General features: G+C 52.4%; 47 protein-coding genes and 2 pseudogenes (2 of these 49 cut by a window edge). 18 read left to right on the top strand and 31 right to left on the bottom strand.

Annotated elements, in window-relative coordinates; translation table 11 throughout:
* The 15 genes and pseudogenes from AB4H76_RS02365 to hofM form a co-directional block, all read right to left on the bottom strand.
* Positions 1-1,050: the 5' portion of a YhfX family PLP-dependent enzyme gene (locus tag AB4H76_RS02365; RefSeq protein ID WP_000497334.1), read on the bottom strand. 114 nt of this gene lie to the left of the window's left edge; the window shows 1,050 of its 1,164 coding nt (coding positions 1-1,050); its start codon is at positions 1,048-1,050; the stop codon falls past the left edge of the window.
* Between the two features lie 83 nt (positions 1,051-1,133).
* Complete coding sequence (locus AB4H76_RS02360) at positions 1,134-1,496, bottom strand: PRD domain protein (protein ID WP_001295165.1); 363 nt, start codon at positions 1,494-1,496, stop codon at positions 1,134-1,136.
* A 16-nt stretch (positions 1,497-1,512) separates the two neighbouring features.
* Positions 1,513-2,418, bottom strand: coding sequence for a GntR family transcriptional regulator YhfZ (gene yhfZ, locus AB4H76_RS02355; protein ID WP_001254790.1), 906 nt, complete (start codon positions 2,416-2,418; stop codon positions 1,513-1,515).
* Positions 2,419-2,707: 289 nt separating this feature from the next.
* Positions 2,708-3,712 carry a tryptophan--tRNA ligase gene (trpS, locus tag AB4H76_RS02350; protein ID WP_000165552.1) on the bottom strand — a complete coding sequence of 335 codons (1,005 nt, stop codon included), beginning with the start codon at positions 3,710-3,712 and terminating at the stop codon, positions 2,708-2,710.
* Positions 3,705-4,463 (bottom strand): phosphoglycolate phosphatase, encoded by a 759-nt coding sequence (gene gph, locus AB4H76_RS02345; protein WP_000032691.1) that lies wholly within the window; start codon positions 4,461-4,463, stop codon positions 3,705-3,707. The genes trpS and gph overlap by 8 nt, the downstream gene beginning before the upstream one ends.
* On the bottom strand, positions 4,456-5,133 hold the full coding sequence (gene rpe, locus AB4H76_RS02340; protein WP_000816280.1) for a ribulose-phosphate 3-epimerase: 678 nt from the start codon (positions 5,131-5,133) through the stop codon (positions 4,456-4,458). The genes gph and rpe overlap by 8 nt, the downstream gene beginning before the upstream one ends.
* Before the next feature lie 17 nt (positions 5,134-5,150).
* A complete protein-coding gene (dam, locus tag AB4H76_RS02335; protein WP_000742141.1) occupies positions 5,151-5,987 on the bottom strand; it encodes an adenine-specific DNA-methyltransferase in 837 nt (278 codons plus the stop codon).
* A gap of 106 nt (positions 5,988-6,093) precedes the next feature.
* The gene (gene damX, locus AB4H76_RS02330) at positions 6,094-7,380 is read right to left on the bottom strand and encodes a cell division protein DamX (protein ID WP_000343205.1); all 1,287 of its coding nucleotides are present in this window, start codon (positions 7,378-7,380) and stop codon (positions 6,094-6,096) included.
* A 91-nt stretch (positions 7,381-7,471) separates the two neighbouring features.
* The gene (gene aroB, locus AB4H76_RS02325; RefSeq protein WP_000439850.1) at positions 7,472-8,560 is read right to left on the bottom strand and encodes a 3-dehydroquinate synthase; all 1,089 of its coding nucleotides are present in this window, start codon (positions 8,558-8,560) and stop codon (positions 7,472-7,474) included.
* Positions 8,561-8,616: 56 nt separating this feature from the next.
* A complete protein-coding gene (aroK, locus tag AB4H76_RS02320; protein WP_000818618.1) occupies positions 8,617-9,138 on the bottom strand; it encodes a shikimate kinase AroK in 522 nt (173 codons plus the stop codon).
* A gap of 400 nt (positions 9,139-9,538) precedes the next feature.
* Positions 9,539-10,777: a DNA uptake porin HofQ gene (gene hofQ, locus AB4H76_RS02315; protein ID WP_000815986.1), complete on the bottom strand. Its 1,239-nt coding sequence runs from the start codon at positions 10,775-10,777 to the stop codon at positions 9,539-9,541.
* On the bottom strand, positions 10,689-11,093 hold the full coding sequence (gene hofP / locus AB4H76_RS02310) for a DNA utilization protein HofP (protein ID WP_420062573.1): 405 nt from the start codon (positions 11,091-11,093) through the stop codon (positions 10,689-10,691). Before hofP ends, hofQ begins: the two co-directional genes overlap by 89 nt.
* Positions 11,083-11,523, bottom strand: a complete 441-nt coding sequence (gene hofO, locus AB4H76_RS02305; RefSeq protein ID WP_001055760.1) for a DNA utilization protein HofO — start codon at positions 11,521-11,523, stop codon at positions 11,083-11,085. Before hofO ends, hofP begins: the two co-directional genes overlap by 11 nt.
* Complete coding sequence (gene hofN, locus AB4H76_RS02300; RefSeq protein WP_001069315.1) at positions 11,507-12,046, bottom strand: DNA utilization protein HofN; 540 nt, start codon at positions 12,044-12,046, stop codon at positions 11,507-11,509. The genes hofO and hofN overlap by 17 nt, the downstream gene beginning before the upstream one ends.
* Positions 12,046-12,824, bottom strand: a pseudogene (hofM, locus tag AB4H76_RS02295) (DNA utilization protein HofM). Before hofM ends, hofN begins: the two are co-directional and overlap by 1 nt.
* A gap of 119 nt (positions 12,825-12,943) precedes the next feature.
* Here hofM and mrcA point away from each other — a divergent pair.
* A complete protein-coding gene (gene mrcA / locus AB4H76_RS02290) occupies positions 12,944-15,496 on the top strand; it encodes a peptidoglycan glycosyltransferase/peptidoglycan DD-transpeptidase MrcA (RefSeq protein ID WP_001300707.1) in 2,553 nt (850 codons plus the stop codon).
* A 165-nt stretch (positions 15,497-15,661) separates the two neighbouring features.
* On the opposite strand, the gene nudE is transcribed toward mrcA, so the two are convergent.
* Entirely contained in the window at positions 15,662-16,222 is a 561-nt protein-coding gene (gene nudE / locus AB4H76_RS02285; protein WP_000045744.1) for an ADP compounds hydrolase NudE, read from the bottom strand.
* Positions 16,223-16,541: 319 nt separating this feature from the next.
* Here nudE and igaA point away from each other — a divergent pair, with 319 nt between their 5' ends.
* The 4 genes from igaA (at position 16,542) to hslO (ending at position 20,725) form a co-directional block, all read left to right on the top strand.
* Positions 16,542-18,677, top strand: coding sequence for an intracellular growth attenuator protein IgaA (gene igaA / locus AB4H76_RS02280; RefSeq protein ID WP_000104533.1), 2,136 nt, complete (start codon positions 16,542-16,544; stop codon positions 18,675-18,677).
* A 64-nt stretch (positions 18,678-18,741) separates the two neighbouring features.
* Entirely contained in the window at positions 18,742-19,410 is a 669-nt protein-coding gene (yrfG, locus tag AB4H76_RS02275) for a GMP/IMP nucleotidase (RefSeq protein WP_001295168.1), read from the top strand.
* A 10-nt stretch (positions 19,411-19,420) separates the two neighbouring features.
* Complete coding sequence (gene hslR, locus AB4H76_RS02270) at positions 19,421-19,822, top strand: ribosome-associated heat shock protein Hsp15 (RefSeq protein WP_000660483.1); 402 nt, start codon at positions 19,421-19,423, stop codon at positions 19,820-19,822.
* A 24-nt stretch (positions 19,823-19,846) separates the two neighbouring features.
* Positions 19,847-20,725 (top strand): Hsp33 family molecular chaperone HslO, encoded by an 879-nt coding sequence (gene hslO, locus AB4H76_RS02265; protein ID WP_001135574.1) that lies wholly within the window; start codon positions 19,847-19,849, stop codon positions 20,723-20,725.
* A 62-nt stretch (positions 20,726-20,787) separates the two neighbouring features.
* Here the strand turns inward: hslO and AB4H76_RS02260 are convergent, their stop codons facing one another.
* Positions 20,788-22,512: a DUF4153 domain-containing protein gene (locus tag AB4H76_RS02260; protein WP_000370879.1), complete on the bottom strand. Its 1,725-nt coding sequence runs from the start codon at positions 22,510-22,512 to the stop codon at positions 20,788-20,790.
* 378 nt (positions 22,513-22,890) lie between these two features.
* On the opposite strand from AB4H76_RS02260, the gene pckA reads away from it, so the two are divergent.
* Complete coding sequence (pckA, locus tag AB4H76_RS02255) at positions 22,891-24,513, top strand: phosphoenolpyruvate carboxykinase (ATP) (protein ID WP_001265681.1); 1,623 nt, start codon at positions 22,891-22,893, stop codon at positions 24,511-24,513.
* Positions 24,514-24,588: 75 nt separating this feature from the next.
* Here pckA and envZ read toward each other — a convergent pair whose 3' ends face one another.
* Entirely contained in the window at positions 24,589-25,941 is a 1,353-nt protein-coding gene (envZ, locus tag AB4H76_RS02250) for a two-component system sensor histidine kinase EnvZ (protein ID WP_001253696.1), read from the bottom strand.
* Entirely contained in the window at positions 25,938-26,657 is a 720-nt protein-coding gene (gene ompR / locus AB4H76_RS02245) for a two-component system response regulator OmpR (RefSeq protein WP_001157751.1), read from the bottom strand. Before ompR ends, envZ begins: the two co-directional genes overlap by 4 nt.
* 227 nt (positions 26,658-26,884) lie before the next feature.
* On the opposite strand from ompR, the gene greB reads away from it, so the two are divergent.
* The 6 genes from greB to rpnA all read left to right on the top strand — a co-directional run bounded on the left by greB (position 26,885) and on the right by rpnA (position 34,099).
* The gene (gene greB / locus AB4H76_RS02240; protein WP_000856737.1) at positions 26,885-27,361 is read left to right on the top strand and encodes a transcription elongation factor GreB; all 477 of its coding nucleotides are present in this window, start codon (positions 26,885-26,887) and stop codon (positions 27,359-27,361) included.
* 96 nt (positions 27,362-27,457) lie between these two features.
* Entirely contained in the window at positions 27,458-29,779 is a 2,322-nt protein-coding gene (locus tag AB4H76_RS02235; RefSeq protein WP_077492864.1) for a Tex family protein, read from the top strand.
* 437 nt (positions 29,780-30,216) lie between these two features.
* Positions 30,217-30,444, top strand: a complete 228-nt coding sequence (feoA, locus tag AB4H76_RS02230) for a ferrous iron transporter A (protein ID WP_001200455.1) — start codon at positions 30,217-30,219, stop codon at positions 30,442-30,444.
* Between the two features lie 16 nt (positions 30,445-30,460).
* Positions 30,461-32,782, top strand: coding sequence for a Fe(2+) transporter permease subunit FeoB (gene feoB, locus AB4H76_RS02225; RefSeq protein WP_000737014.1), 2,322 nt, complete (start codon positions 30,461-30,463; stop codon positions 32,780-32,782).
* Complete coding sequence (gene feoC, locus AB4H76_RS02220) at positions 32,782-33,018, top strand: [Fe-S]-dependent transcriptional repressor FeoC (protein WP_000157586.1); 237 nt, start codon at positions 32,782-32,784, stop codon at positions 33,016-33,018. The genes feoB and feoC overlap by 1 nt, the downstream gene beginning before the upstream one ends.
* A gap of 202 nt (positions 33,019-33,220) precedes the next feature.
* Entirely contained in the window at positions 33,221-34,099 is an 879-nt protein-coding gene (gene rpnA / locus AB4H76_RS02215; RefSeq protein WP_033814113.1) for a recombination-promoting nuclease RpnA, read from the top strand.
* A gap of 28 nt (positions 34,100-34,127) precedes the next feature.
* Here rpnA and bioH read toward each other — a convergent pair whose 3' ends face one another.
* The gene (gene bioH, locus AB4H76_RS02210; RefSeq protein WP_001060076.1) at positions 34,128-34,898 is read right to left on the bottom strand and encodes a pimeloyl-ACP methyl ester esterase BioH; all 771 of its coding nucleotides are present in this window, start codon (positions 34,896-34,898) and stop codon (positions 34,128-34,130) included.
* A 37-nt stretch (positions 34,899-34,935) separates the two neighbouring features.
* Between bioH and gntX the strand changes: the two genes are divergently transcribed.
* The 3 genes from gntX (at position 34,936) to gntT (ending at position 37,930) form a co-directional block, all read left to right on the top strand.
* On the top strand, positions 34,936-35,619 hold the full coding sequence (gntX, locus tag AB4H76_RS02205; RefSeq protein WP_000958727.1) for a DNA utilization protein GntX: 684 nt from the start codon (positions 34,936-34,938) through the stop codon (positions 35,617-35,619).
* A 58-nt stretch (positions 35,620-35,677) separates the two neighbouring features.
* Positions 35,678-36,253: a Fe-S biogenesis protein NfuA gene (gene nfuA, locus AB4H76_RS02200; protein WP_000619389.1), complete on the top strand. Its 576-nt coding sequence runs from the start codon at positions 35,678-35,680 to the stop codon at positions 36,251-36,253.
* A gap of 360 nt (positions 36,254-36,613) precedes the next feature.
* Positions 36,614-37,930 carry a gluconate transporter gene (gntT, locus tag AB4H76_RS02195; protein ID WP_001131758.1) on the top strand — a complete coding sequence of 439 codons (1,317 nt, stop codon included), beginning with the start codon at positions 36,614-36,616 and terminating at the stop codon, positions 37,928-37,930.
* Between the two features lie 44 nt (positions 37,931-37,974).
* Here the strand turns inward: gntT and malQ are convergent, their stop codons facing one another.
* Both malQ and malP read right to left on the bottom strand, forming a co-directional pair.
* Positions 37,975-40,059, bottom strand: coding sequence for a 4-alpha-glucanotransferase (gene malQ, locus AB4H76_RS02190; RefSeq protein ID WP_000444340.1), 2,085 nt, complete (start codon positions 40,057-40,059; stop codon positions 37,975-37,977).
* A 9-nt stretch (positions 40,060-40,068) separates the two neighbouring features.
* Entirely contained in the window at positions 40,069-42,462 is a 2,394-nt protein-coding gene (malP, locus tag AB4H76_RS02185) for a maltodextrin phosphorylase (RefSeq protein WP_000081903.1), read from the bottom strand.
* A gap of 611 nt (positions 42,463-43,073) precedes the next feature.
* Between malP and malT the strand changes: the two genes are divergently transcribed.
* Positions 43,074-45,779 carry an HTH-type transcriptional regulator MalT gene (gene malT / locus AB4H76_RS02180; protein WP_121689808.1) on the top strand — a complete coding sequence of 902 codons (2,706 nt, stop codon included), beginning with the start codon at positions 43,074-43,076 and terminating at the stop codon, positions 45,777-45,779.
* Positions 45,780-45,821: 42 nt separating this feature from the next.
* On the opposite strand, the pseudogene rtcA reads toward malT, so the two are convergent.
* Both rtcA and rtcB read right to left on the bottom strand, forming a co-directional pair.
* Positions 45,822-46,837: pseudogene (rtcA, locus tag AB4H76_RS02175) on the bottom strand (RNA 3'-terminal phosphate cyclase).
* A 3-nt stretch (positions 46,838-46,840) separates the two neighbouring features.
* Positions 46,841-48,067 carry an RNA-splicing ligase RtcB gene (gene rtcB / locus AB4H76_RS02170; protein WP_001105503.1) on the bottom strand — a complete coding sequence of 409 codons (1,227 nt, stop codon included), beginning with the start codon at positions 48,065-48,067 and terminating at the stop codon, positions 46,841-46,843.
* Positions 48,068-48,255: 188 nt separating this feature from the next.
* Between rtcB and rtcR the strand changes: the two genes are divergently transcribed.
* Positions 48,256-49,854: a DNA-binding transcriptional regulator RtcR gene (gene rtcR, locus AB4H76_RS02165; RefSeq protein WP_085452731.1), complete on the top strand. Its 1,599-nt coding sequence runs from the start codon at positions 48,256-48,258 to the stop codon at positions 49,852-49,854.
* Here rtcR and AB4H76_RS02160 read toward each other — a convergent pair.
* The 3 genes from AB4H76_RS02160 to glpE are packed head-to-tail and all read right to left on the bottom strand — an operon-like array spanning position 49,836 to position 51,812.
* A complete protein-coding gene (locus tag AB4H76_RS02160; protein WP_000815100.1) occupies positions 49,836-50,594 on the bottom strand; it encodes a DeoR/GlpR family transcriptional regulator in 759 nt (252 codons plus the stop codon). The two genes, rtcR and AB4H76_RS02160, sit on opposite strands and share 19 nt — an antisense overlap.
* A gap of 16 nt (positions 50,595-50,610) precedes the next feature.
* Positions 50,611-51,441 carry a rhomboid family intramembrane serine protease GlpG gene (glpG, locus tag AB4H76_RS02155; protein ID WP_000928723.1) on the bottom strand — a complete coding sequence of 277 codons (831 nt, stop codon included), beginning with the start codon at positions 51,439-51,441 and terminating at the stop codon, positions 50,611-50,613.
* 44 nt (positions 51,442-51,485) lie between these two features.
* The gene (gene glpE / locus AB4H76_RS02150; RefSeq protein ID WP_000371928.1) at positions 51,486-51,812 is read right to left on the bottom strand and encodes a thiosulfate sulfurtransferase GlpE; all 327 of its coding nucleotides are present in this window, start codon (positions 51,810-51,812) and stop codon (positions 51,486-51,488) included.
* 189 nt (positions 51,813-52,001) lie between these two features.
* Between glpE and glpD the strand changes: the two genes are divergently transcribed.
* On the top strand, positions 52,002-53,507 hold the full coding sequence (glpD, locus tag AB4H76_RS02145; RefSeq protein ID WP_000448135.1) for a glycerol-3-phosphate dehydrogenase: 1,506 nt from the start codon (positions 52,002-52,004) through the stop codon (positions 53,505-53,507).
* A gap of 215 nt (positions 53,508-53,722) precedes the next feature.
* Here the strand turns inward: glpD and AB4H76_RS02140 are convergent, their stop codons facing one another.
* The 4 genes from AB4H76_RS02140 to glgP all read right to left on the bottom strand — a co-directional run.
* Positions 53,723-54,325, bottom strand: a complete 603-nt coding sequence (locus tag AB4H76_RS02140) for a hypothetical protein (protein WP_000981057.1) — start codon at positions 54,323-54,325, stop codon at positions 53,723-53,725.
* A complete protein-coding gene (locus tag AB4H76_RS02135; RefSeq protein ID WP_001032214.1) occupies positions 54,325-55,317 on the bottom strand; it encodes a PstS family phosphate ABC transporter substrate-binding protein in 993 nt (330 codons plus the stop codon). Before AB4H76_RS02135 ends, AB4H76_RS02140 begins: the two co-directional genes overlap by 1 nt.
* 25 nt (positions 55,318-55,342) lie before the next feature.
* The gene (locus AB4H76_RS02130) at positions 55,343-56,851 is read right to left on the bottom strand and encodes a PstS family phosphate ABC transporter substrate-binding protein (protein ID WP_124061967.1); all 1,509 of its coding nucleotides are present in this window, start codon (positions 56,849-56,851) and stop codon (positions 55,343-55,345) included.
* A gap of 124 nt (positions 56,852-56,975) precedes the next feature.
* Positions 56,976-57,671: the 3' end of a glycogen phosphorylase gene (glgP, locus tag AB4H76_RS02125; protein ID WP_000993449.1), read on the bottom strand. Its footprint extends 1,752 nt past the window's final position; only the last 696 of its 2,448 coding nucleotides appear in the window; its start codon lies beyond the right edge, outside the window — the gene reads right to left on this strand; it ends in the stop codon at positions 56,976-56,978.

The following is a 57,671-nucleotide window of genomic DNA, read 5'->3' as shown; positions in this document are numbered from 1 at the left end:
AAAACAGAGCACCACTGCACTGCTTACCGGAAACTCGCCTGCCAGCGGCAGGGTGTAGTCGATACTGCTGTCATCCACAGTTTTGAGATTGGTTTCAGTAATCTTTTGATTTTCTGGCGTAAACACCAACGCATGTTGCGCATGACCACGACGATAGTAACCGCCGCCGTAGCAGTAGCTGTCGCCACGGAAATGATGGGAGATTTCACTTAACCAGAGCATCGCGATACGTTCAGGCTGATCGCCCTGCTGGTTTGCCGGAATAGTGCCCGTCAGCGCATGACCGGGTTCGGCATGAGTCACACCGTATTGCGCCAGTAATGGCAGCGAAGTGCAGCTGGTCGCTGAAGGCGCGTTCAGTTGCTCAAGTGCAATACCAGATTTCGCCAGTTGATCCCGTGCCTGTATCAGCGTGTGAAGATTCGGTGTCGGCAAAACTTTTCCGACAGCCTCATCCCAAAGCAGGCAAGGGAAATGGGTAAGTCCGGCTAAATGCAGCCCTGGCAGATTCTGGATTTCGGCGACAATCTCCGGCAACACCTTGAGGGCAAAACCGCTCTCCTGGCCCGGATAAAGAAAATCATCGTCGCTATAAACTTTAAGCAGCACAGACTGGATTCGCCCGGCCTTCACCGCCGCCGCAGAAACTTCCCGCGCTTTGTCGAGAGTAAACACGGTGATGACGTCGGTGCCCTGTTCAACGGCGTCAGCAACCTGATGACAAGGGATTTGTACCAGATGCCCCTGATGCGCCACAGGCAAACCAGCGCGGCGCATGACTCGCGCCTCTTTGTAATCCACCGCCACAATGCCGCTGTAGCCTAATGCCAGCAATTTTTCCGCCAGCCACGGATTACGACCAAACTGCTTGGTCATCAGATACAGTTCAATGCCGTAAAGCCGCGCCGTCTCAATCAGCCGCTTACCGTTTTCCAGTATCTGATCCACGTCGATCACCCAGCTGTCCGGGGCGATCTTGCCCTGCTGCCACAGGCTTAGTGCGGCGGAAATCAGCGCCGGGTTCTGGCGTTTCAATGCTTCTACAAACATCTTGTTGCCTCGTTTCTGTTCCTTGAATTAAATATTCATTTTTTTGAATATTTAGGTTGTGCGACGTGGATTTGTCGGGAGCTTCAAACCTCTTCGTTAGCAGCCATCCATAATCCATAAAGGTTGGCCAGCAAATAGCCTTCTTCACACGGGTTAACTTCCAGTGCGAATTCCTTCAACAACACCTGATGCAATTGCACAACGGCTTGCCAGTGGCTGGATTGCGCCAGTTCTGCCAGCAACTCGTTATCCAGCGGCTCTATTTCTTCACCACGGCGACTGCGCATCAGTGCACTCGCCATATGTGTCATCGCCATCGTTCCTTGCTCACTGCGCACCGGCAGATGGCACTCTGTTTCCAGTACGTTGACGACCTGCATCATGCCTTTGCAGATGTCCTTATCAATAACGCCTGCCTCGCAAAGCAGGTTGAGTCTGGTTTCCATATCAGATGCCTTTCGTTTAATAACTCGGTTCCTGTTCCCCACTCACTACCCGTTGTTGATGGGCGAGCAGGGCGTGTTTATCTACAACGGCACGCAGCAGTTGTTGCATTGGGTAATCATCGACTCGCGTCAGGACCACGGCTTCGGTGGCCTGTAAAAATCGCGGATCGTCTGTGAGCGGCGTCGCCTCTAATCCCAGCATGGTCAGTTCGTTTTCCGCCACCACGTTCCAGATCACCGCATCGACATCGCCTTTAACAATGCGTTGTAAACTCTCGTGATAAGAGAGATCGACTCGTTCCACATCACTACCGCCAAAAAAAACATCGGTCATGATTTTCTGATCCGCCGAACGGTTATCCAGCCCCACGCGCTTCACGTTTGCGGACTCGCCTTTACGGCAAATCAACTGGTGCTCGCCAACGTAGGTGTGCGGCCCCAACTCCAGCGCGAGGCATAAGCCTTTTTGCGTGAGATAACTTTCCGCCGCTAGTCGCGAAACCACCGCCATGTCATACACGCCATTAAGCAGACACTCCACGCGAATATCCGCGCCACGCATGTGCGCATAGTAAAAAGGAATGCCATCAAACTGGGCTTTCAATCCGCTCGCCAGGCCTTCGTACAAACGGGTATAGGGCAAGGGCATTGCACATACCACGTTGTTGATATCCACATGAGTCAGCAATGCTTTGTTATCCATCTCGACCAGATAACTGCCATTGCGCCCACGGCGTTCAATCCGTATCGCTCCGCTTGATTCCAGCGTTTTCAACGCGGCCTGCGTCAGGCCAACGGATGAACGGCATTCATTTGCCAGCTCATCTATGGTTTTCAATCGATTACCGCACTTTTCACCCAACAAATAACGGGCCAGCGTCGTGATGACGACGCCTTCTTTTTTGATAAACGTTCGACGCATAATAAATTTTCAGTAAATTGAATATTTATATCTTCAGGAATTTGAAGATAAGGCGCAACAGCGAGATGTGGAAACGGCGAGGCACTTCACATTTTTTCGGATTATTGCAAATGAGGATAAAAAAACCGGGTTTCCCCGGTTTCAGAGTGATGATAAAAGCAAAATTGCCTGATGCGCTACGCTTATCAGGCCTACATTTCCTTGCAATATGTGCATTACTTTGTAGGCCGGATAAGGCGTTCACGCCGCATCCGGCATGAACAAAGCGCAATTTGCCAGCAATAGTGAATTACGGCTTCGCCACAAAACCAATCGCTTCGTACACCGCTTTTAGCGTACGGGAAGCGTGCGCGCTGGCTTTTTCCGCGCCATCTTTCATCACCTGTTGCAGGAAGGCTTCATCGTTGCGGAAACGGTGATAGCGTTCCTGCAATTCAGTCAGCATACCGGAAACGGCATCAGCCACTTCACCTTTCAGATGACCATACATCTTGCCTTCGAACTGTTTTTCCAGTTCTGGGATGCTCTGGCCCGTTACCGCTGAAAGGATATCCAACAGGTTGGAAACGCCCGCTTTGTTCTGCACATCGTAGCGAACTACCGGCGGCTCGTCGGAGTCAGTGACCGCACGTTTGATTTTCTTCACTACCGATTTCGGATCTTCCAGCAGGCCGATAACGTTATTGCGATTATCGTCAGACTTGGACATCTTCTTGGTCGGCTCCAGCAGCGACATTACGCGCGCGCCAGATTTCGGAATAAACGGCTCCGGCACCTTAAAGATCTCGCCATACAGCGCGTTGAAACGCTGGGCAATATCGCGGCTCAGTTCGAGGTGCTGTTTCTGGTCTTCACCCACCGGTACCAGATTAGTTTGATACAGCAGGATGTCCGCTGCCATCAGCACCGGATAGTCAAACAGACCAGCGTTGATGTTCTCGGCATAACGCGCAGATTTATCTTTAAACTGCGTCATGCGACTCAGTTCGCCGAAGTAGGTATAGCAGTTCAGTGCCCAGCCTAACTGTGCATGTTCCGGCACGTGGGACTGAACAAAAATGGTGCTTTTCTCAGGATCGATACCACAAGCCAGATACAAGGCCAGCGTATCCAGCGTCGCTTTACGCAGCTTCTGTGCATCCTGGCGCACGGTGATCGCGTGTTGGTCAACGATACAGTAAATGCAATGGTAGTCATCCTGCATGTTTACCCACTGACGCAGCGCACCCATGTAGTTACCAATGGTCAATTCACCTGAGGGCTGTGCGCCACTAAAAACGATGGGCTTAGTCATTTTTCGATTCCTGATTTTCGCTATGCGGAAGCCCTAATGCGGGCAGAAGGTCATTTATAGACTGATAAATTACATCAGGCTGGCTGAGATCGATAGCCTCGCCGTAGTTATATCCGTAGGTTAAGCCAACTGATGGGCAACCTGCCGCTTTTGCTGCCTGAATATCATTGCGTGAGTCGCCAACAAACAGCATCTGTTGTGGAGCAATTCCCATCCGCTCAGCCACCAGTAACAGCGGGTCCGGATGCGGTTTTTTGTTTTGCACATCATCACCACCAATCACCACGCTGAAGTATTTGGCGATATCTAAGGCTTCGAGCAGCGGCGCGACGAACGGCGTCGGTTTGTTGGTGACCAGGCCTAGCGGCAGGCCTTTAGCCTGCAACGCGCCCAACGTATCGGCAACGTGCGGGAACAAAAACGTCCCCTCTTCGGCAACCTCGCCATAGTAGCGATCGAACAGTTTACGCAGAATACGTACCTGTTCTTCTGCCGGAATGTCGTCATCAACGGGCGGTTTACCCATTGTTTTACGCAGAGTCGCACGTTCCTGACGCGCCCAGGTCAATGCGCGCTCCATCAGAACATCTGCGCCGTTACCAATCCAGGTAATAACGCGTTCTTCACCTGCGACGGGCAACTCCAGCGCATACAGCGCCATATCTACCGCAGCAGCAAGACCGGGAGCACTGTCCACCAGCGTACCGTCGAGATCAAAAGCGACGCCGCGAATATCTTCAAACTTACTCATGACTTACCTTTGCCAGTTCACTGCGCATTTCATCAATGACTTTTTTGTAGTCTGGCTGGTCGAAGATTGCCGAACCGGCGACGAACATATCCGCGCCCGCCGCAGCGATTTCGCCAATGTTGTTCACCTTCACGCCACCGTCCACTTCCAGTCGAATGTCGAAGCCAGACTCGTCGATACGACGACGTACTTCGCGCAGTTTATCCAGTGTTTGAGGAATGAAAGACTGACCGCCGAAACCAGGGTTGACGGACATCAGCAGGATCACATCCAGCTTATCCATCACGTAATCCAGATAGCTCAGAGGTGTCGCCGGGTTAAATACCAGACCCGCTTTACAGCCATTTTCTTTAATCAGTTGCAGCGTGCGGTCAACATGCTCGGAGGCTTCTGGATGAAAGGTAATGATGCTGGCACCAGCGGCAGCGAAATCAGGCACAATGCGATCGACAGGTTTCACCATCAGGTGTACGTCGATAGGGGCGGTAATGCCATAGTTACGCAAGGATTTCAGCACCATTGGCCCAATCGTCAGATTGGGAACATAGTGGTTATCCATGACGTCAAAATGCACGACATCAGCGCCAGCTGCCAGGGCTTTTGCGGTATCTTCACCCAGGCGGGCAAAATCAGCCGACAGAATTGAGGGGGCAATCAAATACTGTTTCATCCGCTTCTCCTTGAGAATTATTTTTTCGCGGGTGAAACGACTCCTGGTTTGTACAAAGCCAGCAGTTCGTCCACCTTTTTACGTGTGCCGCCGTTGCTGCTTATACTGCGTCGAACTTTGACGACATGCAATTTTGCGCGCTGATACCACTCACGCGTTAACATCGTATCGTGATTGGAGATCAGCACTGGAATATGGCGATCAACCAGACCTTCGGCGATCTCCGCCAGATGCGCTTGTTGTTCAAGCGTAAAACTGTTTGTGTGATACGCCGTAAAGTTGGCGGTCGCAGACAGCGGTGCATAAGGCGGATCGCAATAGACGACAGATGCATCATCTGCGCGCGCCATGCTATCAGCGTAAGACTCACAATAGAAAAAGGCATTCTGCGCTTTTTCAGCGAAGTGATACAACTCTGCTTCCGGGAAATAGGGTTTTTTGTAGCGGCCAAACGGCACATTAAACTCACCGCGCAGATTGTAACGACACAGGCCGTTGTAACCGTAGCGGTTCAAATATAAAAACAGTACCGCCCGACGGAACGGATCCTGGCTTTTGTTGAACTCTTCGCGGAACTGATAGTAAACCTCGGCGCAATTTGTTTCGGGAACAAACAGCTCGCGTGCGGCCTGTACGTACTCATCAGTACGCATCTTCACAATGTTATAGAGACTGATCAGGTCGCTATTGATATCGGCAAGGATATAACGAGAAAAGTCGGTGTTGAGAAACACCGACCCGGCACCTACAAAAGGCTCAACCAGACATTCGCCCTTGGGCAAATGCCGTTTAATATCATCAAGCAGGGGATACTTGCCCCCTGCCCACTTCAAAAAAGCGCGATTTTTCTTCATGCTGACTAACTAATTACACCTTCTCCGGCTGTGGAGAAAGCTCCGACAGCATCCAGCGCTTCAGGCAGCTCCCGCAACGATAAACCATTGCGGGAGATAACCTTGATTACTTCAGATCGGCCTGTACCTGACGCAGCGGTTTCGCCCACGGGTTTTTGGCCTGAACATCTGCTGGCAATGTAGATACCGCTTTTTTCGCCTCTTCTTTCGAAGCGTACACGCCAGAAACCAGGACATACCACGGCTGACCATTACGCGTCGTTTCATAGACAACGTAGTTTTTCAGATTCTCTTTCTTCGCCCAACCGTTCAGGTTGTCGTAGTTAGAGGAACTGCTCAGCTGCAGAGTGTAATGGCTGGACGGTGCCGATTTCAACGAACCAACATTACCTGCGGTCTTCCCTCCAGCGGCTGGTGTTGCCGTGGTTTGCGCCGGGGATGCCGTCTGTACTGGAGCCGTAGTCGCCGTCTCTTTTGGTGCTGGCGTAGAAGTCGCAGCCGGTGCCTTCGTGCTCGCCACAGGGGCAGCTGGTTCAGTACGCTTCGGCGTCTGTGCTACCGGCTTCGGCTCCGTTTTCACGGTTGCTTGCGATTTTTTCGGTTCAATCACTGCCTGCTGGCGAGCTGGACGCGTAGTGGCCGGACGTTCAGCGGTTTGCGTTTTCGCCGTTTCACGCGATGCATTGCCATTGCGAACAGGCGCGACAGTCGCGGGTTCGGTCGGCAATGTGGAATTGACCGCCACATTGTTCAACTGTTGCTGATTTTGTGGCTGGGTCAGCGCATTGTTCAGGTCACCCTGCACTTCAACACGTTGTTGACCATCCGTTGCCGCCGGGGTTTGCCCTTGAGTCGGCGTAGAAGAGATCGGTGGCAGAGAAACATCCTGCTGAGTATTTTCCGCAGACGTGGTTCCCGGCGCTGGCTGCACCCCATTCGCCTGATCGGTCGCATTGCCTGCAAGATCAATACTCTTCTCACCAGACGCGGTTTGATCGCTGGAAGAGGTCGAGGGGGCTTTTAGCGCAGAACCGATACCGATGATCAACAGCAGTAGAACCAGAATGCCGACGCCCATCATCATATACTGACGAGAAGCGGGTTTACTGGCTGCTTTTTTGCGCTTACGCGGACGACGCTCTACGCGCTCTTCATCCACGGTTTCATCTTCGGATTCGTCAATTTCTTCTTCGATTTCCGGTTCCTCATTGCGCTCTTTTTGCGCACGAGTCGGACGGCGATCGTCAGTGTCATCAAGTTCAATATCATCAAAATTGATCTGCGGTTCGCCACGTTCAGTACGCTCAGAACGTTCAGAAGATTGACGAGAACGACCAGTACGACGATCGCTGGGATCGGGTTTCAGCTCGTCTTCTGGTTTGAATTCATCCATTTAACACCCCACTAAAAGGTTAATGCTTACCACGTTGCAATTAACCTGAAGCTAATAGACCGCTTGATAAGCGGCCTGACCTTTCTTGTTGTTACGCTGATTGACAATCGGCAATGGCGTTAAGAACAAGCTCGTGCGAAACGCCGCTGCGAACTTCACTCTTACCAATTGCCAACGGAAGAATTAAGCGCATCTCTCCCGCAAGGACTTTCTTGTCACGCAGCATATGCGGTAAATACGCCTGCGCGGACATTTCGCGCGGCCCATTGACCGGTAACCCAGCCCGCGTGAGCAGGGTTATAATACGCTGCGTTTCGGCAGAACTAAACTGCCCGAGACGTTCCGACGTCCGCGCCGCCATCACCATACCCGCAGCGACCGCTTCACCATGTAACCAATTGCCATACCCCATTTCAGCTTCAATGGCATGACCAAAGGTGTGTCCCAGATTCAGTAAAGCACGTAACCCGGTTTCGCGCTCGTCGGCGGCGACAACTTCTGCCTTCAGTTCACAACAACGGCGAATACAGTACGCCATTGCCGGACCGTCCAGACGCAACAACGCATCCAGATTCTCTTCCAGCCAGTTAAAAAACGCACCGTCAAGAATAATGCCGTATTTGATGACTTCTGCCAGCCCCGACGCTAACTCACGCGGGGGAAGCGTTTTCAGACAGTCGAGATCCACCACCACTGAAGCAGGCTGGTAGAACGCGCCAATCATGTTTTTACCGAGGGGATGGTTGACCGCAGTTTTGCCGCCAACGGAGGAATCGACCTGCGACAGTAACGTCGTCGGGACTTGAATGAAACGAACACCGCGCTGATAACTCGCCGCCGCGAAGCCGGTCAGATCGCCCACTACGCCGCCGCCAAGCGCCACCAGCGTAGTATCGCGACCATGCGGCTTTTGTAACAACGCCGTAAAGACGGTATCGAGTACAGCCAGGCTTTTATACTGCTCGCCGTCAGGGAGGATAACGCTATCGACGTTAACACCCGCCTGTTCAAGTACGCCGCGGACCTTATCGAGATACAGAGGAGCCAGGGTTTCGTTGGTGACCAACATGACCTGCTCGCCCGATTTCAGCGGTAAGAATGAAGCTGGTTCATTAAACAAACCAGATGCGATGGTAATTGGGTAACTACGTTCCCCGAGAGTAACGACAATCCTCTCCATAACGCGACATCCACCTTAATTACTGTACCCGCAGACGAGTGTATATAAAGCCAGAATTAGTTGCTTTCCAGCATGTGAATAATCTGGTTTGCAACCACTTTAGCGCTTTGATCATCAGTACGAATGGTCACGTCGGCAATCTCTTCATACAGCGGATTGCGTTCATTGGCCAACGCTTCCAGAACTTCACGCGGCGGTGTTTCAACGTGCAGCAACGGGCGTTTTTTATCACGCTGCGTGCGTGCAAGTTGCTTTTCGATGGTCGTTTCAAGATAAACGACAACGCCACGAGCGGAAAGACGGTTACGCGTTTCACGGGATTTCACAGAGCCGCCGCCAGTAGCCAGCACAATACCCTGTTTCTCGGTCAACTCATTGATGACCTTTTCTTCGCGATCGCGGAAGCCTTCTTCGCCTTCTAAATCGAAAACCCAGCCCACATCAGCTCCGGTTCGTTTCTCAATCTCTTGATCGGAATCGTAAAATTCCATATTGAGTTGTTGAGCTAACTGGCGCCCAATAGTGCTTTTTCCGGCACCCATAGGCCCAACCAGAAAGATATTGCGTTTCTCTGCCATTTTTTCGGTACTACTAAGACTATTCGTTAATGATAAACCCGCTTCGCTCAGAGAGCGCCGCAGGACATGAACTGAAACCTCATAAGATATTGCGAGAGTCAGACTGAAAATTATCTCAATACTCCAGCGGGTTTGGCAACTGAATAAATCACCCATCCCTCTGCATATCTGGTCGCTGCAAGCGCGCTGCCTTGCTACCACCGCTCTGGCGATAAATCACCGGGTAAGATTAGCGTAAAAAAGACAGCAAAATGCCGCCTGAATGATAAATCATCATCATGGAACGCAGGCAGCGAAGAGCACCAACTCTCAAATCGGTACTCCTTGTATGCTAAATACCTGCGCGCGTCAAATAGATGAAACACGTTCAGCATAAAAACATTACCGCTTTTACGGCTGTTTACTCATTGGAAACCAGTCGTGGCGTGATAAACACCACTAACTCGCGTCGTTCATCTTCTTTTCCGTCATGACGAAATAATTGCCCGAACCAGGGAATGTCGCCAAGCAACGGTACGCTATCCTGACCCGATTTATTTTTACGGGTAAAAATGCCGCCCAGCGCCAACGTTTCTCCGCTTTTGACCTCGACCTGCGTTTCGATCTCCTGCTTATCAATCGCCAGCACTTCGCCATCGGCCTGCTGTAGCACCTGCCCCGGAACGTTCTGGCTGATGTGTAATTTCAGCCGGATGCGGCCTTTTTGTAACACCGTGGGCGTGACCTCCATCCCCAGGACGGCCTCTTTAAATTCCACCGACGTCGCGCCACTTTCCCCGCTGGAAACCTGATATGGAATTTCGCTCCCCTGTTTAATGCTGGCAGGCTGAAGATGTGAGGCCAGCAGACGCGGACTGGCGATAATATCCAGCTGCTGTTTTTGTTCGAGCGCGGAAAGCTCAAGATCCAGCAAGCGTCCGTTGATGCGCCCAATGTTAAAACCGACATGCGTTGTCGCCGTCGCTACGGAGAGGTCGCTACCAAGCGTGGTGACTTGCCCAACGCCACCAGCGTGTTGCGCATCGGCCAGCGTCCATTTCACGCCTAACTCACGCAAACTTTTTTCATTAATGGTGACAATATGCGCCGACAGCTCAACCTGCCCGACCGGCAGATCCATTTGCGCTACCCACTGTTCAAGCGCGCTTAACGCCGTTTTGTTATCTCGTAGCAAAAGGCGATTGGTGCGTTTATCGACGGTCATACTCCCTTTGGCACTCAGTAGCTTCTCCCCCGCTTTCGCCAGTTCTCCCGCGTCGGCGTATTGCAGGGTTATACTGCGATTTTCCAGCGGCAGATTTGCCTGCGCCCGCGCCTGCTCCGCCTCCTGGCGGGCGATATTGTTATTCTGCCAGGCAATGGAATGCACTGAGAGAATGTTGCCTTCCTGCCGCGTTATCAGTCCGGCGCTTTTCACTACAGTTTGTAGTGCCTGCTTCCAGGGAACATCTGTTAGATGTAACGACACCGTACCGCTGACGTCTGGCGACACGACCAGGTTCAACTTCTCCTGTTCAGCCAGCGCCTGCAACACCTGAGCTACCGGAACGTCATCCACCATCAGCGTCACTTTTTGCGGCTTTGCCGCCTGTACGCCGGGTATTAGCATCAACAGTAGTGCGGCTATCCATTGCTTCATTTGTATCTCCTTGCCGTTGCCACAACCATTGTGGCGGTTCGCAGTTTGTCCCGGTACCCAGCGTTAGTACGTCTGGCGTCAGCTGTAAAATTGTCCAGCCGTTTTCCAGCACATCGTTTTGCTGCACCCGTCGCCATTTCTTTTGCCCGTCTTTTATTACACCGATGATGCGCTCGCCTCGCCCTACCATCCCCTGATAGCGCCACTGGCTAAGTTCGCTAATCCGGCATAGATCTTCCGGCGGTTTAAAAGGGTCACGCATACCGGTTAAAAGGCACAATGCAATACCTGCCAACAACCAGCGTTTAACCCTCATGCGGCGTCTCCAGTTGTAGCGTGAACAAAAGATCATCACCTTCCACGCTTAACGAAAAACGGCTCACGCTGACGTTGCGCTCTGCCAGCCGTGTAAATGCCGACGGCACTGCTTCCCACAGCGTTTTCAACGCCAACTCGCCTCCCTGCGCGGATGGATGCCAGGAAACCAGTTGCGCGCCGGATAACTGAAAATCCAGTGGCGAAAAGGGCAGCGTTTTTTCCTCGCTGAAGGGAGTGGTGTCTACCAGGCGATACAGTGCGGCCCACTGCTGGTGATGACTTGCCCGTAGTCGAATTAATGCGTCGCGCTCTTCATGGTGTGTCGATGACAGAAAAATGAGCGTAACTAACATCAGCAACCAGAATGCCCAGCAAAGCTGGCGGAGGCGGGGTGATGTGGCGAACCACCAGTCAAAGAACATGTTCATCGCTAACCTTCCTTGTTAACTGATACTCAAATTGCCAGCGTCCCTGCGCATCCTGCTGCGTGGCTCCCCGCTGATTGAGATGAAAAGATGCATCCTGGCGGAGTGACGTTTCTAGTGCGTTTAACGCGGTAATGCTTGTTGTCAGCCCCTTGATCTCCAGCGTTCCCTGCTGCCAGCTTATCGTTGTCAGCCAGGCGTGCTCGGGTAAAAGCGCCGCCAGTGCTTCCAGCGCAGATTGCCAGTCGCGGGTAAATTGTCGCTGGCGCTGCCGTTGCGAACGCTGTTCGCGTAACTGCTGTTGCTCCAGCAAACGTGGCTTCGTTATCTGTAAGCTGCGGGCGAGTTGTTGTTCCGCCTGAAGCAAAACGGCGTCTATGCGCGCTTCGGCGCTGCCTGTCAGACGCAGTATTAGCGTTATCCCGACGGCCAGCAGCAGAGGCGCAACGAACATCAGCAACCAGAAACGCAGAAAAGCGGTCCGGCGTTGCTGTCGCCAGGGCAAAAAATTAATTGGCGGGTTCATCAGTACGCCTTCCCAAGCGCCAGCCCCAGCGCGATGGCAAAGTCTCCACCTGGCGGCGGTAGCGGCGGCTGACGAACAGAAACGGCCTCCCAGGGATCAAATCCGCCTTCGCCACATATCGCGACGCTTTCGGGATCAACGATAACGCTGCCGCCAGCTCCTTCGCGCTAGTCATCCCCACCGCCAGTTTGCGCCCCCAGCTATAGCGCGTCGCCCACAGCCACTGTTCGTTATCACGCCAGGCCAGACATTGCTGATGAGAAGGTAAAAAAGGCAGGAATCGCTGTAATGCACTGGCATCCGGGGTGATCGCGCTCACATGAACACGCAACCTTTCTGCCAGAGTAAGCAGCGTTGCCAGCTCTTTGCTTTGCGCGGCAGTCACGTTATAGGCGGGACTGAGTGAGTCTTCGCTGTAATCGAAGCGCAGGGAGTCCGGATCCATATCCAGCTCGCGGGCCATCGTCCCTGACAGCCAGGCCGTTTGCTCCCGCTCACCAAGGGACATCGACGGGCGCGGAAATGACCGCTGTAATGTGCGACTGGCGGGAAACGCCAACATAATGTGATGACGCTGCGGCAGTTCGCGACTCCACGGTAACAACGTTTTAGCCAGCTGCTGCGCATCAACAATCCGCCCATCTTTGATAATGTCGTTCTCCAGCGGCAACCGCCACCAGCGTTGCAAAAAGCATTCTTTTGCGCCCCGCACGATCGCAACCGCTACCGCTTCTTGCTGTTGTAAATGCAAACCAATTTGCCAGATCTTAAATGCCATTGTGATGATCTCCTTATCACCCGTCACTCTGACGGGTATATCAATGCGTCTGGCTTGCCTTTATACTACCGCGCGTTTGTTTATAAACTGCCCAAATGAAACTAAATGGGAAATTTCCAGTGAAGTTCGTAAAGTATTTTTTGATCCTTGCAGTCTGTTGCATTCTGCTGGGAGCAGGCTCGATTTATGGCCTATACCGCTACATCGAGCCACAACTGCCGGATGTGGCGACATTAAAAGATGTTCGCCTGCAAATTCCGATGCAGATTTACAGCGCCGATGGCGAGCTGATTGCTCAATACGGTGAGAAACGTCGTATTCCGGTTACGTTGGATCAAATCCCACCGGAGATGGTGAAAGCCTTTATCGCGACAGAAGACAGCCGCTTCTACGAGCATCACGGCGTTGACCCGGTGGGGATCTTCCGTGCAGCAAGCGTGGCGCTGTTCTCCGGTCACGCGTCACAAGGGGCAAGTACCATTACCCAGCAGCTGGCGAGAAACTTCTTCCTCAGTCCAGAACGCACGCTGATGCGTAAGATTAAGGAAGTCTTCCTCGCGATTCGCATTGAACAGCTGCTGACGAAAGACGAGATCCTCGAGCTTTATCTGAACAAAATTTACCTTGGTTACCGCGCCTATGGTGTCGGTGCTGCGGCACAAGTCTATTTCGGAAAAACGGTCGACCAACTGACGCTGAACGAAATGGCGGTGATAGCCGGGCTGCCGAAAGCGCCTTCCACCTTCAACCCGCTCTACTCGATGGATCGTGCCGTCGCGCGGCGTAACGTCGTGCTGTCGCGGATGCTGGATGAAGGGTATATCACCCAACAACAGTTCGATCAGACACGCACTGAGGCGATTAACGCTAACTATCACGCGCCGGAGATTGCTTTCTCTGCGCCGTACCTGAGCGAAATGGTGCGCCAGGAGATGTATAACCGTTATGGCGAAAGTGCCTATGAAGACGGTTATCGCATTTACACCACCATCACCCGCAAAGTGCAGCAGGCCGCGCAGCAGGCGGTACGTAATAACGTGCTGGACTACGACATGCGCCACGGCTATCGCGGCCCGGCAAATGTGCTGTGGAAAGTGGGCGAGTCGGCGTGGGATAACAACAAGATTACCGATACGCTGAAGGCGCTGCCGACCTATGGTCCGCTGCTGCCTGCCGCAGTCACCAGCGCCAATCCTCAGGAAGCGACGGCAATGCTGGCGGACGGGTCGACTGTCGCATTGAGTATGGACGGCGTTCGCTGGGCGCGTCCTTATCGTTCGGATACTCAGCAGGGACCGACGCCGCGTAAAGTGACCGATGTTCTGCAAACGGGACAGCAAATCTGGGTTCGTCAGGTCGGCGATGCATGGTGGCTGGCACAAGTGCCGGAAGTGAACTCGGCGCTGGTGTCGATCAATCCGCAAAATGGTGCCGTTATGGCGCTGGTCGGTGGCTTTGATTTCAATCAGAGCAAGTTTAACCGCGCCACCCAGGCACTGCGTCAGGTGGGTTCCAACATCAAACCGTTCCTCTACACCGCGGCGATGGATAAAGGTCTGACGCTGGCAAGTATGTTGAACGATGTGCCAATTTCCCGCTGGGATGCAGGTGCCGGTTCTGACTGGCAGCCGAAGAACTCGCCGCCACAATATGCCGGTCCAATTCGCTTACGTCAGGGGCTGGGTCAGTCGAAAAACGTGGTGATGGTACGCGCAATGCGGGCGATGGGCGTCGACTACGCTGCAGAATATCTGCAACGCTTCGGCTTCCCGGCACAAAACATTGTCCACACCGAATCGCTGGCGCTGGGTTCAGCGTCCTTCACCCCAATGCAGGTGGCGCGCGGCTACGCGGTCATGGCGAACGGCGGCTTCCTGGTGGACCCGTGGTTTATTAGCAAAATTGAAAACGATCAGGGCGGCGTGATTTTCGAAGCGAAACCGAAAGTAGCCTGCCCGGAATGCGATATTCCGGTGATTTACGGTGATACGCAGAAATCGAACGTGCTGGAAAATAACGATGTTGAAGATGTCGCTATCTCCCGCGAGCAGCAGAATGTTTCTGTACCAATGCCGCAGCTGGAGCAGGCAAATCAGGCGTTAGTGGCGAAGACTGGCGCGCAGGAGTACGCACCGCACGTCATCAACACTCCGCTGGCATTCCTGATTAAGAGTGCTTTGAACACCAATATCTTTGGTGAGCCAGGCTGGCAGGGTACTGGCTGGCGTGCAGGTCGTGATTTGCAGCGTCGCGATATCGGCGGGAAAACCGGGACCACTAACAGTTCGAAAGATGCGTGGTTCTCGGGTTACGGTCCGGGCGTTGTGACCTCGGTCTGGATTGGCTTTGATGATCACCGTCGTAATCTCGGTCATACAACGGCTTCCGGAGCGATTAAAGATCAGATCTCAGGTTACGAAGGCGGTGCCAAGAGTGCCCAGCCTGCATGGGACGCTTATATGAAAGCCGTTCTTGAAGGTGTGCCGGAGCAGCCGCTGACGCCGCCACCGGGTATTGTGACGGTGAATATCGATCGCAGCACCGGGCAGTTAGCTAATGGTGGCAACAGCCGCGAAGAGTATTTCATCGAAGGTACGCAGCCGACACAACAGGCAGTGCACGAGGTGGGAACGACCATTATCGATAATGGCGAGGCACAGGAATTGTTCTGATTAAAAAGGCGCTTCGGCGCCTTTTCAGTTTGCTGACAAAGTGCACTTGTTTATGCCGGATACGGCGTGAACGCGTTATCCGGCTAACAAAATCGTGAAAACTCAATAAATTGCAGAAACCCCATAAGCCTGATAAACATTGTGCATCAGGCAAACTTCACGCATTTACACTCGCCCCTGCCCTTTCAACCATTCGCGCACGAGGAACAGCGCACTGACATTGCGCGCTTCATTGAAGTCAGGGTCTTCCAGCAAATCCATCATATGCGCCAGCGGCCAGCGCACCTGTGGTAGCGGCTCTGGCTCATCGCCTTCCAGTGATTCCGGGTAGAGATCTTGCGCTACCACGATATTCATTTTGCTGGAAAAGTAAGACGGTGCCATGCTGAGCTTCTTCAAAAAAGTCAGATCGTTCGCTCCAAATCCAACCTCTTCTTTTAGCTCGCGGTTAGCGGCTTCGTAGACGCTTTCACCCGGATCAATTAATCCTTTCGAAAAACCTAATTCGTAGGATTCAGTTCCCACTGCGTATTCGCGGATCAGGATCAGGTGATCGTCCACAATCGGCACAATCATCACTGCTTCCCGGTTGGTTGGACGCATTCGTTCATAAACACGCCGCACGCCATTGCTGAACTCCAGATCCACGCTCTCGACGGTAAACAGTCGGGAACGGGCTACAGTTTCAACATTCAGAATGGTGGGTTTTTGTAATGATTTGCTCATCGTGGGATCTATGCTGTGAAATCAGCGGTTATTGTGCGATATCGGACACGCTTTCGGCAATGTGAATTGCATGTTATTTACATTTATGTAACTTAATAAATAATCGTCCTCAAATCAAATTAAAAGTCAATAGGTTGAAATAACTCCAGGAATTTGCTGATATTCCGCCTTCAGAGGGTTTGCTATGATCAGCGGTTACTGTGATGTGCTTAATGATGCTCAAGTTAAACTCCACGCTTGCCGATAGCCAACCGCAGAATCATGTATTGTGTCCGGTGCGACTGACCACGCCTGACAGACTAAGTAAGATGGGGAAAGCATGAGCACCATTGTGATTTTTTTAGCTGCTTTGCTGGCCTGCTCACTACTTGCGGGATGGCTGATAAAAGTGCGATCCAGACGGCGTCAGCTGCCCTGGACCAACGCCTTCGCGGATGCGCAAACGCGTAAACTCACACCTGAAGAACGTAGCGCCGTTGAAAATTATCTTGAGAGCCTGACGCAGGTATTACAGGTGCCTGGCCCAACGGGAGCCAGCGCGGCACCGATCTCTCTGGCGCTGAATGCCGAAAGCAACAACGTCATGATGCTGACACACGCTATCACGCGTTACGGCATCTCTACCGACGATCCGAATAAATGGCGTTACTACCTCGATTCGGTAGAAGTCCACCTGCCCCCTTTCTGGGAACAGTACATCAACGATGAGAATACCGTTGAACTGATTCATACCGATTCGCTGCCGCTGGTTATTTCACTCAACGGTCATACGCTGCAGGAGTACATGCAGGAAACTCGCAGCTATGCCTTGCAACCTGTTCCGTCAACGCAGGCGTCGATTCGCGGGGAAGAGAGTGAGCAAATCGAGCTACTCAATATTCGCAAAGAAACGCATGAAGAATATGCGCTGAGTCGTCCGCGCGGGCTGCGTGAAGCGTTGCTGATCGTCGCCTCCTTCCTGATGTTCTTTTTCTGCCTGATTACCCCGGATGTATTTGTTCCGTGGCTGGCAGGCGGCGCGTTACTGCTGCTGGGCGCAGGTCTGTGGGGGCTATTCGCGCCCCCGGCAAAATCCTCCCTGCGGGAAATTCATTGTCTGCGCGGTACACCCCGTCGTTGGGGATTGTTTGGCGAAAACGATCAGGAACAGATCAACAATATTTCACTCGGTATTATCGACCTGGTCTATCCCGCACACTGGCAGCCATACATTGCTCAGGATCTCGGTCAACAAACCGATATCGATATCTATCTCGACCGCCATGTAGTGCGTCAGGGACGATATCTTTCGCTGCATGATGAAGTAAAAAACTTTCCGTTACAGCACTGGCTGCGCAGTACGATTATCGCTGCGGGCTCGCTGCTGGTGCTGTTTATGCTGTTATTCTGGATCCCGCTGGATATGCCGCTGAAATTCACTCTCTCATGGATGAAAGGCGCGCAGACCATTGAAGCCACCAGCGTAAAACAACTGGCTGACGCTGGCGTGCGGGTAGGCGATACATTGCGTATTAGCGGTACGGGAATGTGTAATATTCGAACTTCCGGAACCTGGAGCGCGAAAACCAATTCACCTTTTTTACCGTTTGACTGCTCGCAGATCATCTGGAACGACGCCCGCTCATTGCCATTACCAGAATCTGAACTGGTCAACAAAGCGACGGCATTGACTGAAGCAGTTAATCGCCAGCTGCACCCTAAACCGGAAGATGAATCTCGCGTCAGTGCCTCATTACGTTCAGCAATTCAAAAATCCGGCATGGTATTGCTTGATGATTTTGGCGACATTGTACTGAAGACAGCGGATTTATGTTCTGCCAAAGATGACTGTGTGCGACTGAAAAATGCGCTGGTCAATCTCGGCAACAGTAAAGACTGGGACGCGCTGGTAAAACGCGCCAACGCCGGGAAGCTCGATGGCGTGAATGTGTTATTACGCCCGGTGAGTGCGGAATCGCTGGATAACCTGGTGGCAACCTCCACCGCGCCGTTTATCACGCATGAAACGGCGCGAGCGGCACAATCACTAAACAGTCCGGCCCCCGGCGGATTCCTGATTGTCAGCGACGAAGGCAGCGATTTTGTTGATCAGCCCTGGCCTTCGGCATCACTTTACGACTACCCGCCGCAAGAACAGTGGAACGCTTTCCAGAAACTGGCACAAATGCTGATGCATACGCCGTTTAACGCCGAGGGTATCGTCACAAAAATCTTCACTGACGCCAATGGTACGCAGCATATTGGCCTTCATCCGATCCCGGATCGTTCCGGCCTGTGGCGCTATCTCAGCACCACATTGCTGCTACTGACGATGCTGGGTAGCGCCATTTACAATGGCGTACAGGCCTGGCGTCGTTACCAGCGTCATCGCACTCGCATGATGGAGATTCAGGCCTATTATGAAAGCTGCCTGAACCCGCAACTGATCACCCCTTCAGAAAGCCTTATCGAATAACACGTTTGCGCGGCAGGTTATGCTACCCTGTCGCGCAAATTGCTTCACTCTGGAGATTTCCCTCATGCATATCAACATTGCCTGGCAGGACGTAGATACCGTTCTGCTGGATATGGACGGCACGTTGCTCGACCTCGCCTTCGATAACTATTTCTGGCAAAAGCTGGTGCCTGAAACATGGGGCGCGAAAAACGGGGTTACGCCACAGGAAGCGATGGAATATATGCGCCAGCAATATCACGACGTACAGCATACGCTAAACTGGTACTGTCTTGATTACTGGAGTGAGCAACTGGGTCTGGATATCTGTGCGATGACCACCGAGATGGGACCGCGTGCCGTACTGCGTGAAGATACCATTCCGTTTCTTGAGGCACTGAAAGCCAGCGGTAAGCAGCGAATTTTGCTCACCAATGCGCATCCGCACAACCTGGCGGTAAAACTTGAGCATACCGGTCTGGACGCACACCTTGATTTATTACTTTCCACCCACACATTTGGTTATCCGAAAGAGGATCAGCGGTTATGGCATGCGGTGGCCGAAGCTACGGGTCTGAAAGCTGAAAGAACGCTGTTTATTGATGACAGCGAAGCGATTCTCGATGCTGCCGCGCAATTTGGTATTCGTTACTGCCTCGGCGTGACTAATCCTGATTCCGGGATTGCCGAGAAACAGTATCAACGCCATCCGTCACTGAATGACTACCGCCGCCTGATCCCCTCGCTAATGTGAAGGAGACGCCATGAAAGAGAAACCTGCTGTTGAGGTTCGACTGGATAAATGGCTATGGGCTGCCCGTTTTTATAAAACCCGCGCGCTGGCCCGTGAAATGATTGAAGGCGGTAAGGTGCATTACAACGGGCAGCGCAGCAAGCCGAGCAAAATCGTCGAGCTGAATGCCACGCTCACTCTGCGCCAGGGAAATGACGAACGCACGGTGATTGTAAAGGCGATTACTGAACAGCGTCGCCCCGCCAGCGAGGCAGCCTTGCTGTATGAAGAGACTGCGGAAAGTGTAGAGAAACGCGAAAAAATGGCGCTGGCACGTAAACTTAATGCCTTAACCATGCCGCACCCGGACCGACGCCCGGACAAAAAAGAGCGCCGCGACCTGTTACGATTTAAACACGGCGACAGTGAATAACTGTCACCTGCAAGAGAGATGATTATGCCGCAACATGACCAATTACATCGCTATCTGTTTGAAAACTTTGCCGTGCGCGGCGAACTGGTAACCGTTTCGGAAACCCTGCAACAGATCCTTGAGAACCACGATTATCCGCAGCCCGTTAAAAACGTGCTGGCAGAACTGCTGGTTGCGACCAGCCTGTTAACCGCTACGCTGAAGTTTGATGGTGATATCACCGTACAGCTGCAGGGCGACGGTCCGATGAATCTGGCGGTTATTAACGGTAACAATAACCAGCAGATGCGCGGTGTGGCGCGCGTGCAGGGCGAAATTCCAGAAAATGCCGACCTGAAAACGCTGGTCGGCAATGGTTACGTGGTGATCACCATTACCCCGAGCGAAGGCGAACGCTATCAGGGCGTAGTTGGTCTGGAAGGTGATACCCTGGCGGCCTGCCTGGAAGATTACTTTATGCGTTCTGAACAGCTGCCGACGCGCCTGTTTATTCGCACCGGCGACGTAGACGGCAAACCGGCTGCAGGCGGTATGTTGTTGCAGGTAATGCCTGCGCAAAATGCCCAGCAGGACGACTTTGACCACCTGGCGACGCTAACCGAAACCATCAAAACCGAAGAACTGCTGACCTTACCGGCAAACGAAGTGTTGTGGCGTTTGTATCACGAAGAAGAGGTGACGGTTTACGATCCGCAGGATGTGGAGTTCAAATGCACCTGCTCGCGTGAACGTTGCGCCGATGCGCTGAAAACGCTGCCTGATGAAGAAGTTGATAGCATCCTGGCGGAAGATGGCGAAATTGACATGCATTGTGATTACTGCGGTAACCACTATCTGTTCAATGCGATGGATATTGCTGAAATCCGCAACAACGCGTCTCCGGCAGATCCGCAAGTTCATTAATGAGTATGTCCGGCAGAGAGGGCTCTGCCGGATTTTACGACTAATACACCTGATGCGCTTTGTCACTCATTCAGATTCACATTCAGCCTTTCACCATCCACTACAAGATCGCGCCACGCTTTAGGCTTCGTCCCCAGTTTTCCATCCTTCGCAGCTGTGAGTAATTTTTCTTTCGTTATTTCGTTCGGAAGTAAACTCATATCAAGCGCGTCCCATTCTTTTCTGTCTGAGTCAAAGCCATAGACAATGACTCTGTCATCATTAAAAGCAAACAGGATCCGCTCCGCCTGACCATCACTATTCAGATCTTGCTCGACCAGGACGCAGGCGTCTTTTTCAATACAGGTCATCACGTTATAGCGATCCTGGATTAAGGCCGACCAGAATGTCGCATCAGGTTTAACAGAACCAGGGGCAATTAACACATTATCGGCTAATACTTTTTCCGATACCTGTTGCTGAAGATGTTGCTCTCCATCTAACGCCATCAGCAGATCCCGCGCGCGTTTCGGGTCTTTCATAAACCCGGCATCGCTTTTCAGCGACTCAAGCGCAGCACGTCCATAGCGACCGCTCTGCTCGAGCATGTAGATAGTTACCTGGTCTGACGTGTTTTTGCCGCTCTGATAACGCGCCATATGGCTGTTCACGCTAATGCGCATACTGTCCAGCACCGGCGAATTAAGAAGCACCAGTATCACCAACACCAATAACGAAACCGCAAGGTTCACTTTGCCCTGAAGAACAACGGGATTTTGCCCTTTACGCCAGACGATGCTGACAAAATACCCCAGCGACCACACCAGTAACACCAGCACCGCCAGCACGCCCTGCAAGCGGTCGACAGTCCAGCCGTACTGAGCGACCCGCAGCCATAACGCCCAGGCGGCGACGAACACATACAGCGGAGCAACCAGCAAAGCGGTTTTAATCAGGCAACGCAACGGCCCTGTCCAGGGAAGTGACGCTTTTTGCGGATCGCGGACAATAGCCATTAAGATCAATTGCAAAAAGGCCAGCGTCAACAGCAACCCGGCGGCGGAGATGTGGCGAGAAATCGCGCTCAGGCCCGTAAACGGCAGGGTGATGATAAACATCAGGGTTAGCAATGATACTAACGGCAGCAACCCCGTGGCGATTAACGTGAACAACTTTTGAATAGAGTCGATTAAACGTGACTGTGTTCGCGCGAGGATCACCGCCAGCGCGGTAACCAGACCTAACGTGAGATAAATAAACCAGTCGGTTGCAAAAAAGAGCGTATTGAAAAACGTGATGCCAACAAGTTTAAACAACTCACTCCACAGTAAAAGCACCAGCCACGTCAAGCCATTGGCGAGAAAAATCACCAGTAATATAAGTACGTTATGCCATACTGACTGGTAAAAATAGCGATAGCGGCTACTGTCATTGCGGATGCGAAGGCTTTGTTGTATCCACGGTAGCAACAACATTGCCATCAACAGCAGATAGCAACCAAAATCCCAAAGCGCCTTTTCAGCTCTCCAGGGGTTCATGCCATCAGTTTGCCACTTCAGCCAGCCGCTCATCCCCAGCGTGGCAATAAACACTAGCGCCAGCCATCCCCAAAGGCGCTTCTGTTTAAAAGAGATCACGGAGAAGAGTAAAACGGATGAAAACGCGACGGTCGCAGGCACGCCATAAACAATCCAACTGTGATTTTTTCCGGAAAGCCAGGCGATCAGCAGGTAGCAAACCAGACCCTGAAGTAATCCGGTAGCAATCATCCCCCAGCGTGTTGCGGGTGAAAGTTCAACGTTATCCATGTTGGTTATCCAGAATCAAAAGGTGGGTTAATTATCGCATCCGGGCAGTAGTATTTTGCTTTTTTCAGAAAATAATCAAAAAAAGTTAGCGTGGTGAATCGATACTTTACCGGTTGAATTTGCATCAATTTCATTCAGGAATGCGATTCCACTCACAATATTCCCGCCATATAAACCAAGATTTAACCTTTTGAGAACATTTTCCACACCTAAAATGCTATTTCTGCGATAATAGCAACCGTTTCGTGACAGGAATCACGGAGTTTTTTGTCAAATATGAATTTCTCCAGATACGTAAATCTATGAGCCTTGTCGCGGTTAACACCCCCAAAAAGACTTTACTATTCAGGCAATACATATTGGCTAAGGAGCAGTGAAATGCGCGTTAACAATGGTTTGACCCCGCAAGAACTCGAGGCTTATGGTATCAGTGACGTACATGATATCGTTTACAACCCAAGCTACGACCTGCTGTATCAGGAAGAGCTCGATCCGAGCCTGACAGGTTATGAGCGCGGGGTGTTAACTAATCTGGGTGCCGTTGCCGTCGATACCGGGATCTTCACCGGTCGTTCACCAAAAGATAAGTATATCGTCCGTGACGATACCACTCGCGATACTTTCTGGTGGGCAGACAAAGGCAAAGGTAAGAACGACAACAAACCTCTCTCTCCGGAAACCTGGCAGCATCTGAAAGGCCTGGTGACCAGGCAGCTTTCCGGCAAACGTCTGTTCGTTGTCGACGCTTTCTGTGGTGCGAACCCGGATACTCGTCTTTCCGTCCGTTTCATCACCGAAGTGGCCTGGCAGGCGCATTTTGTCAAAAACATGTTTATTCGCCCGAGCGATGAAGAACTGGCAGGTTTCAAACCAGACTTTATCGTTATGAACGGCGCGAAGTGCACTAACCCGCAGTGGAAAGAACAGGGTCTCAACTCCGAAAACTTCGTGGCGTTTAACCTGACCGAGCGCATGCAGCTGATTGGCGGCACCTGGTACGGCGGCGAAATGAAGAAAGGGATGTTCTCGATGATGAACTACCTGCTGCCGCTGAAAGGTATCGCTTCTATGCACTGCTCCGCCAACGTTGGTGAGAAAGGCGATGTTGCGGTGTTCTTCGGCCTTTCCGGCACCGGTAAAACCACCCTTTCCACCGACCCGAAACGTCGCCTGATTGGCGATGACGAACACGGCTGGGACGATGACGGCGTGTTTAACTTCGAAGGCGGCTGCTACGCAAAAACTATCAAGCTGTCGAAAGAAGCGGAACCTGAAATCTACAACGCTATCCGTCGTGATGCGTTGCTGGAAAACGTCACCGTGCGTGAAGATGGCACTATCGACTTTGATGATGGTTCAAAAACCGAGAACACCCGCGTTTCTTATCCGATCTATCACATCGATAACATTGTTAAGCCGGTTTCCAAAGCGGGCCACGCGACTAAGGTTATCTTCCTGACTGCTGATGCTTTCGGCGTGTTGCCGCCGGTTTCTCGCCTGACTGCCGATCAAACCCAGTATCACTTCCTCTCTGGCTTCACCGCCAAACTGGCCGGTACTGAGCGTGGCATCACCGAACCGACGCCAACCTTCTCCGCTTGCTTCGGCGCGGCATTCCTGTCGCTGCACCCGACTCAGTACGCAGAAGTGCTGGTGAAACGTATGCAGGCGGCGGGCGCGCAGGCTTATCTGGTTAACACTGGCTGGAACGGCACTGGCAAACGTATCTCGATTAAAGATACCCGCGCCATTATCGACGCCATCCTCAACGGTTCGCTGGATAATGCAGAAACCTTCACTCTGCCGATGTTTAACCTGGCGATCCCAACCGAACTGCCGGGCGTAGACACGAAGATTCTCGATCCGCGTAACACCTACGCTTCTCCGGAACAGTGGCAGGAAAAAGCCGAAACCCTGGCGAAACTGTTTATCGACAACTTCGATAAATACACCGACACCCCTGCGGGTGCCGCGCTGGTAGCGGCTGGTCCGAAACTGTAATGATTTGAAGCTGGAGAATATCTATCCAGTATCTTATAGAAAGCAAAACGGGAGGCACCTTCGCCTCCCGTTTATTTACCCTTCTTTTGTCGTGCCCTGCGCCCGCGTTACCGGCACTGGCAGCCAGGCGCGAATGGAAAGCCCGCCCCGCTCGCTGGTGCCAAGCTCCAGCATCCCGTTATGGTTATCCACGATACGCTGCACAATTGCCAGCCCTAATCCCGTGCCGCTAATGGTGCGCGCACTGTCGCCGCGGACAAACGGCTGGAACAGGTGCTTACGTTGTTCCGGCGCAATTCCCGGACCGTCATCTTCCACCTGGAACCAGGCGCGATTCGGCTCCGTTCCGCTGCTGACTTTGATCCAGCCATTGCCATAACGGGCGGCGTTGACCACCATATTCGCCACCGCGCGTTTGATCGACAGCGGGTGCATTTTCACTTCAATGCTGCCGGGGTAAAGCGCGGTTTCAATTTCCCGCTCATAGCCACTTTCGGCAGCAATCACCTCACCGAGTACTGCATTAAGATCCGCCATTTCCATCGGCATCTCCTGCCCGGTGCGCAGGTAGTCGATAAACTGCTCAATGATGGCGTTGCACTCTTCGATATCTTTATTGATCGATTCTGCCAGATAGCCATCCTGCTCGCTCATCATCTCAGTCGCCAGGCGAATACGCGTCAGCGGCGTGCGCAAGTCGTGACTTACCCCCGCCATCAGCAGCGTGCGGTCATCCGCCAGTTGCTTAACACCAGCCGCCATATGGTTAAAGGCACGGGTAACGGAACGCACCTCGGACGCGCCATACTCACGCAGCGGCGGCGGAATAATCCCTTTACCAACCTGCAAGGCTGCGTGTTCGAGATCGACCAACGGTCGGTTCTGGATACGAATAAACAGCCACGCCCCGCCTATCGCCAATAGCATAATCGCCAGCGTATAGCGGAACAGCGGAGAGAAATCGCCCTGATGAATTTCGGTCAGCGGCACGCGTACCCAGATATTGGGCGACAGCCAGGTTTTCAGCCAGACGACAGGCGAACTTTTGTTGACCTCAACGCGCACTTCCGTCGGGCCGCCCAGTTGCTGCGCCATCTGATGGCTTAAGAATTCATAGTGTTGCGCCCAACGCAGACCTGCCTCTTCGGCAGCCTCGTTGGAGTAGAGAGAGATCCCCAGCTCACGGTAGATCTCCCGACGGAAAGCGGGAGGCACAACCAACTGCGTGCCGTCCTCCAGTTGCAGTTTGTCGGTCATCAACATACGCACTTCGTACGCGAGGACTTTATTAAACTGCTGGAGGCTCGGCAAAATCGCGAAGTTCAGCACCACCAGATAAGTCGTCACCAGGCTGGCGAACAGCAAGGTGACGATGAGCAATAACGTACGGGCAAATGAACTTCGTGGCGAGAAGCGCAATCGCCTCATGCTTTAGAGCCGTCCGGTACAAAGACGTAGCCCAGACCCCAGACGGTCTGAATGTAACGCGGATGCGCTGGATCTTCTTCCACCATGCGGCGCAGACGCGAAATCTGCACGTCGATGGAGCGTTCCATTGCGGAATATTCACGACCACGGGCAAGGTTCATCAGCTTATCGCGGGAGAGCGGCTCACGCGGATGGCTGACCAGTGCCTTCAGTACCGCAAACTCACCGCTGGTGAGCGGCATCGGCTCGTCTTCGCGGAACATTTCGCGCGTACCGAGGTTAAGTTTGAACTTACCGAAAGCAATTACCGCCTCTTCCTGTGACGGTGCGCCTGGCAGTTCGTTCGCCTGACGACGCAGCACCGCACGGATACGGGCCAGCAGTTCACGCGGGTTAAACGGTTTTGGAATGTAGTCGTCAGCGCCAATCTCCAGGCCTACGATACGGTCCACTTCTTCCCCTTTCGCCGTCACCATAATGATCGGCATCGGGTTGCTCTGACTACGAAGACGTCGGCAAATCGACAAGCCATCTTCACCAGGTAACATTAAATCCAGTACCATAAGATGGAAAGATTCACGAGTCAGCAGGCGATCCATCTGTTCTGCATTAGCGACGCTTCGAACCTGGAAGCCTTGTTCGGTGAGATAACGTTCCAGCAGCGCACGCAGGCGCATGTCGTCATCGACCACCAGAATCTTGTAGTTCTCTTGCATTGTTTGTACTCCCAAAGGTTCGCAACAATTTGTAAGCGTGTATTCTTAAAAAAGCTCACGTTCGTCACCAGCTAAATCTGGTATGAATTTCAGCCTAAATTGTTACAAAGCATATTAAACAGCAGCTTAAGTATACAATTTATTCGGCGAAACATTATTGATTCTGTTGATATGATCACGTTATACCCAATGTGCGCATTATCAAACAGACAAAGGGAATCAACGAGATGAAAACGCCCCTGGTTACCCGGGAAGGGTATGAAAAACTCAAACAAGAGCTTAATTATCTCTGGCGTGAAGAACGCCCGGAGGTCACAAAAAAGGTGACCTGGGCCGCAAGTCTGGGCGACCGCAGCGAAAATGCTGACTATCAGTATAATAAAAAGCGTCTGCGTGAAATCGACCGTCGCGTGCGCTATCTCACTAAATGCCTGGAAAATCTCAAAATCGTCGATTACTCCCCTCAGCAGGAAGGCAAAGTCTTTTTTGGCGCGTGGGTGGAGATTGAAAACGACGATGGCGTGACTCACCGTTTCCGTATTGTCGGCTACGATGAAATTTTTGGCCGTAAAGATTACATCTCTATCGATTCCCCGATGGCCCGCGCATTGCTGAAAAAAGAAGTCGGCGATCTGGCGGTGGTGAATACCCCTGCCGGGGAAGCGAGCTGGTATGTTAATGCTATCGAGTACGTGAAACCGTAAGGAAGAGTCTTAACCTCCTGCCGATGGCTGGCATTTTTGCCAGCCAGTCCGTATAACTATCCCCTGATTTTTGATCCGAAAAGATGAACTCAAACCATGATGAATGATTCGTTCTGCCGCATTATTGCGGGTGAAATTCAGGCGCGCCCGGAACAGGTTGACGCTGCCGTTCGCCTGCTTGACGAAGGGAATACCGTGCCGTTTATCGCACGTTATCGTAAGGAAATCACCGGCGGTCTGGATGACACGCAGCTGCGTAATCTGGAAACGCGTCTGAGCTATCTGCGCGAGCTGGAAGAGAGACGTCAGGCGATCCTCAAGTCCATTTCCGAGCAAGGCAAACTCACCGATGATCTGGCGAAGGCCATCAACGCCACCCTAAGCAAAACCGAACTCGAAGACCTCTACCTGCCCTACAAACCTAAACGCCGCACCCGCGGGCAAATCGCCATTGAAGCAGGGCTTGAGCCGTTGGCTGACCTGCTGTGGAGCGATCCGTCACACACGCCAGAAGTCGCCGCTGCACAATATGTTGATGCCGATAAAGGCGTGGCAGATACCAAAGCCGCGCTGGATGGCGCGCGCTATATCCTGATGGAACGGTTTGCCGAAGATGCCGCGCTGCTGGCGAAAGTGCGTGATTATCTGTGGAAGAACGCGCATTTGGTTTCTACGGTGGTGAGCGGTAAAGAAGAGGAAGGGGCGAAATTCCGCGACTATTTCGATCATCACGAACCGTTGTCCACGGTGCCTTCTCACCGCGCGCTGGCGATGTTCCGTGGGCGTAACGAAGGCGTACTCCAGCTTTCGCTGAATGCCGATCCGCAGTTCGATGAGCCGCCCAAAGAGAGCTATTGCGAGCAAATCATCATGGATCACCTTGGCCTACGCCTGAACAATGCCCCGGCGGATAGCTGGCGCAAAGGCGTGGTGAGCTGGACGTGGCGCATCAAGGTGCTGATGCATCTGGAAACCGAACTGATGGGTACCGTGCGCGAACGCGCGGAAGATGAAGCAATCAACGTCTTTGCCCGTAACCTGCACGATCTGCTGATGGCGGCCCCTGCCGGACTGCGTGCAACGATGGGCCTCGATCCGGGTCTGCGTACTGGGGTAAAAGTGGCGGTGGTCGATGCCACTGGCAAACTGGTAGCGACCGATACCATTTACCCGCACACCGGACAAGCCGCAAAAGCAGCGATGACTGTTGCTGCGCTGTGTGAAAAGCATAACGTTGAACTGGTGGCGATCGGCAACGGTACAGCTTCCCGCGAAACCGAACGTTTCTATCTCGACGTGCAGAAGCAGTTCCCGAAAGTGACCGCACAGAAAGTGATCGTCAGCGAAGCTGGCGCGTCGGTTTACTCGGCTTCCGAGCTGGCAGCGCAGGAGTTTCCGGATCTCGACGTTTCGCTGCGTGGCGCGGTGTCTATCGCCCGCCGTTTGCAGGATCCGCTGGCGGAGCTGGTGAAAATCGATCCGAAATCTATCGGCGTAGGTCAGTATCAGCATGACGTCAGCCAGACGCAACTGGCCCGCAAACTGGACGCAGTAGTAGAAGACTGCGTAAACGCCGTTGGCGTCGATCTCAACACTGCTTCTGTTCCGCTGTTAACCCGCGTGGCGGGCCTGACGCGCATGATGGCGCAAAACATCGTGGCCTGGCGCGATGAGAACGGTCAGTTCCAGAACCGTCAGCAACTGTTAAAAGTGAGCCGTCTGGGGCCGAAAGCCTTCGAGCAGTGCGCGGGCTTCTTGCGCATTAACCACGGTGATAACCCGCTGGACGCGTCTACCGTTCACCCGGAAGCCTATCCGGTGGTGGAACGCATTCTGGCAGCAACACAGCAGGCACTGAAAGATCTGATGGGTAACAGCAGCGAGCTGCGTAACCTGAAAGCGTCTGACTTTACTGATGAAAAATTCGGTGTGCCAACAGTAACTGACATCATCAAAGAGCTGGAAAAACCGGGTCGCGATCCGCGTCCGGAATTTAAAACCGCTCAGTTTGCCGATGGCGTCGAGACAATGAACGACCTGCAACCGGGTATGATCCTCGAAGGCGCTGTCACCAACGTCACCAACTTTGGCGCGTTTGTCGATATCGGCGTGCATCAGGACGGCCTGGTTCACATCTCTTCATTGTCGAACAAGTTTGTGGAAGATCCGCATACCGTGGTGAAAGCGGGCGACATTGTGAAGGTGAAAGTGCTGGAAGTGGATCTTCAGCGTAAACGTATCGCCCTGACTATGCGTCTGGACGAGCAGCCTAGCGAAACCAACGCTCGTCGCGGCGGCGGTAACGATCGCCCGCAAAACAACCGCCCGGCAGCCAAACCACGCGGTCGTGAAGCGCAGCCTGCCGGTAACAGCGCGATGATGGACGCGCTGGCGGCAGCAATGGGCAAAAAACGTTAAACGCCCGGACTGGCCCCTAAACCTGCGCGATAAGGCGTTCACGCCGCATCTGGCAACGAACGCCTTGCCTGACATAAAAGTGCCGGAGAATATCTCCGGCATTTTTATTCCACAGCCAAACTCACAATATATTCCGGCAACATTTATCACTTCATTAACAACTGAAACCTTAATTAAACATTAGCCAGTCCTGGTAATTCGCTATTCGAATTATATTTTCGCTGCAATATAACCTTGAGCCACATCAACATTGAGTCAGATTATTATTCAAACCAACATTCGCACACATTTTAAGTATTGCTGATAGAAACCATTCTCATTATCATTGTACTGTTGATTATTTAATCTCTCCTTCGTTGGCAAATCATCTGGTCTCATGTCGCTGTCAAACGCCCCATGAGGTAGTTATCCAGTTAATGAGAAACAAGTAGGCACCTATGCAATACACTCCAGATACTGCGTGGAAAATCACTGGCTTTTCCCGTGAAATCAGCCCGGCATATCGCCAAAAACTGCTTTCTCTTGGCATGTTACCTGGCTCCTCTTTTAATGTGGTGCGCGTCGCTCCACTCGGCGACCCCATTCATATCGAAACCCGTCGTGTGAGCCTGGTATTACGCAAAAAAGATCTGGCCTTATTAGAAGTGGAAGCGGTTTCCTGTTAATACGGTGATAACAACAATGAAAAAATTAACCATAGGCTTAATTGGTAATCCAAATTCTGGCAAGACAACCTTATTTAACCAGCTCACTGGCGCACGTCAGCGTGTAGGTAACTGGGCTGGCGTTACCGTCGAACGTAAAGAAGGGCAATTCTCCACCACCGATCATCAGGTCACGCTGGTGGACCTGCCCGGCACCTATTCTCTGACCACCATCTCATCGCAGACCTCGCTCGATGAGCAAATCGCCTGTCACTACATTTTGAGTGGCGACGCCGACCTGCTGATTAACGTGGTGGATGCGTCTAACCTTGAGCGTAACCTGTACCTGACGCTACAACTGCTGGAACTCGGCATTCCCTGCATCGTGGCACTGAACATGCTCGACATTGCCGAGAAGCAAAATATTCGTATTGAAATTGATGCTCTGTCGGCGCGTCTTGGCTGCCCAGTGATCCCGCTGGTTTCAACCCGTGGTCGCGGTATTGAAGCGCTCAAGCTGGCGATTGATCGCTATAAAGCTAACGAGAATGTGGAACTGGTGCATTACGCACAGCCGCTACTCAACGAAGCAGATTCACTGGCAAAAGTGATGCCTTCCGACATCCCGCTGAAACAACGTCGCTGGCTGGGCCTGCAAATGCTGGAAGGCGATATCTACAGCCGCGCCTACGCCGGTGAAGCGTCGCAGCATCTGGATGCCGCCCTCGCCCGTCTGCGTAATGAGATGGACGATCCGGCGCTGCACATTGCCGATGCGCGTTACCAGTGCATTGCTGCCATCTGTGATGTGGTAAGCAACACCCTGACGGCAGAACCCAGCCGTTTCACCACTGCGGTAGATAAAATCGTGCTCAACCGTTTCCTCGGTCTGCCGATTTTCCTCTTTGTGATGTACCTGATGTTCCTGCTGGCTATCAACATCGGCGGGGCGTTACAGCCGCTGTTTGACGTCGGCTCCGTGGCGCTATTTGTGCATGGTATTCAATGGATTGGCTACACGCTCCACTTCCCGGACTGGCTGACTATCTTCCTCGCCCAGGGCCTGGGTGGCGGCATTAACACCGTGCTGCCACTGGTGCCGCAGATTGGCATGATGTACCTGTTCCTCTCCTTCCTTGAGGACTCCGGGTATATGGCGCGTGCGGCGTTTGTGATGGACCGTCTGATGCAGGCGCTGGGCTTGCCGGGGAAATCCTTTGTGCCGTTGATCGTCGGTTTCGGTTGTAACGTACCGTCGGTAATGGGTGCACGTACGCTTGATGCACCGCGTGAACGTCTGATGACCATCATGATGGCACCGTTTATGTCCTGCGGCGCGCGTCTGGCTATCTTCGCAGTATTCGCGGCTGCCTTCTTCGGGCAGAACGGTGCGCTGGCGGTCTTCTCGCTGTATATGCTGGGTATTGTGATGGCGGTGCTGACTGGCCTGATGCTCAAGTACACCATCATGCGCGGTGAAGCGACGCCGTTTGTCATGGAGTTGCCGGTCTATCATGTACCACACGTTAAAAGCCTGATTATCCAGACCTGGCAGCGTCTGAAAGGCTTCGTTCTGCGTGCTGGTAAAGTGATCATCATCGTCAGCATTTTCCTGAGCGCTTTCAACAGCTTCTCGCTGAGCGGGAAAATCGTCGATAACATCAACGACTCGGCGCTGGCTTCCGTCAGCCGGGTGATCACCCCGGTCTTCAAGCCGATTGGCGTACATGAAGATAACTGGCAGGCAACGGTTGGCCTGTTTACGGGCGCAATGGCGAAAGAAGTGGTGGTGGGTACGCTCAACACCCTCTACACCGCAGAAAATATTCAGGACGAAGAGTTCAATCCGGCGGAATTCAACCTCGGTGAAGAGCTGTTCAGTGCGGTAGATGAAACCTGGCAGAGCCTGAAAGACACCTTCAGCCTTAGCGTACTGATGAACCCCATTGAAGCTAGCAAAGGCGACGGCGAAATGGGTACCGGGGCGATGGGCGTGATGGATCAGAAATTCGGTAGCGCAGCTGCCGCATACAGCTACCTGATTTTCGTCCTGCTGTATGTACCGTGTATCTCGGTGATGGGGGCTATCGCCCGTGAATCAAGCCGTGGCTGGATGGGCTTCTCCATCCTGTGGGGGCTGAATATCGCTTACTCACTGGCAACATTGTTCTATCAGGTCGCCAGCTACAGTCAGCATCCAACTTACAGCCTGGTGTGCATTCTGGCGGTTATCCTGTTTAACATCGTGGTTATCGGTCTGCTGCGCCGCGCGCGTAGCCGGGTGGATATCGAACTGCTGGCAACCCGCAAGTCGGTAAGCAGTTGCTGCGCAGCCAGCACCACCGGTGATTGCCATTAATGGCTTCACTTATTCAGGTGCGCGATTTGCTGGCGTTACGGGGCCGTATGGAAGCGGCCCAGATAAGCCAGACATTGAACACTCCACAGCCAATGATTAACGCCATGCTGCAACAACTGGAAAGTATGGGCAAAGCCGTGCGGATTCAGGAAGAACCTGACGGCTGCCTCTCTGGCAGTTGTAAAAGCTGCCCGGAAGGAAAAGCCTGTCTGCGCGAGTGGTGGGCGCTGCGTTAACCTTACTCCATCGCCTGTTTTGGAAAGCCCGGTATGCGTCTGCATCCGGGCTTTTTTGCGTGCGGCTTTCCATAAAAATGCAACTCTTGCAGCACGGCGTAAGTTCCTTTGAAAGCATCTCGCAGGGATGAAAACTCGCTAATACACAGGTGTGGAGTGGCGCGTAGAGTCGCGGCATTCAAACAACAGGTGAAGGAACGCCATGAGCAAAAAGCAGAGTTCCACCCCACACGATGCGCTGTTCAAACTCTTTTTACGCCAACCGGACACGGCTCGTGATTTTCTTGCGTTTCATTTACCGGCACCCATTCACGCGCTTTGTGATATGAAAACCCTCAAGCTGGAGTCGAGCAGCTTTATTGATGACGATCTGCGTGAAAGCTATTCCGATGTGCTGTGGTCGGTGAAAACGGAACAAGGACCAGGATACATCTATTGTCTGATTGAACATCAAAGCACCTCAAACAAACTGATCGCATTTCGCATGATGCGTTACGCTATTGCCGCAATGCAAAATCACCTTGATGCTGGATACAAAACGTTGCCGATGGTGGTGCCATTGTTGTTTTACCACGGTATTGAAAGCCCCTATCCCTATTCGCTGTGTTGGCTGGATTGTTTCGCCGATCCCAAACTGGCAAGGCAGCTTTATGCCTCCGCATTTCCGCTGATTGATGTCACCGTCATGCCTGATGATGAAATCATGCAGCACCGACGTATGGCGCTGCTGGAGTTAATTCAAAAACATATTCGTCAACGCGATCTGATGGGGCTGGTAGAGCAAATGGCCTGCTTATTAAGTAGTGGATACGCTAATGACAGACAAATCAAAGGGCTGTTTAATTACATACTGCAAACCGGCGACGCGGTACGTTTTAACGATTTTATCGACGGCGTTGCCGAACGTTCACCGAAACACAAGGAGAGTTTAATGACAATTACGGAAAGATTGCGGCAGGAGGGGGAACAATCCAAAGCCCTGCATATAGCCAAAATAATGCTTGAATCCGGAGTCCCTCTTACAGACATCATGCGCTTTACCGGGGTGTCAGAAGAAGAGTTGGCTGCGGCGAGCCAGTAAATTTCTGTCTCGCCATTTCAAAAGTTGCCTACACCCTCTGCTTCAACGCCACCAGCAGGTGACAAAACTCGACCGGATGCGAAATAAACGGCGCATGGGCCGCTTTGGCGAAGATATATGATTCGCTGTGAGGCCAAAGTTTATCCAGCATCGGCACCACTTTGCGCGGCACCAGACCGTCGAGATAGCCATACAATCGCAAAAACGGCATGGACACGTTTTGCAGCGGCTGACGGAGATCGACCGTTTTCAGGATTTCCAGCCCGCCATTAAGCACGTCAACCTCCGGCATCGGTAACGCCAGAACGGTTTTCTTCAACGCCCGCGCATCCTGGCGCGCCGTTTCAGTCCCCATGGTTTGTAACGCCAGGAACCGCTCCACTGTACGCTGAAAATCATCACTGAGTTGCTGCTGAAATCCCGCCAGCACGTCCGGTTTTATCCCCGGCCACTCGTCACGAGCACTAAAACAAGGTGACGACGCCACGGTGACCAGCGCCTGAACACGCTCGGGATGGGTTAAAACAATTTGGCTTGCCACCAGCCCGCCCAGACTCCAGCCTAACCAAATGGCTTTATCAGGTGCCTGTTGCAGCACGGCTTCGGCCATATCAGCAAGTGACAGCGCACCAAATCCCCGGCTACGCCCGAAGCCGGGCAGGTCAACAAGGTGCAGCGTAAAATGCGAGCTAAGTTCCTCGTCAATGCAACGCCACACTTCGGCATTCAGTCCCCATCCGTGCAGCAGCACAAGATGAACATTCCCCTGACCTTTGGTCTGCCACCAGATGTTATTCATCCGCTATTGTTCTCTTTTGACTTACAAGGATGAACATATGCTAACAGTACCGGGATTATGCTGGCTATGCCGAATGCCACTGGCGTTAGGTCATTGGGGGATTTGTTCGGTCTGTTCACGCGCCACCCGCACAGATAAAACGTTATGCCCACAATGTGGATTACCCGCCACACACTCCCATCTTCCCTGCGGTCGCTGCCTGCAAAAACCGCCGCCCTGGCAAAGACTGGTCACGGTTGCCGACTATGCGCCGCCGTTAAGTCCGCTTATCCACCAGCTTAAATTTTCCCGGCGCAGTGAAATCGCCAGCGCCCTGTCACGTCTGTTACTATTGGAAGTCTTACACGCTCGTCGCACCACCGGGTTGCAATTGCCGGATCGCATCATCAGCGTTCCGTTATGGCAGCGGCGTCACTGGCGTCGGGGATTTAATCAGAGCGATTTGCTGTGTCAGCCGTTATCACGCTGGTTGCACTGCCAATGGGATAGCGAAGCCGTCACACGTACACGGGCCACTGCGACCCAGCATTTTCTCAGTGCCCGGCTGCGCAAGCGCAACCTGAAAAATGCCTTTCGTCTTGAATTGCCCGTGCAAGGTCGCCATATGGTGATTGTGGATGATGTCGTTACCACCGGAAGTACCGTCGCAGAGATTGCGCAGTTGCTTTTACGCAATGGTGCGGCGACTGTCCAGGTCTGGTGCCTTTGTCGAACCTTGTAGAGCCTCGATGATGGGCGTATTATAACCAACTAAAATAGTCAACTATTAGGCCATTACTATGATCCGTATTTCCGATGCTGCACAAGCGCACTTTGCCAAACTGCTGGCAAATCAGGAAGAAGGGACACAAATCCGCGTATTTGTGATTAACCCTGGCACGCCTAACGCTGAATGTGGTGTTTCTTATTGTCCGCCGGATGCCGTGGAAGCCACCGACACTGCCCTGAAATTTGACCTGCTGACCGCGTATGTTGATGAGTTAAGCGCACCATACCTGGAAGATGCAGAGATCGACTTTGTTACCGATCAGTTGGGTTCTCAGTTAACGCTGAAAGCCCCGAACGCCAAAATGCGTAAAGTGGCAGACGATGCACCGCTGATGGAGCGCGTGGAGTATATGCTGCAGTCGCAGATCAACCCACAGCTTGCTGGTCACGGTGGTCGCGTTTCGCTGATGGAAATCACCGAAGACGGTTACGCCATTCTGCAATTTGGCGGCGGCTGTAACGGTTGTTCCATGGTCGATGTGACGCTGAAAGAAGGGATCGAGAAGCAGCTGCTGAACGAATTCCCGGAGCTGAAAGGTGTGCGCGATCTCACCGAACACCAGCGCGGCGAACACTCCTACTACTAAGTTATCCCCTCTTTTGTAGATTGCCCGATGCGACGCTAAAGCGTCATTTCGGGCCTACGTTGAACATGTGCCAGACGTTGGCACAGCATTGCTTTGGCAAATCCCTCCCTTCGTTTCCCCGCGATAATATGACCAACCTCTCATAATTTAAATTTACCCCGCTCTGGTGATTCTCAAACGCCAGATGTTACCCGTATCATTCACATGGGTACCAAACATACTCCTGACATCTGACTACAATAATTAGTTTTAGTGGGTATCAGTCGTGGTGCCGCAATATCTCTGTTCCCGATTGGGATAATTAGAGTTTGTCGTCAGAAAATTGACGTTACCCATAACAAATGAAAGGCCAGGTAAATCATGCCATTAGTCATTGTTGCTATCGGTGTAATCTTGTTGTTGCTCCTGATGATCCGCTTCAAAATGAACGGCTTCATCGCTCTCGTCCTCGTGGCGCTTGCTGTTGGATTAATGCAAGGAATGCCGCTGGATAAAGTTATTGGCTCCATCAAAGCCGGTGTCGGCGGGACGCTCGGTAGCCTTGCCCTGATCATGGGTTTTGGCGCAATGCTGGGCAAAATGCTGGCAGACTGCGGTGGCGCACAACGTATCGCCACCACGCTGATTGCCAAATTTGGTAAAAAACACATCCAGTGGGCGGTGGTACTGACCGGTTTTACCGTTGGTTTTGCCCTGTTCTATGAAGTGGGCTTTGTGCTGATGCTGCCGCTGGTGTTTACCATCGCGGCTTCTGCGAATATTCCACTGCTGTATGTTGGTGTACCAATGGCAGCTGCACTGTCTGTGACCCACGGCTTCCTGCCACCGCATCCGGGTCCGACTGCGATTGCCACCATTTTCAATGCCGATATGGGTAAAACCCTGCTGTACGGTACTATTCTGGCAATCCCGACCGTGATTCTCGCCGGTCCGGTTTACGCTCGCGTGTTGAAAGGTATCGATAAGCCAATTCCGGAAGGTCTGTACAGCGCGAAAACCTTCAGCGAAGAAGAGATGCCGAGCTTTGGCGTCAGCGTCTGGACCTCTCTGGTGCCGGTAGTACTGATGGCGATGCGTGCGATTGCCGAAATGATCCTGCCGAAAGGTCACGCTTTCCTGCCGGTAGCGGAGTTCCTCGGTGACCCGGTAATGGCAACGCTGATTGCCGTGCTGATTGCGATGTTCACCTTTGGTCTAAACCGTGGTCGTTCAATGGATCAGATTAACGACACGCTGGTTTCTTCCATCAAAATCATTGCGATGATGCTGTTGATCATCGGTGGTGGCGGTGCGTTCAAGCAGGTGCTGGTAGACAGCGGCGTGGACAAATACATTGCTTCCATGATGCACGAAACCAACATTTCTCCGCTGCTGATGGCCTGGTCGATTGCTGCCGTACTGCGTATCGCGCTGGGTTCCGCAACCGTTGCGGCAATCACTGCGGGTGGTATCGCGGCACCGCTGATTGCAACGACGGGTGTTAGCCCGGAGCTGATGGTTATTGCGGTTGGTTCCGGTAGTGTGATTTTCTCTCATGTGAACGATCCGGGCTTCTGGCTGTTCAAAGAGTACTTTAACCTGACTATCGGCGAGACCATCAAATCCTGGTCGATGCTGGAAACCATTATCTCGGTGTGCGGTCTGGTAGGCTGTCTGCTGCTGAATATGGTGATTTGATAACACTGACTGCCGGATGCATCGCATCCGGCATCAACCGCACTCTACTTCTTCTTCGCTGCAGCTCTGCGCCGTCTGTCCAAATCCTTCAGCAACTTGTTCACGCCATCATCGGCAAACATCGTCTCAAGCGTTGCGGAGAGCTTGCGCCGCCAGTTTTTATACTGGTAACTGGTGCCAGGAATATTCACCGGTTCGGCCATATCCAGCCAGTCTTCCGGCTGTAGTCCTAACAGAGCACTGTTACTGTCGGCAATGTAGCGCTGCAAACCACGATTAAGCGTCGGCGTCATCGACATCAACGATGCCTTATGCCCGGCACGTTTTGGCAGACAACCATATTTATGCAGTGCATCCAGCAGCCCTTGCTTCGCCAGTTCGCGATCCTGATACAGACCGCGCAGTACCACTTCATCCGGATACAGCCCCAGGGTTTTGCCCAGCGTTAGATCCCCGCTCTCCCAGTAGCCGCGTAGCGTAGGCAGGTCATGTGTCGCCGCAACCGCCATCGACTGCTCCGGATACGCTTTCGGTGCACGGAACGTCTTCTCGTGGTCGTTTTCGAAATAGAGCACTTTGTAGGAGTACACACCGCTGCTGCGCAGCTTACCGACAATCTCTACCGGTACGGTACCGAGATCTTCACCAATCACCATACAGCGATGACGTTTACTTTCGAGTGCCAGAATCGAAAGCAGATCATCCACCGGATAGTGAACATACGCGCCCTGATCTGCCGTCTCGCCATACGGTATCCACCACAAACGCAGCATCGACATCACATGGTCAATTCGTAATGCGCCGCAGTTTTGCATATTGGCACGCAACAGCTCGATAAACGGTTCATAGGCACGCGCGGTAATAATATGCGGGTCCATTGGCGGTAATCCCCAGTTCTGCCCCAACGGGCCGAGGATATCCGGCGGCGCGCCAACCGACGCTTTCAGGCAATACAGTTCACGGTCACACCAGGTTTCCGCCCCACCTTCCGCTACGCCAACCGCCAGATCACGATACAAGCCAATCGGCATTTCATAGCCCTGGCTTATCTCCCAGCAGGCGGCAAACTGGCTGTAAGCCAGCCACTGCAACCAGAGATAAAAATCAACGTCATCACGATGTTCTTCGCAGAACTGACGCACTTCTGGTGAATCCACGTTCTGATACATCTCTGGCCATGCAGGCCAGCCCCAGCGCATTTCGTCCTCTTTCACTTGCTGGGCATGTAGCGCATCAAAGGCTGCCTGCCAGAACAGGCTGTCGCCTTGATCTGCAACAAACTGGCGAAACGCGGCCATCTGCTCATCATCACGTTGCGCGAAACCTTTCCACGCCATTCGTAATGCTGTCATTTTTAGGGCGGTAACCGTGGAGTAATCGACCCAGTCGGCATCGCGCGCCTGTTGCAGCGTCTGTTGCGTGGTCGGCAACTGCCACCAGGCCTGAGCCTCTTCGCTAAGATGGAAATCTTCAACGGCGTTAACGTCGATATAAATCACATTCAGCCAACGGCGAGAAGACGGGCTGTATGGGCTGGCACTCTCCGGATTTGCCGGATAGAGCGCATGAATCGGGTTCAGGCCGATGAACGACCCGCCACGTTTTGCCACATCCACCAGCATCGCTTTGAGATCGCCAAAATCCCCAATACCCCAGTTTTTTTCCGATCGCAGCGTATAAAGCTGGACGCAGGCACCCCACAGCTTTTGTTTATTCAGCAACGCCTGCGGTTCGTAACAGCGCTTCGGGGCGACAATCACCCGGCAATGCGCGCGCTGGTCGTCCTGGGTGAGTGTCAGCGTGTGATAACCTTCCGGCAGCTTCGTCGGTAGATTGAACGCTTTGCCCCCCGTTACATGGCCTTTGTACTGTGTTCCTTCTTCGGTGGTCAGCAGCCAGCTATATTCGCCGCTGCCCTCCACCACCATCGGCATTTTTTTGCCGCTGGTATAAACCATGACATTCGGGACTGGCGTTACCGCCACTTTCGTGGCGGTACGTTGATGCATCGCGTCAAGCAAACGCCGTTTGGTTTCGGCGCTAATCGACTGCGGTTTACCGTGGGCATTGATGTAATTGGGGCTAATCCCCGCCGCCAGCGCGGCATTATCCAGACGTTTGCTTTCCATCGAGCTTCCTTAGCGTTTTGCCTGCCAGATACGAGCCTGATAATCGCGAATAGAGCGATCCGAGCTAAACATACCGCAGCGGGCGGTATTGAGGATCGCCGCGCGAGTCCAGGCCTCCTGGTCGCGGTACAGCACATCCACCTGCTTTTGTGCCTCAACATAGGCTGCGAAATCCGCCATCACCAGATACGGATCGCCGCCTTGTTTGCCGATACTGTGCAGCATCTGGTCGAAGGCATGCTTATCGCCGTCGCTGTATTTACCGCTTTCCAGCTCTTTCAATACTGCGTCCAGCACCTTATCTTTCTTCCGCCATTTCACCGGGTCGTAGCCTTTGGCCAGAATTGCCTTCACTTGTTCCACGGTATGACCAAAAATAAAGATATTTTCTTCACCGACTTTCTCGGCGATTTCAACGTTCGCACCATCCAGCGTACCGACAGTAAGCGCACCATTGAGCGCCAGTTTCATATTGCCGGTACCGGAAGCTTCTTTACCTGCAGTCGAAATTTGTTCGGAGATATCCGCCGCCGGGATCAGTTTTTCCGCCGCCGAAACGCAATAATCCGGCAGGAACACCACCTTCAACTTATCGCCAACCAGCGGATCGTTGTTGATCACGTCAGCCACTTTGTTGATCGCAAAGATAATATTCTTCGCCAGGTAGTAGCCCGGTGCTGCTTTCGCGCCGAAGAGGAAGACGCGCGGTACGCGATCAGCCTGCGGGTTTTCACGAATTTCTTTGTACAACGCCAGAATATGCAGCAGATTCAGGTGCTGGCGTTTGTACTCATGCAGACGTTTGATCTGAATATCGAAAATCGCCTGTGGATTGATCTCAATACCGGTACGAACTTTCACAAACTCCGCCAGACGGACTTTATTCGCCTGCTTGATCTCGCGATATTGCTGACGGAATTTCGCATCATCAGCGAATTTTTCCAGATTGATCAGCTGATCGAGATCGTTAGCCCACTCTTTTTTCAGTGATTTATCCAACAGAGCCGCCAGTGCCGGGTTGCACTGTTTGATCCAGCGACGTGGGGTAATACCGTTGGTGACGTTATGGAATTTGTTCGGCCATAGCTGGTGATATTCCGGGAACAGATCTTTCACCACCAGATCCGAGTGCAGCGCCGCAACACCGTTCACCGCGAAACCGCCAACCACACACAGGTTCGCCATATGCACTTGTTTGTCGTGCACCACCGCCAGTTTGGCCCACACTTTTTCATCGCCCGGCCAGGTTTTCTCCACCAGCGTTTTAAAGCGAGTATTAATTTCGTTAATAATCTGCATGTGGCGCGGCAGTAAGCCTTTCACCAGTTTCACATCCCAGCGTTCCAGCGCTTCTGGCATCAGGGTATGGTTGGTGTAAGCGAAAGTTTTGCTGGTAATGGCCCAGGCGTCATCCCAGCTCATCTGGTGCTCATCGATCAGCACGCGCAGCAGTTCTGGAATCGCGATAGTTGGGTGGGTATCGTTCAGCTGAATAACTTCGTAATCCGCCAGTTCGTGCAGTTTACGCCCCGCCAGATGATGGCGACGCAAAATATCCGCTACCGAACAGGCACACTGGAAGTACTGCTGCATCAAGCGCAGCTTTTTACCGGCAGTATGGTTGTCGTTTGGATAGAGAACTTTGGTCAGTTTTTCCGCATTGATGCCCTGCTGTTCGGCACGCAGGAAATCACCGTCGTTAAATTTAGTCAGATCAAACGGATGCGCGTGCGTCGCCTGCCACAGACGCAGCGGCTGCGCCACGCCATTACGATAGCCGACAACGGGGAGATCCCACGCTTGACCGGTAATGGTAAACTCCGGCTCCCAGCGTCCGTCTTTCGTCACTTTACCGCCAATCCCTACCTGCACATCCAGTGCTTCGTTGTGGCGGAACCACGGGTAGTTACTGCGATGCCAGTCATCCGGCGCTTCAACCTGTTTGCCATCGACAAAAGACTGGCGGAACAAACCATATTGATAGTTCAGACCGTAACCCGTCGCAGACTGACCGACAGTTGCCATTGAGTCGAGGAAGCACGCCGCCAGACGTCCCAGACCACCGTTACCCAGCGCCGGGTCGATCTCTTCTTCCAGCAGGTCAGTCAGATTGATGTCATAAGCCTTCAACGAATCCTGTACATCCTGATACCAGCCGAGATTCAACAGGTTGTTGCCCGTCAGACGACCAATCAAAAACTCCATTGAGATGTAGTTAACATGTCGCTGATTCGCCACCGGTTTGGCGAATGGCTGAGCACGCAGCATTTCGGCCAGTGCTTCACTCACTGCCAGCCACCACTGGCGAGGAGTCATTTCAGCCGCAGAATTTAAGCCATAACGCTGCCACTGACGTGAAAGCGCTTCCTGAAATTGCTTATCGTTAAAAATAGGTTGTGACATAGGAGTTCCACTTTTCTTAGATTTTCAACACAACGTTATCGCTAGTTTGCCAGGCTCGATGTTGACCTTCCTCATCCTGCGGGGGATTAGGCAGGGAGGAGTTGCGGGGATGAGCAAGGAAATGTGATCTCAACCACTTAAAGCTAGTGCAAACCACAGGATTAGCAGCAAATCAATGCAATACAGCGCAGAAAATCTGTATCTAAGTGCAAAAAATGGCCGTTGCGTATTTTCAAAAAGCGGAAGGTAACTCTATAAATTAAGTAAAGGAGTGAAACAGTTTCATAAGTAAAATATCCAGTGTGCTCCATCTCATTCTTAATAGATTTATTAAGATCATCTTTTTAGATGGCACTTTCATCAGGAATGAAGAAGAAACCCTTGCTTAAATGAATCTGATGAACATAAGGGAAACCAGTATTCACGCTGGATCAGCGTCGTTTTAGGTGAGTTGTTAATAAAGATTTGGAATTGTGACACAGTGCAAATTCAGACACATAAAAAAACGTCATCGCTTGCATTAGAAAGGTTTCTGGCCGACCTTATAACCATTAATTACGAAGCGCAAAAAAAATAATATTTCCTCATTTTCCACAGTGAAGTGATTAACTATGCTGATTCCGTCAAAACTCAGTCGTCCGGTTCGACTCGACCATACCGTGGTTCGTGAGCGCCTGCTGGCTAAACTTTCCGGCGCGAACAACTTCCGGCTGGCGCTGATCACGAGTCCTGCGGGTTACGGAAAGACCACCCTCATTTCCCAGTGGGCGGCAGGCAAAAACGATATCGGCTGGTACTCGCTGGATGAAGGTGATAACCAGCAAGAGCGTTTCGCCAGCTATCTCATTGCCGCCGTGCAGCAGGCAACCAACGGTCACTGTGCGATATGTGAGACGATGGCGCAAAAACGGCAATATGCCAGCCTGACGTCACTCTTCGCCCAGCTTTTCATTGAGCTGGCGGAATGGCATAGCCCACTTTATCTGGCCATCGATGACTATCATCTGATCACTAATCCAGTGATCCACGAGTCAATGCGCTTCTTTATTCGCCATCAACCAGAAAATCTCACCCTGGTGGTGTTGTCACGCAACCTTCCGCAACTGGGCATTGCCAATCTGCGTGTTCGTGATCAACTGCTGGAAATTGGCAGTCAGCAACTGGCATTTACCCATCAGGAAGCGAAGCAGTTTTTTGATTGCCGTCTGTCATCGCCGATTGAAGCCGCAGAAAGCAGTCGGATTTGCGATGACGTTTCCGGTTGGGCGACGGCACTACAGCTAATCGCCCTCTCCGCCCGGCAGAATACCCACTCAGCCCATAAGTCGGCACGCCGCCTGGCGGGAATCAATGCCAGCCATCTTTCGGATTATCTGGTCGATGAGGTTTTGGATAACGTCGATCTCGCAACGCGCCATTTTCTGTTGAAAAGCGCCATTTTGCGCTCAATGAACGATGCACTCATCACCCGTGTGACCGGCGAAGAAAACGGGCAAATGCGCCTCGAAGAGATTGAGCGTCAGGGGCTGTTTTTACAGCGGATGGATGATACCGGCGAGTGGTTCTGCTATCACCCGCTGTTTGGTAACTTCCTGCGCCAGCGCTGCCAGTGGGAACTGGCGGCGGAGCTGCCGGAAATCCACCGTGCCGCCGCAGAAAGCTGGATGGCCCAGGGATTTCCCAGCGAAGCGATTCATCATGCGCTGGCGGCAGGCGATGCGCCGATGCTGCGCGATATTCTGCTTAATCACGCCTGGAGTCTGTTCAACCATAGCGAACTGTCGCTGCTGGAAGAGTCGCTTAAGGCCCTGCCGTGGGACAGCTTGCTGGAAAATCCGCAGTTGGTGTTATTGCAGGCGTGGCTGATGCAAAGCCAACATCGCTACGGCGAAGTTAACACCCTGCTAGCCCGTGCTGAACATGAAATCAAGGACATCAGAGAAGACACCATGCACGCAGAATTTAACGCTCTGCGCGCCCAGGTGGCGATTAACGATGGTAATCCGGATGAAGCGGAACGGCTGGCAAAACTGGCACTGGAAGAGCTGCCGCCGGGCTGGTTCTATAGCCGCATTGTGGCAACCTCGGTGCTGGGTGAAGTGCTGCACTGCAAAGGCGAATTGACCCGCTCACTGGCGCTAATGCAGCAAACCGAACAGATGGCACGCCAGCACGATGTCTGGCACTACGCTTTGTGGAGTTTAATCCAGCAAAGTGAAATTCTGTTTGCCCAAGGGTTCCTGCAAACCGCGTGGGAAACGCAGGAAAAAGCATTCCAGCTGATCAACGAGCAGCATCTGGAACAGCTGCCAATGCATGAGTTTCTGGTGCGCATTCGTGCGCAGCTGTTATGGGCCTGGGCGCGGCTGGATGAAGCCGAAGCGTCGGCGCGTAGCGGGATTGAAGTCTTGTCGTCTTATCAGCCACAGCAACAGCTTCAGTGCCTGGCAATGTTGATTCAATGCTCGCTGGCCCGTGGTGATTTAGATAACGCCCGTAGCCAGCTGAACCGTCTGGAAAACCTGCTGGGGAATGGCAAATATCACAGCGACTGGATCTCTAACGCCAACAAAGTCCGGGTGATTTACTGGCAAATGACCGGCGATAAAGCCGCCGCTGCCAACTGGTTGCGTCATACGGCTAAACCAGAGTTTGCGAACAACCACTTCCTGCAAGGTCAATGGCGCAACATTGCCCGTGCACAAATCTTGCTGGGCGAGTTTGAACCGGCAGAAATTGTTCTCGAAGAACTCAATGAAAATGCCCGGAGTCTGCGGTTGATGAGCGATCTCAACCGTAACCTGTTGCTGCTTAATCAACTGTACTGGCAGGCCGGACGTAAAAGTGACGCCCAGCGCGTGTTGCTGGACGCATTAAAACTGGCGAATCGCACCGGATTTATCAGCCATTTTGTCATCGAAGGCGAAGCGATGGCGCAACAACTGCGTCAGCTGATTCAGCTTAATACGCTGCCGGAACTGGAACAGCATCGCGCGCAGCGTATTCTGCGAGAAATCAATCAACATCATCGGCATAAATTCGCCCATTTCGATGAGAATTTCGTTGAACGTCTGCTAAATCATCCTGAAGTACCTGAACTGATCCGCACCAGCCCGTTGACCCAACGTGAATGGCAGGTACTGGGGCTGATCTACTCTGGTTACAGCAATGAGCAAATTGCCGGAGAACTGGAAGTCGCGGCAACCACCATCAAAACGCATATCCGCAATCTGTATCAGAAACTCGGCGTGGCCCATCGCCAGGATGCGGTACAACACGCCCAGCAATTGCTGAAGATGATGGGGTACGGCGTGTAAGTTTAGCCGGATAACGCGCCAGATCCGGCTTACATCTCTGCATCATTCAATGCTCACCCGCGTTACGCCATCTGTTTCTATCAAACTAAACCGCACCGGCAAGAAACGCTCCACCACCGCGATATTGGTCAGCAGATGGCATGAGGGATGGGCGACCGTAAATTCCCCCGCGCCCGCCAGCGCCATCGGTAGCACCAGTTGGTCAGCAAGATATTCCCCCACCGCCGCCGTGCTTGCCAGGTAGCGTTTCACCTCTTTCACCAACTGTGCCGCAACCACCTCGGCACTGACGCGCTTTTCACCGACGACAAAAAGCGTTCGGTGATATTTTCACTTTCGACTTCAAGCGAGACGGTATTACCCGGCCCCTGGTCGCGCGGCAGGTTATGAATATTCTGTTCATGCAGGGAAAAACTCCCCGCCAGTGTAGCGATTTCACGCTCAGCAACATGGCGCGGCACACCAGCTAATAGAACTTCTCCACGCATCTGCACAATGTTCCCGCGCTCGCCAAGTTGCAAGGTGTTAAACGATGCAACGGGCGAGACTTCCGTTGCCACCACACCGCCTCCGGCAGGGTAAAAACCGTGGCGTAACAGCGTGGTTTGCTGATGAATTCCCATTTTCGCCAGCAGCGGCTCCAGCACCCGGCGGATAAAATCCGCAGGTGGCGCCGACGGGTTATCGGTACCGCCGCTCACTTCAACACGCGAAGGTCCATCGGCAAACCACAGCGCGGGCAGCACAGTTTGCAGCACCAGCGTACAACTTCCGGCGCTACCGATAGCAAAGCGGTAATCGCCGCCGCGCACGGTGCCGGGCCGGAAGAGCAGACGCTGCGATCCCAGCTCCGCACCTTCCACCATTGCCCTACAAATTTCCGCAGCCGCTTTTACCGCGGTCAGATGCTGGCGCAGCAGCCCCGGTTTTGCCCGCCCGGCACGAATGCCAGTGATGGTAAATGGCTGGCCGGTTATCATCGACAGGCTCAGCGCCGAGCGCAGGATCTGTCCGCCGCCTTCGCCCTGTGCGCCATCCAGCGCAATCATCCTTTTCATCATTTATCCTTTTACGCACACCACCTGACGCAGGGTGTAGATAACTTCCACCAGATCGCTTTGTGCCGCCATCACCGCATCAATATCTTTATACGCCATCGGGATTTCGTCGATCACTTCGGCATCTTTACGGCATTCCACATGCGCGGTGGCACGAATTTGATCTTCCACGCTGAACAGTTTTTTCGCTTTAGTACGGCTCATTACCCGCCCGGCACCGTGGCTGCACGAACAGAACGACTCTTCATTTCCCAGCCCACGGACGATAAAGCTTTTCGCTCCCATCGAACCGGGAATAATTCCATATTGACCAGCACGCGCAGACACCGCGCCTTTACGCGTCACGTAGATCTCTTCGCCAAAGTGCTGTTCTTTTTGCACATAGTTGTGGTGACAGTTGATCTCTTCCATCGCCAGCGTTTGCTGTTGTCTTACCGTTTTCTGCGTAACGCTCTGCAACGCTGTTACTACGTTTTCCATCATTGCATCGCGGTTAAGGCTGGCAAAAAGCTGCGCCCAGGCCACCGCTTTCAGGTAATCATCAAAGTATTCCGTACCTTCCATAAAGTACGCCAGATCACGCGACGGCAACGTTTCAAGCTGGTCCTGCATCTCTTTTTGCGCCAGATCGATAAAGTAAGTCCCGATGGCGTTACCAATTCCGCGTGAACCGGAGTGCAGCATAATCCACACCTGATCCGACTCATCAAGACAGATTTCAATAAAATGGTTACCCGTTCCCAGCGTTCCCAGATGTTTATAGTTATTGGTATTCAGGAAACGCGGATATTTTTGCGTTAACCACTGATAACCGGCTTCCAGCTCAGCCCATTTAGCATCGACGTTAACAGGTGGATTTTCCCAGGCACCTTTATCACGTTTACAACGGCCAGTGGTACGCCCGTGCGGCACGGCCGTTTCAATCGCCTGACGCAGCTCTGCCAGGTTTTCAGGCAGGTCTTCCGCCGTTAACGCGGTACGCAGCGCGTTCATTCCACAGCCAATATCCACGCCCACCGCCGCCGGAATAATCGCCCCTTTGGTCGGGATCACGCTACCAATGGTGGAACCTTTACCCAGGTGTACATCAGGCATTACCGCAATATGTTTGAAAATAAACGGCATCTTCGCCGTATTAATAAGTTGCTGACGCGCATCGGCCTCTACCGGCACGCCTTTGGTCCACATTTTTACCGGGGCATTTTCAGTGGTCAGTAATTCGTAATTCATTTTGTTTTTCTCTTTTCGTTGTTTGCTGTCCTGATAATTGCAACCGTCGTGCCAGAAAATTAAATAAGCAGCTTAATTTTTTAATTCATTGTTTTAAAAAAGATTATATCTTTACGTCCGTAACCGGAGATTTCCCGCAAAGCCAATTTACCGATAATGAAATATCGTCTTTTATAAGGATATCTAAGATGCGTAAAACAGTGGCTTTTGGCTTTGTCGGTACCGTACTGGATTATGCCGGGCGCGGCAGTCAGCGCTGGTCAAAATGGCGTCCGACACTCTGTTTATGCCAGCAAGAATCGTTGGTCATCGATCGACTGGAATTGTTGCACGACGCCCGCTCGCGCTCGCTATTTGAAACGCTTAAACGCGATATCGCCAGCGTTTCGCCAGAAACAGAAGTGGTGAGCGTTGAGATTGAACTGCATAACCCGTGGGATTTCGAAGAGGTTTACGCTTGCCTGCATGATTTCGCCCGTGGTTACGAGTTTCAGCCAGAAAAAGAAGACTATTTAATTCACATTACCACCGGCACCCACGTCGCGCAGATTTGCTGGTTTCTGCTGGCGGAAGCGCGTTACCTGCCCGCCCGGCTGATACAATCTTCACCTCCGCGCAAAAAAGAACAGCCGCGCGGCGCAGGTGAAGTGACGATTATCGATCTCGATTTAAGCCGTTATAACGCCATCGCCAGCCGCTTTGCCGAGGAACGCCAGCAAACGCTTGATTTTCTTAAGTCCGGCATTGCCACGCGTAACCCCCACTTCAACCGCATGATTGAGCAGATCGAAAAAGTGGCGATCAAATCCCGCGCGCCGATTCTGCTTAACGGTCCAACCGGCGCGGGCAAGTCATTTCTGGCGCGACGCATCTTCGAGTTAAAACAGGCGCGGCATCAGTTTAGCGGCGCGTTTGTGGAAGTGAACTGCGCCACCCTGCGCGGCGATACCGCCATGTCGACGCTGTTTGGTCATGTAAAAGGCGCGTTTACCGGGGCGCGGGAATCTCGTGAAGGTTTATTACGCAGCGCCAACGGCGGAATGTTGTTTCTTGATGAGATTGGCGAACTGGGCGCAGACGAACAAGCAATGCTGCTAAAAGCCATTGAAGAGAAAACCTTTTACCCGTTTGGCAGCGATCGCCAGGTGAGCAGTGATTTTCAGCTTATCGCCGGAACGGTGCGCGATTTGCGCCAGCTGGTTGCCGAAGGCAAATTCCGCGAAGATCTGTACGCGCGGATCAATCTCTGGACCTTCACCCTGCCGGGGCTACGCCAGCGCCAGGAAGATATTGAACCTAACCTGGATTATGAAGTGGAGCGCCACGCCTCACTCACCGGCGACAGCGTGCGTTTTAACACCGAAGCGCGGCGTGCCTGGCTGGCCTTTGCAACATCTCCTCAGGCGACATGGCGCGGTAACTTTCGCGAGCTTTCTGCCAGCGTCACGCGGATGGCAACCTTTGCCACTAGCGGACGCATCACTCTGGACGTGGTTGAAGATGAGATAAACCGTCTGCGCTATAACTGGCAGGAGAGCCGTCCCTCCGCGCTTACGCAACTGCTGGGCGCAGAGGCAGAAAACATCGATCTCTTCGACCGTATGCAACTGGAACACGTTATCGCTATCTGCCGCCAGGCAAAGTCGCTTTCTGCTGCCGGACGACAGCTTTTTGATGTTTCGCGCCAGGGCAAAGCCAGCGTCAATGACGCGGATCGGCTACGCAAATACCTGGCGCGTTTTGGTCTGACCTGGGAAGCATTGCAGGATCAGCACAGCTCCAGTTGAATATGGTGGTCCGTCAGCACCTGCATCACGCTTACTGGCGGCTGGGCGTCGGTGTAGACGGCATCTACCATGCTGATGCTGCCCATATTGACCATCGCGTTACGGCCAAATTTCGAGTGATCGACAACCAGCATAACGTGGCGCGAGTTCTCAATAATGGCGCGTTTGGTGCGAACTTCGTGGTAATCGAACTCCAGCAGCGAGCCGTCGCTATCGATGCCGCTTATCCCCAGAATGCCGAAATCAAGGCGGAACTGGGAGATAAAATCGAGCGTCGCTTCGCCAATGATCCCGCCATCGCGGCTGCGTAATTCGCCACCGGCGAGAATGATGCGAAAATCTTCTTTTACCATCAACGTGTTAGCAACGTTGAGATTGTTGGTGACAATGCGCAAATTGCTGTGATTGAGCAGTGCGTGCGCTACCGCTTCCGGCGTGGTGCCGATATCGATAAACAGCGTCGAGCCATTGGGGATTTGCTCCGCCACTTTGCGGGCGATGCGCTCTTTTTCTTCGGTCTGGGTGGCCTTGCGATCGTGCCACGGCGTGTTAACCGAACTGGAAGGCAGCGCCGCACCGCCATGATGGCGCAGGATCAGGTTTTGCTCCGCCAGCTCATTGAGGTCGCGGCGAATAGTCTGCGGGCTGACGGAGAAATGCTCTACCAGCTCTTCGGTACTGACATAACCCTGCTGTTTAACCAGTTCGATAATACCGTTGTGACGTTGTGTTTGTTTCATTTATAAATCCCTGGAGTTATTTTCGTTTTCGCGCATTGAGCGAATCAACAAAAGCCATCGCTAAACCCACGGCTAACCCGGCGATGTGTGCTCCGTTCGCCATCGACATCCCAAACAAATCAAACCATCCGGCGACAATCCAGATCAGCGCAAAGATAATTAACCCACGTTGCAGGTAAATGCCACTTTGCGGATCGCGTTCGCCACGTAGCCAGACGTAGCCCATCAGCGCATACACCACGCCAGAAAGCCCGCCAAACCACGGCCCGCTGAATTTTTGCTGCACATAGCCGCTTAACAGGGCGCTGATAAGCGTAATGACAATTAGCTTACCGCTACCGAGGCGTTTTTCCACCGCACCGCCGAGATACCACCACCAGAGCAGGTTAAAGAGGATATGCATCAGCGAGAAGTGCATTAACGCGTGGGTGAAGTAACGCCAGAACTCAAATTTCAGTGTTGGATCGAATGGCCAGGCCAGCCATAACATCACTTCCTGATCGCCGAGAATTTGCATGGCAATAAACACCACCACGCAGGCGATCATCATCACCCAGGTTACCGGACCTGCGCGTTCACGCAAGGCGGCAAAGAAAGGATAACGGCGATAATGCAGGCCACTGCCGGTATGGCCTGCCTGCCAGCTCGCCGCCAGATAACGCGGATCTGCCGGGTTTTCGAGAAAACGCGCCAGCTCCGCCCGTACGCGCTCGGCCTGGGACTCATCCGCCAGCCAGACATCGCTTTGGTTATGTTGTTGAATCGTGAGGATAACACCCTGCGTCGCCATGTAATCAACAAACGCCTGCGCCACGCGGGGGTTAGCAAAAGAGGTAATCATCAACATCGTTGCTGTCGCTTATTCCACACAAAAGGGGACAGTATAAAGCGTTACGCGCCGTACGCCACCTCTGCGGGAAACTGACGTTGCCAGGCTTCAAAGCCGCCGTCAATGCTATAGACCACATCGTAGCCCTGTTGCAGCAGATACTGCGCCGCGCCTTTGCTGCTATTGCCGTGATAACACATCACCATCACCGGAGTGTCAAAGTCGTTATCACGCATAAAAGCGCCCAGCGTGTCGTTGGTTAAATGGAAAGCCTGCACCGCATGTCCCATTGCGAAACTCTGTGGATCGCGAATATCGACCAGCACCGCCTCTTTTTCCTGCAACTTCTGGTGCGCGTCGGCAACGTTAATACATTCGAACTGATCCATGCGTCTCTCTTTCTTTACAAACAAGTGGGCAAATTTACCGCACAGTTTACGTCGAAGCGGCAGATAAACGCCATAATGTTATACATATCACTCTAAAATGTTTTTTCAATGTTACCTAAAGCGCGATTCTTTGCTAATATGTTCGATAACGAACATTTATGAGCTTTAACGAAAGTGAATGAGGGCAGCATGGAAACCAAAGATCTGATTGTGATAGGGGGCGGCATCAATGGTGCTGGTATCGCGGCAGACGCCGCTGGACGCGGTTTATCCGTGCTGATGCTGGAGGCGCAGGATCTCGCTTGCGCGACCTCTTCCGCCAGTTCAAAACTCATTCACGGTGGCCTGCGCTACCTTGAGCACTATGAATTCCGCCTGGTCAGCGAGGCGCTGGCTGAACGTGAAGTGCTGCTGAAAATGGCCCCGCATATCGCCTTCCCGATGCGTTTTCGCCTGCCACATCGTCCGCATCTGCGCCCGGCGTGGATGATTCGCATTGGTCTGTTTATGTACGATCATCTGGGTAAACGCACCAGCTTGCCGGGATCAACTGGTTTGCGTTTTGGCGCAAATTCAGTGTTAAAACCGGAAATTAAGCGCGGATTCGAATATTCTGACTGTTGGGTAGACGACGCCCGTCTGGTACTCGCCAACGCCCAGATGGTGGTGCGTAAAGGCGGCGAAGTGCTTACTCGGACTCGCGCCACCTCTGCTCGCCGCGAAAACGGCCTGTGGATTGTGGAAGCGGAAGATATCGATACCGGCAAAAAATATAGCTGGCAAGCGCGCGGCTTGGTTAACGCCACCGGCCCGTGGGTGAAACAGTTCTTCGACGACGGGATGCATCTGCCTTCGCCTTATGGCATTCGCCTGATCAAAGGCAGCCATATTGTGGTGCCGCGCGTGCATACCCAGAAGCAAGCCTACATTCTGCAAAACGAAGATAAACGTATTGTGTTCGTGATCCCGTGGATGGACGAGTTTTCCATCATCGGCACTACCGATGTCGAGTACAAAGGCGATCCGAAAGCGGTGAAGATTGAAGAGAGTGAAATCAATTACCTGCTGAATGTGTATAACACGCACTTTAAAAAGCAGTTAAGCCGTGACGATATCGTCTGGACCTACTCCGGTGTGCGTCCGCTGTGTGATGATGAGTCCGACTCGCCGCAGGCTATTACCCGTGATTACACCCTTGATATTCATGATGAAAATGGCAAAGCACCGCTGCTGTCGGTATTCGGCGGTAAGCTGACCACCTACCGAAAACTGGCGGAACATGCGCTGGAAAAACTAACGCCGTATTATCAGGGTATTGGCCCGGCATGGACGAAAGAGAGTGTGCTACCGGGTGGCGCCATTGAAGGCGACCGCGACGATTATGCCGCTCGCCTGCGCCGCCGCTATCCGTTCCTGACTGAATCGCTGGCGCGTCATTACGCTCGCACTTACGGCAGCAACAGCGAGCTGCTGCTCGGCAATGCGGGAACGGTAAGCGATCTCGGGGAAGATTTCGGTCATGAGTTCTACGAAGCGGAGCTGAAATACCTGGTGGATCACGAATGGGTCCGCCGCGCCGACGACGCCCTGTGGCGTCGCACAAAACAAGGCATGTGGCTAAATGCGGATCAACAATCTCGTGTGAGTCAGTGGCTGGTGGAGTATACGCAGCAGAAGCTGTCGCTGGCGTCGTGATTTAATGTAAGGTGGCCAGGTCAGATTTCAATCTGACCTGAGACTGATGACAAACCAAAAAACTGCCAGATGCGCTACGCTTATCTGGCCTACGTTGTTTATACAATATATTGAATTTGCATGATTTTGTAGGCCTGATAAGGCGTTCGCGCCGCATCAGGCATGAACAAAGCGCCACGTTGTCAACAATCTGACCTACTTTTTGATTCAGGGAATTACCGCAAAGCCCACGCCATCATACCCAACGTAACAAAACTTAAGCACGTTCCCCACTCACTCAACTTCCGTATCTGGCATCTATTTTTGCTGCGCCACTGGCAATAATATCCCAACGCAAAACCAAGCTGTGCGCTTATTGGACCGATAAAATCCGTCCACGGCTGAGGCCAAAATGGCGAAAAATTCAGGGGTAGCCAGACAACAAGCAGAAAGAAATTGCGGATACTTTCCAGCAACGCAATTTTCGCTGGCGCGATGTAAAAAATGATATTCCAGAGGATCAACCATAAATAGACCGGTGCGAATACCAACCAACAATGGAGCCTGCTTTTCAATTCAGATTGAGTTCTACGAGTAAATTGCCAACCAACGCAACACATTACACAGAAGAAAAGCGCATATTCAGCCGATAACCAAAGTTGTAATTGCAGAAGTGAAATACGCCTGATCATGAGCGGGATTGAGAACAGCATTTCCCCCAGAAAACTCAGCGTGATAATACAAGCAGCCAGCGCAACCACCATCGGCCACACCAACAACGGCACAATAACAAAGCCGAGAAATAACGGATAAATATAAAGTCTGATTATATTCATCATTATTGTCCTGATGATTCGGGGGATGCTTCATACAGCGGCACATACCCCACATCCTCTACCAACTGTTGCCCCTGCTGACTTATAAACCAGTCAACAAATTTCTGCGTTTCCGGCGTGGGATTTTCACGCGTCACCATATAGGCATCCACAATGTATGGATAAGTGCCGTTGCGGATATTTTCCTCGGTAGGCGCAACGCCATTTATAGCCAAAAGTTTAATCTGCTTGCGCATTTTGAGCATATTGTCATTCATACGAGTGACGTAATAGTGGAAGGTGTACCCAATGGAAGATGGCGTGTTTTGATAGTCGGCAACTTCAGTAATTAAACCGCCCATAAGATCAATCACAGTGGATTTTTTAGCTGGCAGCATTGGGGTGTCTTGCATAACCAACCCCTTCATAATCGTTTGGCTTCCAGAATCTTCAGGGCGCTGCCAGACTTTTATATGTTCGTCACTACCACCTACTTTATTCCAGCGGCTAGTTTTGCCGCTAAAAATATCTTTAACCTGGTGCTCAGAGAGAGAATTTACCGGGTTATTAATATCAACGATAAAGACAAAGGCTTCGCGGGCGAAAGCGGTATATTTCAGTTTAACACCCGCTTCTTCTGCACGTTTTTTCTGTCCTTCCGACGGTTGTGCAACAAAAATAACCGTCGCGGAACCTTTAATCAGACTATCGTAGGCTTCAGCTGTTCGGGTTTGCTGCAAACCATACGCCTGCCAGGCCAGCGAGGTTCGATCCTTATCTTTTGGCTCGGGTACTAATTTATAATACGCGGAGGCATACAGCGGGTATAAGGCTGTAGCGCCGTACACTCTCGGCCATCTTGACCAATCATCGCTGTAACGTAATGCAGGTTGCCCCCGCAGAGACGTCAGTCCATGGCTCTCTTCTTCCCTAACGCTGTTATAGTACCCTTCCCGGTCGACACATCCCGCCAGTAACGCCGTGCCTAATAGTAAAACACCGGTGAATTTATTCATCTCGCTGATTCCTTTCTCTCGAGCGTTATTCCATTGTTGGATACAGCGGCACATATCCCACATCTTCTACCAGACTCTGCCCCTGCGGCGTTAAAAACCATTCGACCAGTTTTTGTGTTTCTGACGTTGTATTTTCTCTCGTCACCATAAATGCATCGACGATGTACGCATATTTGCCGTTGCGAATGTTTTCCGCCGTCGGTGTAATACCGTTAATCGCTAGCAATTTTATATTTTTATCAGCATTCATTTGCGTCGCGTAATAGCGGAAGGTATAGCCTATTGCGTTGTTTGTATTACGGTATTCGGCAACGACTTTAATCATTCCCTCCATCACGCTTGCCACTTTCGTTTCCTGCGGCGAGATCATGCGGACATTTTTCATGACCTGTGATTGCATCACTGTCTGGCTGCCAGAGTCTTCCGGGCGCTGCCAGGTCTGGATCTCCTGATCGTTACCGCCAACAGCACGCCAATTGGTAATTGCACCACTGAAGATGTCACGCACTTGTTGTTCGGTCAGGGAATTAACCGGGTTATCTGCATTGACGATGAAAACAAACGCTTCACGGGCAAAAGGCGTGTAAATCAAAGTGACGCCCGATTCCTCCGCGCGTTTTTTCTGCCCACCGGAAGGTTGAGCCACAAAGATAATATCGGCATTACCTTTAACAATCTTGTTATATGCTTCGGGAGTACGAGAGTTCGCCAGATATTCCCATTCGTGAAAATCTTCCGGCAAAACGCTTAGTGCATAAAAGGCAGAGGCATAAATGGGGTACGCCGCCGTTGCGCCATCAAGTCGCGGCCAGTTTTGCGTGAACTGAATTTGCGGTTTACCACGCAGTGGTGTCAGTTGATTATTGAGTTTATCGGGTCGCCAGGCCCAGGTATCAATATTTTCACGCACACCGACGCCGGGATTAAGCTGTTTATATAAATAAGCCTGGTAACCGGCGACAAAACCAAGCATGAGAAGGATAAACAAGAGAGAATTACGGCAACGTAACCCGGACGTGCCCGTTAAAGGATATCTGGTCGGCCAGCCGTACCCCAGCGAAAAACTGATATGCGCGCCAACAGGTATAATGACTAACCACCAGTACTCACCACCGACTAATGAGGCTAACAAAACGCCCAGCCAGGGGAGCATAAGATCAGCCAACCAACCCGCTCCCATCTGGCGAAATTGATAATCTGCCAGATGCAGCGCGATTATCCAGACCCCCAGGGTTAATAATGCGGGTACTAAAAAAAGACATTGTCGCCAGACGGCTATTTCTCTTTTTTCTGGTGCACTATCGTCCGCCCACACTCGCCCCGAGAAAAATAGCATTAATGCGCCCAGCGCCAGCATAAAAATGTTGAGCAGAAGGTAAATTGTTGGCGTGATAAAGATATTACAAACTTCAATAATACCGGCAAGTCCGACACCCAGCATGGCAATAACCGCCGCCAAAAACTGCGCCAGAATGGGGATGCCGAAAAAAGTCATTACCAGCGAGGTCAAAATCCATTTTCTGTTTTGCATTATTCTTTCCATTCTTTCTGAATGGCGAAATTATACTCCCCGAGTCCCCTTGCCCCTTCTGGACACTTTTCCGAAATGATGGCGAAAAAAACGGGACCCTTTGGCCCCGTTCTATTTATTAGTGAAATTACAATCTCACCGGATCAATATGCCAGATATGATCGGCGTACTCTTTGATAGTACGGTCAGAAGAGAAGTAGCCCATATTGGCAATGTTCAGCATCGCTTTTGCGGTCCACTCTTCCTGAAGCTCGTAGAGTTCATCGACTTTATCCTGACAATCGACATAGCTGCGATAATCCGCCAGTACCTGGTAGTGATCGCCGAAGTTGATCAGCGAATCAACCAGATCGCGATAGCGACCCGGATCTTCCGGACTGAATACACCGCTGCCGATTTGCGTCAGCACCTGATGCAGCTCCTCATCTTTCTCGTAGTATTCACGCGGTTTGTAGCCCTGACGACGCAGTTCTTCCACTTCTTCCGCTGTGTTACCAAAAATAAAGATATTGTCAGCACCGACATGATCCAGCATCTCGACATTCGCACCGTCCAACGTACCGATAGTCAGCGCACCGTTAAGCGCAAACTTCATGTTACTGGTGCCGGAAGCTTCCGTCCCCGCCAGCGAAATCTGTTCAGACAGATCGGCCGCCGGAATGATCAACTGCGCCAGGCTAACGCTGTAGTTCGGGATGAACACGACTTTCAGCTTGTCGCCAATCTGCGGATCGTTGTTGATCACTTTCGCTACGTCATTGATCAAATGAATAATGTGCTTCGCCATGTAATAGGCCGAAGCCGCCTTACCGCCAAAAATATT

This window comes from Escherichia sp. UTM R2 (assembly GCF_048593455.1).
Lineage (GTDB): Bacteria > Pseudomonadota > Gammaproteobacteria > Enterobacterales > Enterobacteriaceae > Escherichia > Escherichia coli.
This window is presented reverse-complemented; position numbering and strand designations above follow the sequence as displayed.

Excerpts from the sequence above, each read along its gene's own strand:
- hofQ (WP_000815986.1), bottom strand. The coding sequence starts at position 10,777 with ATGAAGCAATGGATAGCCGCACTACTGTTGATGCTAATACCCGGCGTA.
- malP (WP_000081903.1), bottom strand. The coding sequence starts at position 42,462 with ATGTCACAACCTATTTTTAACGATAAGCAATTTCAGGAAGCGCTTTCA.
- yrfG (WP_001295168.1), top strand. The coding sequence starts at position 18,742 with ATGCATATCAACATTGCCTGGCAGGACGTAGATACCGTTCTGCTGGAT.
- nudE (WP_000045744.1), bottom strand. The coding sequence starts at position 16,222 with ATGAGCAAATCATTACAAAAACCCACCATTCTGAATGTTGAAACTGTA.
- ompR (WP_001157751.1), bottom strand. The coding sequence starts at position 26,657 with ATGCAAGAGAACTACAAGATTCTGGTGGTCGATGACGACATGCGCCTG.
- envZ (WP_001253696.1), bottom strand. The coding sequence starts at position 25,941 with ATGAGGCGATTGCGCTTCTCGCCACGAAGTTCATTTGCCCGTACGTTA.
- feoB (WP_000737014.1), top strand. The coding sequence starts at position 30,461 with ATGAAAAAATTAACCATAGGCTTAATTGGTAATCCAAATTCTGGCAAG.
- yhfZ (WP_001254790.1), bottom strand. The coding sequence starts at position 2,418 with ATGCGTCGAACGTTTATCAAAAAAGAAGGCGTCGTCATCACGACGCTG.
- AB4H76_RS02360 (WP_001295165.1), bottom strand. The coding sequence starts at position 1,496 with ATGGAAACCAGACTCAACCTGCTTTGCGAGGCAGGCGTTATTGATAAG.
- AB4H76_RS02260 (WP_000370879.1), bottom strand. The coding sequence starts at position 22,512 with ATGGATAACGTTGAACTTTCACCCGCAACACGCTGGGGGATGATTGCT.
- trpS (WP_000165552.1), bottom strand. The coding sequence starts at position 3,712 with ATGACTAAGCCCATCGTTTTTAGTGGCGCACAGCCCTCAGGTGAATTG.
- nfuA (WP_000619389.1), top strand. The coding sequence starts at position 35,678 with ATGATCCGTATTTCCGATGCTGCACAAGCGCACTTTGCCAAACTGCTG.
- rpnA (WP_033814113.1), top strand. The coding sequence starts at position 33,221 with ATGAGCAAAAAGCAGAGTTCCACCCCACACGATGCGCTGTTCAAACTC.
- AB4H76_RS02235 (WP_077492864.1), top strand. The coding sequence starts at position 27,458 with ATGATGAATGATTCGTTCTGCCGCATTATTGCGGGTGAAATTCAGGCG.
- glpD (WP_000448135.1), top strand. The coding sequence starts at position 52,002 with ATGGAAACCAAAGATCTGATTGTGATAGGGGGCGGCATCAATGGTGCT.
- gntT (WP_001131758.1), top strand. The coding sequence starts at position 36,614 with ATGCCATTAGTCATTGTTGCTATCGGTGTAATCTTGTTGTTGCTCCTG.
- rtcB (WP_001105503.1), bottom strand. The coding sequence starts at position 48,067 with ATGAATTACGAATTACTGACCACTGAAAATGCCCCGGTAAAAATGTGG.
- dam (WP_000742141.1), bottom strand. The coding sequence starts at position 5,987 with ATGAAGAAAAATCGCGCTTTTTTGAAGTGGGCAGGGGGCAAGTATCCC.
- hslR (WP_000660483.1), top strand. The coding sequence starts at position 19,421 with ATGAAAGAGAAACCTGCTGTTGAGGTTCGACTGGATAAATGGCTATGG.
- hslO (WP_001135574.1), top strand. The coding sequence starts at position 19,847 with ATGCCGCAACATGACCAATTACATCGCTATCTGTTTGAAAACTTTGCC.
- gntX (WP_000958727.1), top strand. The coding sequence starts at position 34,936 with ATGCTAACAGTACCGGGATTATGCTGGCTATGCCGAATGCCACTGGCG.
- hofN (WP_001069315.1), bottom strand. The coding sequence starts at position 12,046 with ATGAACCCGCCAATTAATTTTTTGCCCTGGCGACAGCAACGCCGGACC.
- AB4H76_RS02135 (WP_001032214.1), bottom strand. The coding sequence starts at position 55,317 with ATGAATAAATTCACCGGTGTTTTACTATTAGGCACGGCGTTACTGGCG.
- aroB (WP_000439850.1), bottom strand. The coding sequence starts at position 8,560 with ATGGAGAGGATTGTCGTTACTCTCGGGGAACGTAGTTACCCAATTACC.
- damX (WP_000343205.1), bottom strand. The coding sequence starts at position 7,380 with ATGGATGAATTCAAACCAGAAGACGAGCTGAAACCCGATCCCAGCGAT.
- malT (WP_121689808.1), top strand. The coding sequence starts at position 43,074 with ATGCTGATTCCGTCAAAACTCAGTCGTCCGGTTCGACTCGACCATACC.
- hofP (WP_420062573.1), bottom strand. The coding sequence starts at position 11,093 with ATGAGGGTTAAACGCTGGTTGTTGGCAGGTATTGCATTGTGCCTTTTA.
- glpG (WP_000928723.1), bottom strand. The coding sequence starts at position 51,441 with ATGTTGATGATTACCTCTTTTGCTAACCCCCGCGTGGCGCAGGCGTTT.
- gph (WP_000032691.1), bottom strand. The coding sequence starts at position 4,463 with ATGAGTAAGTTTGAAGATATTCGCGGCGTCGCTTTTGATCTCGACGGT.
- hofO (WP_001055760.1), bottom strand. The coding sequence starts at position 11,523 with ATGAACATGTTCTTTGACTGGTGGTTCGCCACATCACCCCGCCTCCGC.
- feoA (WP_001200455.1), top strand. The coding sequence starts at position 30,217 with ATGCAATACACTCCAGATACTGCGTGGAAAATCACTGGCTTTTCCCGT.
- greB (WP_000856737.1), top strand. The coding sequence starts at position 26,885 with ATGAAAACGCCCCTGGTTACCCGGGAAGGGTATGAAAAACTCAAACAA.
- feoC (WP_000157586.1), top strand. The coding sequence starts at position 32,782 with ATGGCTTCACTTATTCAGGTGCGCGATTTGCTGGCGTTACGGGGCCGT.
- AB4H76_RS02140 (WP_000981057.1), bottom strand. The coding sequence starts at position 54,325 with ATGATGAATATAATCAGACTTTATATTTATCCGTTATTTCTCGGCTTT.
- AB4H76_RS02160 (WP_000815100.1), bottom strand. The coding sequence starts at position 50,594 with ATGAAACAAACACAACGTCACAACGGTATTATCGAACTGGTTAAACAG.
- aroK (WP_000818618.1), bottom strand. The coding sequence starts at position 9,138 with ATGGCAGAGAAACGCAATATCTTTCTGGTTGGGCCTATGGGTGCCGGA.
- malQ (WP_000444340.1), bottom strand. The coding sequence starts at position 40,059 with ATGGAAAGCAAACGTCTGGATAATGCCGCGCTGGCGGCGGGGATTAGC.
- glpE (WP_000371928.1), bottom strand. The coding sequence starts at position 51,812 with ATGGATCAGTTCGAATGTATTAACGTTGCCGACGCGCACCAGAAGTTG.
- igaA (WP_000104533.1), top strand. The coding sequence starts at position 16,542 with ATGAGCACCATTGTGATTTTTTTAGCTGCTTTGCTGGCCTGCTCACTA.
- bioH (WP_001060076.1), bottom strand. The coding sequence starts at position 34,898 with ATGAATAACATCTGGTGGCAGACCAAAGGTCAGGGGAATGTTCATCTT.
- rtcR (WP_085452731.1), top strand. The coding sequence starts at position 48,256 with ATGCGTAAAACAGTGGCTTTTGGCTTTGTCGGTACCGTACTGGATTAT.
- pckA (WP_001265681.1), top strand. The coding sequence starts at position 22,891 with ATGCGCGTTAACAATGGTTTGACCCCGCAAGAACTCGAGGCTTATGGT.
- rpe (WP_000816280.1), bottom strand. The coding sequence starts at position 5,133 with ATGAAACAGTATTTGATTGCCCCCTCAATTCTGTCGGCTGATTTTGCC.